The organism is Mesorhizobium sp. CA7 (genome assembly GCF_020165015.1).
Lineage (GTDB): Bacteria > Pseudomonadota > Alphaproteobacteria > Rhizobiales > Rhizobiaceae > Mesorhizobium.
Genome location: NZ_JAIUHH010000028.1, coordinates 1 through 48767, shown reverse-complemented (window position 1 = coordinate 48767; position 48767 = coordinate 1). Strand labels below are relative to the sequence as shown.

Genomic DNA, 48767 nt, shown 5'->3' with positions numbered 1-48767 from the left:
GATGCCGACGGCGACAGCGCCTCGACCGGCGCCATCGACATCGGCGGCGCGGTCACCTTCCTCGATGACGGCCCGACAGCAGTCTCGCCGGACTACGCGGTGCTGTCGAATAGCGCGGGCGCTCCGGTTACGTTTGCTCTGGATGTAGACCACTCGCTGTCCAACAACTACGGAGCGGATGGTGCCGGCACGGCGATTTTCGCGGCGTCTCTCGATGGCGCGGACAGCGGCCTGACTTCGGGCGGCGCCCACATCATCTACGATGTATCTGCGGACGGTCATACCCTGTACGGAAATGCTAACGGCCTGGCGGTGTTCACCGTCACCCTCGACCCCCAGAGTGCCAGCTATTCCGTTGACATGAATGGAACGGTCGACAGCCTGACGCAAGTGACGTTCTCTAACGGGACGTATGATTTCGACGGCGGTAACGGCGCCTGGGCCGGCTTCGTGCCCAATGGTCAGAAGAACTCCGGTGCCCCGGTCGACGATAATTCGCAGGACGTGCTTTTCACGCCTTTCGGCACCGGCACGACCATCAACGGGAACGCGAACTCCTTCGGCGTCGGCGGCGGCGCCGGCGGGCAGAACATCGGTGCGGGCGAAGGCATCCGGGTGGACTTTGTCCAGGATTTGACCGGCAACACGATGGGAGCCGGCGGATATGGCGTCCTCGCCAACCGCGACCACGTGTTCGATAACCACTATACCGCCAACGGCGCCACCTTCACCTTTGGCGACGGAAACACCAACACCGTTCTTCAAATCACGGCGAAGGACGACAACGCCACGACGGGTACCGACAACAACAAGGTCGTTGGGGATGGTGCGCTCGATTCGGTCACGTCGGTCGCGATCGCGTATGACGGGCAGACGCAGATCGTCGATTTCGCGACCATCGGCACCAACGCAACGACATACACGGTTGGCAGTCCGGGTGGGCTGACGGACAGAACCTACACGGTTCACTTCGTCGATGTGGATCCCACCGCCGCAGTTCATTATGCCGCTCAGATAACAGGTATAATGGACGACCATGTTTCCGTCTCAACGTTCACGGCCGACGGCTACAACAGTCTGGAATTGTTGAACACGAGCGGCGACGACTTCGCCATCACCGGGTTCGGCGCAGCCGTTCAGAGCACCAACCCCGTCAACTTCAATCTGCCGATCCAGATCGTGGACGCGGACGGTGACCTGGCGACAAGTCTGATCGGCGTGACGCTGAGCGGGAACCCGATTGCGGATCACTCGGCGGACGCCGCCGGCGCTTCGCATATCTACACGTCGACGGCGGCGGCGCCCGATATCATCGGGTCTGCTTTCGATGACACCATCACCGGCAACGATGTCGGGAACATGCTGTATGGTGGAGCCGGAGTCGACAATTTGAGTGGAGCGGGCGGCAATGACACGCTCGTCGGCGGCGCCGGCAACGATACGCTCAATGGCGGATCCGGCAACGACCTCCTCGTCGGCGGCGCTGGCCAGGACACGCTGACAGGCGGCACCGGCGCCGATACGTTCAGGCTCGACCACCTCGACATCAAGGATCTCATCACCGATTACAGTGGCGCCGAAGGCGACAAGATCGACTTGTCGTCGCTGTTCGAGACAGCACCGGGAGGCAACATCGCCGACTACGTGCATTATGACGCTGGCACAAAGACGCTGAGTGTCGACACCAACGGCACGGCCGGCGGCACCAACTTCGTAGATGTGGCCCAGCTGACGAACGGACCTGCCGCCGGAACGATCAACATCCTTTACGACGACACGAACCACGCACAGCACACGGCCACCATTTAGCACTTATGCGCTACCACGCTTCCATGCTAAACATCAGCAAAGCATGAATTCGCAATTCGGAGAGGGGCTTACATGAAACATTCCGTAAGATTGCTGGCTTCGGCCGCGGCGCTGCTGGTGGCCGGGTCGACGGGGTTCGCCGCCGATATCATCGGCGAGCCGGCGGTGAATTATTGCCGCACCGTCGGCACCTCGGACTTGGTGCTGACCGACAACATGGTCGAGCTCAAGGACCATGTGGTGAAGCTGATGGACGAATCGGTCGCCGTCGCCAACAGCCCGGAATGGATCAACTCGTCGCGTCCCGCCTTCGTCTGGGCCTCGGAAGCCAAGGTCGCCTGCGGCATGGCCTATGGCTATCTCAAGACGAACTACAAGGACGAAGACACGCTCAACAAATGCGAGTGCTTCCACGACCGCATGGTCGAGTACATGCATTGAGCTGACGGGCAAGCGGACGCCGGCTGGCTGCGATGGTGGCCGACGGAGAACCGGCGAAGGCGATCGCGCTGGACCGGTCCGCCGTTTCACCGAAACGGCGAAACGGTCCATCTCTTTGTCTTGACGCAAGTGCGAGCGGAAAACCGCTGCGCAGTGTTCTTGGAGTTGCCCTGGCGGTCGCCTTGCTCGGCCTGGGGCAAACACCTGTCCACGCCAACTGGCTGGAACGACCGCAGACGCAGCGGACGCAGCCCGCGCGCTGCGACGCGGCGCCCGAGCGGACGCGCGCGACGTTCAAGGCATTCGCCACCTGCCAGGCGTCGCTCTACGGCCTCGAGCCGGTGCTGGCGCATTCGGTGATGGAGATCGAAAGCGGCTTCGATCCCGGCGTGCGCGGCGCCGACGGCGAGGTCGGGCTGATGCAGGTCATGCCGGCAACCGCGCGGATGCTCGGTTTTCGCGGCTCGCTCGACGAGCTTGGCGAGCCGGCCACCAACATCGCGCTCGGCGTCAGATATCTGGCGCAGGCAAACAGGCTCGCCGCGGGCGATCTTTGCACCACCGTGATGAAATACCGGGCCGGGCACGGCGAGACCCGCTTCTCGGTCCGCTCGGTCGACTACTGCCGGCGCGCACGCGCGATCCTGGCGCGGGAGGGGCTCGACGCGGCCGGGCCGCTGCCGGTGGCAACGATCGGATTCTCCGACGTCTCGACAATTGGATTCTCCGACGCCGGCCAGGAGAAACGCATCTGCGTGCGACGATCGTTCGTGCCGGGGCCGCACTACATGAAATGCGCCGACTATCGCAGCCCGGCGCAGGCGAGGACGATACAGGCGCTGAGAGCGCGGCTGTTCGAGGGCTGAAGCCATGATGCAAGAATTGCGGGACGGCCGGGCAGGCAAACGTTAAGAGAAGTGAAGGCAGACCGGGGCGAATACTGGCGGCAGATGGGATGGAAGCATCAGATGAAATGTGAGCGGCACGATCCGGACCTGAAGCGCGCCGCGCCGAAACGAATCGTTGCGGCGCGCTTCAGGTCTTTGTCAGATGCATGTCGTCTCCCCAAAACCGGGACCACTTTTGGGCGACATGCATTGGGGGCTCTCGCTCTCGGGCTCGTCGCGACGCTGTGCGCATGCCAGTCCAAGAGCGGCGCGTCGGACGTGCTCGATCCGTCGGCGATCACGGCACCCGCCGGCCAGGCGGGCGCGCCCGCGGTGCCCGCCCAGCAGGCAAGCGGCCAGGCCTTGGGCAGTGCGGCCTTGGCCAGCTCGACCTCGGCCGGTCCGGCCTCGGCCGCCGCCGCCAAGGCCCAGCTGACGCTCGGCACGGGGCCGACCAAGGTCGCCATGCTGCTGCCGCTTTCGGCGCCCGGAAGCACCGGCGAGACCGGCCGGAAAATGTATGACGGCGCGCGCCTCGCAATGGCCGACCTCGGCGACAAGCTTCTGACGCTGACGATCGAGGACACGCGCGGCGACAGCGGCTACGCCAAGGACCTCGCGGTGAAGGCGATCACCTCGGGCACGGCGAAGGCGGTCATCGGGCCGTCCGAGCTTGCGGCCGCTCAGCACCTTGCCAAGCTCTCCGGCTCCAAGCGGCCGCCGGTGCTGGCGCTGGCCGACAATTTCGCCGGCGGCCCCGGCGTCTATTCCGTGCGGCTCGGCGAAGCCGATAGCGCCGCGGCGGGCGCGGCGGCGGTCGCCGCCAAGGGCGCCAGGAAATTCGTGCTGCTGGTGCGTTCGGGCGCGGACTCAAGTCCTATTGAATCCCGGGTGGCCAACGCGCTCAGCATCTACGGCGCCACGCTTGCGGTGACCCTGCCCTATTCGGCGAGCGACGGCGGCGCCAAGGTAGTGTCCGACATGGGCTCGCTGGTCGAGGCGCCCGATGCCGTGGTCGTCGCCTGCGGCGACGGCAGCCCTGTCGCCGTGCTCGCGGCGCTGAAGGCCAAAGGCATTCCAGGCAAGGCGGTGACGCTGATCGGCACCGACCGCTGGCTCGAGCGCCCGATGGATCCGCTCTACGAGGGCGCCTATATCGCAACGCTCGACCAGAGCGAGACCGGCCCGATCGCCGACCGCTTCAAGGCGACCTACAACTACCAGCCGGACGTCAACGTGGCCTATGCCTACGACGTGGTGGCGCTGAGCGCGGGCATCGCCAGCTCCGCCGGCCCCGACGGCTTCAGCAAGCAGGTGCTGGAAAACACCAGCGGCTTCCGCGGCTCGACCGGCCTGTTCCGCTTCCGCGCCGACGGCTCGAGCCAAAGGTCGATGCCGTTCTTCAAGGTGGACAAGGGGCGATTGAAGCTGGTGGAGAAATCGACGTCGGGGTTTTAGGTGGCGTCGTGGGTCAGTTATCTCGAGAAGATACCGCATGGGGAGCAGAAAATAGCCGCGGCAACAGCATTGGCACCCGCCGGGCATAGTCATCATATTCGGGAAAGGTCTGCCGCAGGATCGCTTCTTCGTTTCTAGCGCGGCGGTACTGCAACGAGAACTGCAGTATGCCCAAGGCAACCATTAGCTCCGAAAAATGCGAAACGATCATCCCGATCACGAAAACAGCCTCGCAGATGTAAAGCGGATGGCGGACAACGGAATATGGGCCGGTGGTAACCAGGCGGCGAGCCGTAGCCATGAGAGAAAAGGACCGCCCGAGCCAATTAAGACAGAAAATTGAACTCGACGTGCCAATGAAAATTAAGCAAAGAGCGGTTACTTGCGCAGCTCCACTTTCCACAGGACGTGTCAGAACCATTGCCAGCAGTATCAGGAACGTTCCGGCCACCGAAGTAACCCTCGGTTCGATTCCTCGCGCAGTTGCCTGCGCCGGAAGCCGGCTGATCGTCATGATCAGTTGCAGCAACAGAAACACTGTCGATGCGAGTTGAGTAACCACTGCCAGAGTGATTGCCGAAGTGTCGTGGCGGAAATAAAGGAACAGCGGAATCGCGCTGGACGTCGCCAAGAACGTCATGACGACAATGACGGCGATACGCCCAAAGAAGTCCTCATTTAACATTCCTGTCGCCCCTCCCCAAGAGGCCATTCAAGCAGCACTTCATCGTCGGGACAAGGAAATGGTTTCCAGAGAGTTAATGGCTTTTCCGCATGCACCTCTAATTAACCTTGTCAGCCTATCCTCGAGGAATGCCGAACGGTCTTTCCCTGCTTCGAATCCTGGCTCCGATCTCGGCGACCATTTCGGTACTCACGCTGATCGCGCTTAATCCGCACAGCGCTACGTTTGCAATTTGGGCGATGTTGCCTATGAATGCGGCCGGATGGCCTCCGCTTCATACAGCAAAGTCGCCAAGCGCGATTCAGTTAAGCTGCTCCAATATTCCGGAACTGGTTGCCACCACTAGCGCGTGATACATCTGCAACCCTATCGCGCAGATGGCGGCCCCGGAGATCGGCACACCAAACGGCACGATGCCTTTGCGGCCCATGTGCTGGACATAATGGCGAAACATCCCGGCCGGCAGCAAAAAGGGATTCTTGACCACGGCAGCCGTAGCGACAGCGAAAACCAGCAGCAACACAGAAAAGACAGCGAGATTGCTGCCGCCAATCAGAAACGGCGTGACGCTCATCAGCTTCACGTCGCCGGCGCCGACCTTGTGCAAGAGCCAGAACGGAAAGAGTGCAAGAAACAGCGCGACGCCGCCAAAAGCGCTGATGCCCATTTCCAGCCACGAGTGGGTTTGCAAGGACTGGAACTGCAGCGCCCCGAGCCCGAGACAGAGCAACAGCAGCACGGCGCGGTTAGTAATCTTCTGCGTGGTGAAATCAGTCCAGGCAATTCTTGCCAAAAGCAGGATTGCCAACGCCTTGAACACAAGCGACGCGGCGAGCAAAAGACTCATGACCGCTCAATGTTCCGCACGCTGGATGACAGCAGCTTCAGATTGTTGGCCACTGTCGGATCATTGGGCGCCAGTTCATAGGCTTTGAGAAAGTTGCTGCGCGCGTCCTGCAGCTTGCCGCGCAGCAGATAGGAATAGCCGAGATTGTTGTAATATTCCGGCGTTGCGCCAAGCAGCCGGTAGGCCCGGCCATAGGCCATGTCGGCAAGATCGAAACGGCGGATGCGATCGCAGGACGCGGCGAGACCAAGCCAGGCGACGCCGTCATTCGGCGCGAGCCGGGTTGCCTTATAGAACAAGGCGCCGGCATTGCCGTAATTTTCGGAACGGAACTGGGTCTTGGCCTCGGTGATCGCCTGGTCCGACGCGTAGTAGTCGACGTCGCTGATCGTCTTCAGCCCGTCGAAGGTGTCGCCGAAGGCGGTGTAGTCGCCTTTGGCGGGCTCATTGGTGCGCACGACGCCGCCGGTGGAATCGTGGGTCTGGCAACCGGCCAGGAAGATCAGCAGCAGGCTGGTCGCGACTGCGAGGCGCTTTATCATTGTGTGTTCCCACGAGTCCCCGACTCTATTTTAGAAGAGAAACATATGACCGACTAGAAGAAAATGCCCTTCATGCGGATGATCACCGGCAACATGACGACCATCATCACCACCGGGAAAATGCAGAGGCCAAGCGGTATCATCATCTTAACGGGCAAGGCGTTGGCGCGCTCTTCGGCCTGCAATATGCGCTGACCGCGCATCTCGGCGCTGTAGACGCGCAGGGCGTCAGTGAGACTGGTGCCCAGCTCTTCCGATTGGCGGAACAGCACAGCCAATGCCTTTGCTTCGTCGAGACCGATGCGATCGGAGAGTTCGCGCAAGGTCTCGCGCAGTGGCTTGCCCGCTCGCAACTGCAGATTCATGATCGAGAGCTGGATGCCGAGCCATTTGTGCGTTCCGGCCATTTCCTGGCTGACTCGTTCGACCGCCGCCTCCAGGCTCATGCCAGCATCGGCGCAGGTGATCATCATGTCCATGAAATCGGGAAAGGCGCGACGATAGACCTGCTTCTGGGCGTTTTCGAAACGATCGAGCATGATGGCTGGGATAACGATGCAGCCGAGGCCGATCAGGCTCGCCCCCCCGAAAGCGAAGAAGCCTGGCAATTTCGGCGGCAATACCTTCGACAGGAGGGCGTACATAAGCAGAAAGCCTATGGCGACGGCGCCCAGCCGGCAAAGTGTGTAGATGAGAGGCGCGCTCGCGTGATAAAAGCCGGCACGAAAGAGCTTTGCCTCCAGAGCGTTCGGCTCCTTGCGTTCCTTCTCGATCGACTTGAAATAGGCATCGACCGGCTTTTGGGCGGCGACCTTGGCAAGATGGTCTTGTCCCAGGATCGAGCGCCGATCCACGGGCCCGTCGCCGACGAGACTTCCTGTCACCAGCCTGCGCGTTTGCATCGCGGGCATGAACACCAACGCGGCGAACAGGAATAACGCCACCGCCGCCGCGAAGACGGCGAGGGAGAGCAGAAAGGTCAGGTAGTCGGTGTTCGATAGCAGGCTGATGGCTCGCTCCTAGAAGTCGAAAGTGACCATGCGATACATGATAAAGTCACCTAAAATGGCCCATAGTCCAAAAGTCAGAAAAACCGGAAATACGACTGGATTCCCCCAAATCTGCCCGTAGTATGACGGCGCAATAAGTTGCAGTATCAGGAACATCACGACAGGAAACAGCGAGATAATCCACGCGGATGCGCGGCCTTCGGCCGAAAGCGCCCTGATTTTTAATCTCAACTTCTGCCGTTCGCGCAGTACAGACGAGAGGTTCGCAAGGATCTCTGTGAGGTTGCCGCCCGTCTTGGCCTGGATCGAGAGCGAGACAGACAGCAGATGAAGTCCCTCGAAGCCGACCCGCTCCGACAGTTTCCGCACCGCTTGCTCCATACTCAGCCCGAAGGTGATCTCGTCAGAGACGATGCCGAATTCCGTGCCGAGCGGATCAGGCATTTCGCGGGCGACGAGGCCGATCGCGACGGAGGCCGGGTGGCCGGCGCGAAGCGAACGGACGATCATGTCGAGCGCATCGGGCAATTGCCTGGCGAATTTCAGGATTCGCTTTTTGCAGGCGCGACGCAGGATGAGAAGCGGCAACAAAAAGCCCACTACCAGGAAGACGAGGAGCGCCTCCAGTGCCGAAAGATTGATCAGGAACCAAAGAAGCAACGCCAGTGCCAAACCGGCAAGAAGGAAAGACGCCGCAAAGGTCATCGGGTTTCCGGTGATACCCGACTGAGTGTATAGCCGGTTCAACCAGACAAAACCGGAGATGAAATCTCCTGAATCGGTCAGGCCGCGCTCGCGCAGCAAACGTTGCAGGGTACGTTCCGCCGGCGCGTCATCGGAGAGGCGGCGAAGCCGGTGATTGACCGCGACCCGGCGCGAGCGCCGACCGGCAAGCGAAAGATAGAAGGCTTCGCCGACAAGAATGACGGAGGCCGCCGCGACCGCGTAGATGAAATAGAGCAGTGCCTGTCCGGTCAGCATCACAAGGCAACCTGGGGATTGAACGCATCCTTGGCAAAATGAAGGCCGAGCGTGGCGGCCTCAGGGGCAAAGCGCGGGCGCACGCCGGTGGCGCGGAAATCGCCGATGATCGTCCCATCGGCGACAACATCGCGCCTGACGAAATGATAGATTTCCTGCAGCTGCACGACATTGCCTTCCATGCCGGTGATCTCCGCGATGGAGACGACACGCCGGCCGCCATCGGCAAGGCGCTGGGTCTGGACAATAATGTCGATGGCCGAGGCGATCTGGGCACGGATCGAATCATGCGTCATAGGCAGACCGGCCATGCCGACCATCTGCTCCAGGCGCGAAATGGCGTCGCGCGGCGTGTTGGCGTGGATGGTTGTCATCGAGCCTTCGTGGCCGGTGTTCATGGCCTGCAACATGTCGAAGGCTTCCTCGCCGCGCACTTCGCCGACGATGATGCGGTCGGGGCGCATGCGCAGCGCGTTCTTGACCAGCTCGCGCTGGCGGATCTCACCCTTGCCCTCGACATTGGGAGGACGCGTTTCCAGCCGGCCGACATGCGGCTGCTGCAGTTGTAGCTCAGCCGCGTCCTCGATGGTGACTAGGCGCTCCCTGGCCGGGATGTAGCTCGACAGCGCGTTGAGCAGCGTCGTCTTGCCGCTGCCGGTGCCGCCGGAAACCAGGATCGACTTGCGCGCCTGCACCGCGATCCTGAGCATGTCGATCATCGGCTGGCGGATCGAATTGAACGCCATCAGGCGTTCCAATGAATAAGGGTTCTTCGAGAATTTGCGTATCGAGACCAGCGGGCCGTCGATCGAAACCGGCCGCACGGCGATGTTGACGCGCGAGCCGTCCGCCAGGCGCGCATCCGCCATCGGCGCGGATTCATCCACGCGGCGACCAATGGCCGAGACGATCTTGTTGATGATCCTCAGCAGATGCACCTCGTCGCGGAACCGGATAGCGGTTTCCTCGATCATGCCGCGACGCTCGATGAAGACACGCTCATGGGTGTTGATCATGATGTCGGTAATCGAGTCGTCCTTGAGCAGGGGCTCGATCGGACCGAGCCCCAGCATCTCGTCGGCGGTGTCGCTGGTCAGCTGATCGAGCTCGCGGGCGTTCAACGGTACGTTCCGGCCGCGCACGAACTCGCGCACGATCGGCCGAATCTCATTGAGGATCTCGTCCTTCGACGCGCTTTCCAGCGCCGTCAGGTTAAAGCGGTCGATGAGATGACGATGCAGCTCGACTTTAAGAGTCAGAAAATCATCGCCCTGTGGCTCGGCTTCGACCGCGGGAGCGGTAGCCGCCCCATTCGACGCGATGACGACTGGCGCCAGTGGCATCTTCTGTTCGTTCGGCCCTTTGATGAAGCGACCCAACATGCCGCTTACCCCCTTATCTTTTCCCCAAATGGAAACTAAGCGTTAACCACGAGAGGCACAAGCGGCCTGCAAGCCACAGAGCGTATATTACTTGCGACATAGTTAAGAGATGAGGAATGGGGAAATCGTTTTATTTTCCCCTGCGTTCCGTGCACCGACTAAAGTCCTACGACCTTTGTCAATATCCATGCGACATTGGTCGATAAGCCGCTAGATATACTGAGATATGCATTATTTCTAATGTGGCAACCGAGAGGTATGGCTGCGGCGGAATTGTGAACGAATGGTTAAGATCACTTGAAAAACGAGGCGAATCAAGCTGTTGTGAAAATTCAAAAAGCGTTTGAACGAGTATTGAAAGGTTAAGGGACTGTTAATCCGTTTGACACTGCTTTTTCGCGCGACCTAGGATTGAACGTGACGGGGGATGCTTGGGTATGGGGTTCATCCTTGGCTCTGTCTCGTCGGGTTCAAACCTCCAAAGGGAGAAATTGGCATGAAGAAGCTCATGACGATGGCCCGGCAGTTCCGCGACGAAGAAAACGGCGCTGCTATGGTCGAATATTCGATTCTGATCGGTATCATCACGGCAGCAGCGATCACGTTGATCGTTGGCGTAGGTGCCTATGTGACCGACGCTTGGCAAACCCTCTGCACCGCCTTGGGTAGGACAGGCGCTGGCTGCACGGCGGCGGGTTGAACAAACTGCTGGAGAGCGTTGTGTCCGGGCCTCTCCGGCTTGAAGATTTGTACCAGGCCCAAATTACCTGGGCCTGGTACAAACCGTAGTTGGGCTGGGGCTTGGGTAAATGCGCGCCAATACACTCATTATGATCGTGCTCGCCGGTATATTCGGCGTCCTGGCGGTCGTGCTGATCAACATCTGGCTGGCCGGTCAGCGCAACGCAATGGCGCAGTCGAACGGCGTGCAAGCAAGCACCGTTGTCGTTGCAGCCATGCCGCTGAAATTCGGCGACGCGCTGAGCACCGACAACTTGCGCGAAATTGCATGGCCGGCGGGAGCCGTGCCAGCAGGCGCATTCAAGACAATCAAGGAAGCGATGGCCGGCAACGGATCGCGCCAGGCGCTGCAATCGATCAGCGCCAATGAACCTATTCTCGCCGCCAAGATCACCGGGCCGGGCCAGCGGGCCACGCTGTCGGCAGTGCTCGCCGAGGGCATGAAAGCAGTTTCCATCCGCGTGAACGACGTGCTCGGCGTCGCAGGATTTGTCTTTCCTGGCGACAGGGTCGACGTTTTGTTGACACGGAACGTTCGAGGCGACGACGGCGCCGACAGAAGCTTCGTCGACGTGCTGCTGCAGAGCGTGAAGGTGCTTGCCGTCGATCAGGTCGCCGACGAGAGCAAGGATGCCCCGCAGGTCGTGAAAGCCGTCACGGTCGAAGTCAGCACCAAGGACGCGCAGAAGCTGACACTCGCGGCGGGCGCCGGCCAATTGTCATTGGCTTTGCGCCAGGCTGCAGGCAGCAAGGGTGAGGCGAATGAGAGGGTCACGCTGGCGGATCTAACCGCCGACACGCCTGAGGATGTCGCCAAGCGCCAGGCCGAGCTGGATAGGCAGGCTGCGGAGGAAGCGGCGCGCAAACAGGCCGACCAAAGGATTGACGGCCTCGCCAAGGCGGTGGAACGTGTCGGCAGTCAACTCGATCAGTTGAGCAAGGCAAAGCCCGCTCCGGCAGTCGCCACGGCGCCGCAACCGGTGAAGGAAGTCGTCAAATACGTTCAACCGGAGCCGCCCAAGCTGGCAACGGTCGGAGTGTTCCGGGGCGTCAAGCTGGAATCATACGAAGTGCCGCGACAAGACTGACGAGGGTCGGCGCGGCGGAGGCTGCCCTGGAGCAGCGAGTGGGGAGACGGGGAATGAAGGGGTTTTGGGTAAGGATGGCGGCGGCCGCGCTATCCGTGTTGGGCGTATCGGCGATCTCCGGCCATCCGGCTGCGGCGGCTGACCGCTTCATCGACGTGTCGAGCCCGTCGCTGCATCGCGTGTTCGTCCCCGTTTCCCAATCCGCCACGATCCAGGTGAACGCCACTTTGGGCGACATCGTGGTCGGCGACGAGAAGATCGCCGACGCGCAGCCAATGACCGACAAGACGCTCTACATCATCGGCAAGAGCGTCGGCACCACCACCGTCAATCTGTTTTCCGAGGACAAGCGCTCGCTGGGCGCCATCCAGATCGAGGTCGGCCAGGATGTCAGCGACATGGCGGTAGCCATTCGCCAGGTGGCACCCAAGGCTCGGATCGAGATCGGTTCCATCAACGGCAAGGTCAGACTTTCGGGCCATGTCAAGGATGCCGCAATGTTGGCATCCATTGTAGAAGTCACCCAGCAATACGGGCCAGACTCCATCATCAATGCCGTCACCATTGACGACAGCGAACAGGTCAATCTTTCGGTGCGCATCCTGGAGGCCAAGCGGAATGCAGGCCGCGATCTCGGGGTGTCCATCAGGAGCACGAACAGCCGCGGCACGACGCTAACGGGCACGGGCGTTGCGGCAGTTGATAAGGACAAAGTCGTGCTTGGGTCTGGCGACCTTGTCAGCGGGCTGCTGTCCACAGCGAGCCCATTTGGAGCATTGATTACCCGCGTGATCGACAGCAACGTCAAGGTCGATCTCATCATTGAAGCGTTGGAGTCGAAAGGCGTTGTGCGCCTGCTGGCCGAACCAAACCTCACCACGGTTTCCGGCGAGACAGCTAGCTTCAACGCCGGCGGCGAAGTGCCGATCCGCAGCGTCAACAGCCAGGGCGAAATCGAAATCCAGTTCAAGCAATTCGGTGTCAACCTGAACTTCACGCCGGTCGTTCTCGACGATGGCAAGATCCACATCAAGCTCGCGCCGGAGGTCAGCGACCTCACCGGCTTTACGCCTGCGGGCGACCCTATTTTCACCAACCGGAAGTTGGCAACAGTGGTCGATTTGCGCGACGGCCAGAGCTTCGCGGTCGGGGGCCTGCTTTCCAGCAAGAACACCAGGCTGCAGGACCAGGTGCCGTGGCTCGGCCAGGTGCCGATCATCGGCGCGCTGTTTCACAATTCGAGCACGCAGAAGGAAGAGACCGAGCTGGTCGTCATCGTCACCCCGCATCTCGTGCGGCCGGTGAGGCCTGGCGAGCAACTGGCGACGCCTTTCGACAAGACGAGACCGGCCAACGATCCGGAGCTCATGCTGCTCGGCCAGCTCGAAGTCAACAAGGACATGATCCGCATGTACGAGCATGGCGAAGGCGTCACCGGGCCCTATGGCCACATGCTGGATGTGAAATCGAAGGACAAGCTGGTCTATGTCAAGAAATAAGCTCCTGCTCGTCCTTCTCGCCACCGGCCTGCTTGCGGGCTGCGCGGCCGACTATCTGAACAATTACGACACGATGACGCTGGCTGCCGGCGACTCGCAGAAGGCCAATCAGCTGCTGCAGACGGTCGATCCGTATAACCCGGCTTCCAACAATACCAAGATCGAAGGCGACGGCGCGCGGTCCGTCGCTGTCGTGCAGAAATACAAGCTGCCGCCAAGCACGACCGCGCCGGCGACAAACATGACGGTCAATGTCGGCCCGACTGGCACGACGCAGTGAATTGAGCAGAAGGATGCGGCGCCGGGCGCGCGAGGACGCCTGGCACGAATGGAACAGAGAGTAGATCATGTTGAGGACCATTCGTGAATTCCGGGACGATCAGCGCGGCATAGCGATGATCCTCGTCACTATCATGCTGCCAGTGCTTATCGGCTTTGCGCTCCTGGTCATCGACATGAGTCGGGCCAACAGCTTGCACAACGATCTGCAGAAGGGCGCCGATGCGTTCGCGCTGGCTGGAGCTGCGGAACTCGATGGGCGAGTGGATGCGCTAACTCGCGCTAACCGCGCCATTCTCAATCTCGTTCAGAATACTTATCGCTTCTCCACCCAAAACACTCAGCAGACATTGACTGCTACAAACACTGACACCAGCAGCATTACGTGGCGCTACCTGAGCGGCATACCAGCCAATGACAGCGATCCTATTCTCGATGCGAGCGTAACAACCGATCCGGCTGCAGCGCGCTTTGTCCAGGTCACCGTCAAGCCAGTCGGGTTTGCGACCATTTTTCCAGCATCGTTCCTGACCGGAAGCAATGCCAGCAACGGCATGAGCATCGGATCGACTGCGGTAGCTGGAAACGCCGGCACCACGGTGTGCTCGATGGTGCCGGTGTTCATCTGCAATCCTTTCCCCGGTCAGGATCTAAACCAGATCGCGAACTCGGCAAGCCTTTTGAAGAAGAGCCTCAAGCTTGTTGTGGGCGGCTCCTCATGGGGCCCGGGTAATTTCGGTTTTCTGCGGCCAAGCGACGGCCACGGCTACGGCGAAAGCGACCTGGCAAACGATGTTGCCATCGGTCAAGTGCCTGAATGCGTGAACACTAGGCTCATCTATACGCAGACCGGCAACTTGACGACCAAGGTTACCAATGCGTTCAACACCCGCTTCGACCTGTTTCCGAACGGCGCTAACAGCTTCCCATCGAAAAACGACAGCCGGTGGCCGCCCGCGCCCAATGTGCGAAAAGGCTACAAAACGACGGGCGGCTGCAACAGCACCTTGCAGACCGATACTACAAAGTTCCGCGGACTGACTCCCGACCTGCAGTTCAACGGGCAGATCGGCAACGGGTTGTGGGATTATAACGGCTATGTCAGCGCCAACAATCTGGCTGCCGGCCTTGCTGGCTTCAAGGACGCCAACAACAACGCCTACAGCAACACCAACCCGCCATCACGCTACGATCTCTACAAATACGAAAATGATCCTTCTCATAATCTTGTAGGCACCGCATCAAAAGGCGGAGAGACGGGCACGCCGTCCTGTGCCTCGACAACGGGCAGCGCCAGCCGGCGTCTGTTCCAGGCAGCAATCGTGGATTGCAGCTCGCAAGCCGTTCTCAATCAGCTCAACGGACAAAGCGGCGCCGTGCCGGCGATGGGCTTTGCGAGCCTATTCTTGACCCAGCCGATCGACAGCGGCGCCGTCATGGCGGAGATCGTGGACATCAACGGCACGCTTGGCCGCGGCACCCTGTCTTCGGTGGTGCGGACCGAAGTACAGCTTTATAGGTGATGCGATGCTTGCCGCCTTGGGCCTAGTTCTGCGCAGGTTCGGCCTTGAGGAGAAGGGCACAGCTCTCGTCGAGATGACGCTGATCACGCCGCTCATGATCAGCCTTTCGGCCGGCGTGTTCGAATTTGGCAATCTTCTCCACAAGAAATTGCTGATTGAAGCCGGACTCAACGATGGGGCTCGCTTCGCGGCGCGCTGCAATCAGACGCTCAATCCGTCGGTGAACTGTGCTACATACGCACGCAACATCGCCGCCACGGGAACCTATGATTGCGGCGGCAACTGCAATGTCTCCGGCAGGGTTTCGGGTTGGTTGCCGTCAACGGTTACCGTCAATCTCAACTATCTTGTCATTCCTGTGACAACAGACACCAACGGGTTGCAGAACTACAGCAGTTCGACTTCGAACGTTAGGGTGGTGCAGCTCTCTACTTCTTTCAGCTATACCGGTGTTTCTTTGCTGAACTATCTCGGGTTAGGACCGATCACCCTTTCCGCTGCCCATCAAGAACGTTACATCGGGTCCTGAAAATGCAGAGCCTCGTTACGTTCAGAAAAGACGAAGCCGGCGCGGCAATGGTGGAGTTCACCATCGTCATGACATTGCTGTTCACGCTTACTCTTGGTTTCGTTGACTTCGGCTATGCATTGTACCAATGGAACGCCGCCACAAAGGCCGTTGAAGCAGGCGCTCGCTTGGCTTCTATTTCAGCCCCGGTGGCGCCTGAGATCACCACCGCCGGACTCGCGACCTCACCCGGTGACCCGATCCCTGTTGGTAACTACAACTATACCTGCAATGGCGCGACCAGCACCTGCACATGCACCGGCGCGGGATGTGTGGCGGGCACGTTTACCCTGGCGAACTTCAATCGCATCTTCCGCGGCGATGCCAGCGGCACTGGAACCTGCCCAGCGCTGGCCGCAGGGCAGCGGCCAGGCATGTGTCATTTCTTTCCAAGGCTGCAACCAGCCAACGTCGTCGTCAAATACACGGCGACCGGTCTCGGCTATTACACTCGCGCCGGCGGATCCGTGCCGACCATCAGTGTCAGCCTGCAGAATGTCACCTTTCAATTCTTCTTCCTGGGCGGACTGCTCGGCTTCAACAACATCACCATGCCCTCGATGCTGAGCACGGCTACGGGCGAAGACATGAAGAGCACATGGCCATGAACGCCATCGACACCAGAGTCCTCCCCACAAAACGCAAGCAGGTGGCGCTGTTTTCCGGCGATGCGAATTTCAAGCGCGATGTCACAACGCGGCTCGACGCGCTGGCGATCTATGACGTGAAGGTCTCTGATGCGGCGGAGTTCCTCAAAGGGCCGCCTGTCGACAGCCGGCCCGGCATCATCATCCTCGATCTCGCCAATGGCGAGCTGCTCGGCAATCCGGGGATCGTCGAGGCGCGCGCGGCCTGGGCGTCGGTGCCGCTGATCGCGATCTCGGACGAGCTCACCTCCGAGCAGACGCGCGTTCTGGTGCGAATGAACGCGTCCGACTGGCTGCACAAGCCGCTCGACGCCAAGGAGCTGCTCAACGCCGTCACCTTCCACGACACCGGCAGCCAGGGCACCAAGAGCCGCATCGTCACCTTCATTGCCGCCAGCGGCGGCGCCGGCGCCACCACACTGGCGATCTCGGCGGCCGAGTATCTGGCCTCGAAGTCGGCCGAGCGGGCGGCCTCGACGTGCCTCGTCGATCTCGACTTCCAGAGCGCCAATTGCGGCGCCTATCTCAACCAGTTCAACCAGTTCGATCTCTCCGGCATCATCGGCCAGCCGGACCGGCTCGACGTCGAGCTGATGGACGTCATCAAATTGTCGCGGCCCTCCGGCCTGACGCTCTATTCCTTCGAGCGGCCGCAGCTGCCGTTCGAGCCGCGCGGCTCCGACTTCGTCTTCCGGCTGCTCGATCTCGTCGCCTATCGCTTCGACGACATCGTCATCGACCTGCCCAACATCGAGACGCCGTGGCACGATTCGGTGCTGCGCACGAGCGACGAGATCTTCATCGTCTTCGAGCTCAACGTCGCTTCGCTCAGGCAAGGCAAGCGGCTCTACAAGAAGATCCGCGAATTGCGCGGCAACAAGGTCAGCATCACGCTAGTCGCCAACAAGCATAAACGCAAATGGTTCGGCAACCACTTCTCGCGCAGCGAGCTGGAGAAGATCTTCAAGGCGCCGCACATCAAGTCGCTGGCGCTGGACAACGCGCTCCTGGCCGACGCGCTGAACCGCGCCATCCTGCCTTCCGAGGTGGACGGACGCGCGCGCTTCAACAAGGACTTGAAACGCATGTTCAAGGAGCGGCTGGACAATGCCCAGCGCTAGCCTTCGCATTGCCCTTGCCGCGGCCGGCCTGATCGGCATCGCGCTGGCGTCGGCCTGCGACGTGGCGACGGCCGGCTCAGGACTGCCGCCGCTGCCGGCCATGGGCCCCAGCCTGCGCAAGGCGGTCGCCTTCGAGACCGGCGAGCAGCCCGGCACGATCGTCATCCGCAAAAACGAGAAGGCGCTCTATCTGGTGACCGCAGCGGGGCATGCGCTGCGCTACCAGATCAGCGTCGGCCGCGACGGCTTCGGCTGGACCGGGACGGTCAAAATTGCCTCCAAGACCGAATGGCCGGAATGGCGCCCGCCCAGGGAAATGCGCGCGCGCCGGCCGGAACTGCCGGCGATGGTGCCGGCCGGTCCCTACAATCCGCTCGGCGCCAGGGCGCTTTATCTGTCGCGCGACGGGCGCGACACGCTCTATCGCATCCATGGCACCAACGATCCCAAGGGCGTCGGATTCGACGGCACGTCCGGATGCTTCCGGCTGACGAACACCGATGTGATCGATCTCTTCAAACGCGTCGCGGTGGGCGCAAAGGTGGTGGTTGAATGACGATGATCAGCGAGCCGGACGTTCCGGCAATCGAACTCGGTCACAGGGAAGCCGCTCCGGGAAAGCCCAGCCGGGCCAGGCTGATCGGCGTCGTGGCGGTGGGTGCGTTGCTCGTCACCGTCGTCAACGTGACGGCCGCGGCCTATCTCTATCGCGGCGTCAACGACCTCAAGACGATGGAGGCGCGGCTGGAACGGCTCGGTCAGTTCGAGCAGCGGATCGGCGCACGCATCGACACCGTCAATAACGGTTTCCAGAGCCGGTTCGAGACGCTGGACCATCAGTTGCAGGCGAATTTCGGCCGGATCAACGGCAATATCGCCAAGCTTGAGCAAGGCCAGCCGGTCGCCGCCAGCGAGCCGGCGCCCGGCGCGGCCGAGCCTGCCCTGCTCGACAACACCACGGTGGCGGATGCGTCCGCGGCCGACGGAGACGCTGGCGCCGGAGACGGACAGCCCGCGTTCAAGCGCAAGGTCGCGCCTCCGGGGCCCAACCCGTCCTACCAGCGCATCCAGCAGCCCGACGGCAAGGTCTATTACAAGAAGATCAACTGAGCAGGCGGTCTTCGCCTAGACCGGCAGGTTACAGATCGCGCTGCAGCGCAAGCATGCGGACAGCGCGGGCTTCGGCACGCAGCTTTGCCTCGCGCAAGAAGGCGACATGGCAGTAGGCGCATGCCGCGAGACCGAGGCACAGCACCAGGCAGTTCTGCAAGCTGAAGTCGAGCATAAGCGAAAAGCGCCAGCCGTTCGGTACGGTGAAGGCGGCGATCGTGCTTGCCGTCTCGGCCTGGCTGCTCAGCGCCATCATCTTGCCTGCGAAGATCAGCGCGGCGTGATTGGCGAGGAAGAAGCCGGCGGACCTTTTTGCCTGGCAAATCATCCAGCAGGCGCCTGCCGCCAGGACGATAGTGGCCGCATCGAGCGCCATCGATCCGCCGAGATAGACGTGCACCTGCTGCCAGAACATGGTCGAGAATGGCCGCAGCTCGAGCCAGGCGTGCCACGCAGCGGGGCTCGCCGGATAGAAGCCGAGAAGCAGCGCCGCCGCTCGCTCGGCCGCCAGCAGAATGAGCACCAAGGCCGGAAAGGCAAAAAGCAGTATCGGCTTGCGCATCATGTCATCCCTCGACATCCGATGGCCGATTCTAGGCCGCATTGGTTGCGCGAGACTTAACGCAACGCCTTGCTTTTCAAGGAATGTCGCTCACATCTAATGTATGGTCCGATTCAGCGGTCGGGGGTGGCGCCATGTCGACAGGAGCTAACGGGTCGCGCTCGGGCCGCACCGCTGGCTATCGGCACGATCCCGCGAGGGTCCACGCGTGAACCAGGTGAGCGCGTCCGGCCGCCCGCTGCTGGCGTCAGCGCTCGGCGGTCTCGGCCTGCTCGCAGGCATGGTGCTGATCGTCGAGGGTGGCCGCCTGCTGCCGCCCACTTCGATCGCACCGGCTCAGGACCCCGGCGACCTGAAGCCGGCCTTCCATGGCCCGATCCATGACGCGCGGCCAGGCCGGCCGGCGCGCAAGATCGCCGAGGACCTCATTGCGCCGCCGCCGCTCGACCCATCCGGGATCGAGCGCATCGAACCGCGTCCTCCGCTTGGCGAGCTCGGACTTGCGCCGCGGCCGCAGATGCCGATGCCGCAGGATTGGCGCGAGACGCTGCTTTTCCGTCCCGTCGCGACCTCCTCGGCGGTCGTCGAAGCCATGGGACGCACCGTCGCCATCAGCGGGACGGTCGACATAAGCCCCGACAGGACCTGCATGTTCGACGACACCGCCTGGCCCTGCGGCCAGCGGGCGCGGGCCGCCTTCAACGCCTGGCTGCGCGGGCGGGCGCTGAAATGCTTCCTGCCGCCGGACGTCGACCGTTTTGCCATCGCCGCGCCCTGCGCGCTCGGCACGCAGGATGTCGGCGCCTGGCTGGTTTCGAACGGCTGGGCGATGGCCGCTCCCGCCGGCATTTACGGCAAGGCGGAGGTGGTGGCGAGGACCGCCCGGATGGGCATTTTCGGCCCACCGCAATAGTGCTACCGCGGGAAAGCCGGTGGCCGCTCCCCTCGCGCACTTGCGTGAAAGCAGAATGGTCAGGGCGGTTCAGCACTTCTAAAACCTGGACTGGGCCGACGACCTGGCAGGTCGTCAGCCACCGACCGCGGCCGCCGGTGTGCCGGATCCGGCGCTTGCCATGGAGAACATGCCGACTTGCATCAAATTGTACGTTTCCCTGACACCGAAATCGTAACGGACCTCCTGTATGCCATGCGTCGAACAGGAGATTGGCCCTTGACTGCGAAAACACCGACCGCGCCGGTTCAAACGTGGAAGCACCTCATCTTGCTGGCCGCGCTTGGCACCGCCGCCTGCGTCGCGCTTTCGCTCGGGTTGAACTACCTGCTGCTTTTCAGCGACAGCCTGACGCCATTCGGCCGCGGGGCAATTACGGCAATCATCGTGCCGATCGTCATCGGTCTGCCGTTGTTTGCCCTGCTCGGCTGGCAACAGGTGGAGATCCGCCGCTACCGGCAGGAACTCACCAGATCCGGCACCTACGACCAACTGACCGGCTGCCTGAACGGCAAGGTGTTCACCTCGATGGTCGACAGGAGGGCGGCGAAACCAGCCGGACCGCGCTCCGGCGCCTTTCTGGTCATCCATCCGGAACATCTGGCATCGATCAACCTGCGCTTCGGTCTCGAATGGGGCGACGAGGCCTTGCGGCTGATCGCATCGGCCATCCGATCCGCGGTGCGCAAGGACGATCTGATCGGCCGGATCGGAACCTCGATGTTCGGCGTCTTCCTGCCGGGCGCGAGCGAAGAGGACGCCAAGGACATCGGCGAGCGCATTCGCGGCACGGTCGGCGAGATCTACTTCGCGCCCAAAGGCGACAAGGACGTGCTTGCGATCAAAGTCGGCGGCGTCATTTTCGAGCGGGAGCTGGATTTCGAGGACATGTTCCGCTTCGCGGAGGAAGGCATGGCCGAGATCCCGGACGAAGCCGGCCTGCGGCTGTCGCATGTCACCAACTGAGCCGGCGTGATCGCCCGACACGCCCACCAAGATGTTTCGAAAGCTGGTGCTGCGAGAGGATTGAACTTCCGCTAATTCAATAAAAACAATACCTTACACTATGTTTTCTAGCATTTTGACGACCGACAAGGTGACCCTGCTGGACAGTTGTCTTGCAGGCAAACCCCAGCAAATCACCCCTCGACCTTGCTTGGATTTCCGCTAGCATGGCCGCGAATTAGCTGTTCCTGAAGAAATCGAATTTCGCTGAAGGGGGCGAAAATTCATGGAGATGCAGCAGGTCCGCTATTTCTTGGCCCTGTCCAACACGTTGAACTTCACCAGAGCGGCCGAGGAATGCAACGTCACTCAGCCGGCGCTTACGCGCGCGATCAAGACGCTTGAAGAAGAACTCGGTGGCGAGCTGCTCCGGCGAGAGCGTCAGCACTCGCACCTGACGGAACTTGGACGGCGGATGTTGCCCTTGCTGCAACAATGCTATGACGCGGCCACTTCCGCCAAGTCATTGGCCAAGGCTGTGCAAAGCAGCGATGTTGCGCCGCTCAATGTGACCATTTCGAACAGCATCAACATTGCGCTGCTGGTTTCGCCGTTCACCGAGCTCTTTCGGGCCTATCCCGGTGTGCATCTCAAAATCCACCGTGGCTCGCCGGCGGCCGTGATCGAGGCGCTAAAGGGCGGTGAAGTAGAGTTGGCGATTGCCGGCCCCCTTGGACAGGCTTGGGACCGCCTGGACGTGTGGCCTCTGTTCCAGGAAGGGATCGAACTCGCGGTAAATTCAGATCACCCGCTCGCCCGGCGAAATGAGGCTGATGTCGCCCTGGCTCAGCTCGCCGCCGAACCTGTGCTCAGCCGGATCGATTGGGAGACGAGCGAGGAACTAGCGCGTTGTCTTTCCGCTAAAGGGTATACTCCCCGGACCGCGCATGAAGTCGAGACCGACCAGGATCTCCTTGCGCTGCTTGAGGCCAATGCCGGAGTTGGCTTTGTCTCGCTTACCGCACCGCGATCCTCGAACATCCGCCGGCTCAAGCTTCGCGATCTGGACGTCTCGCGGATCGTTTCGGTTTATGCGGTCGCCGGCAGGCAGCGCGCACCTGTCGCGACGACGCTGCTCAATCTCTTGAGAGCGGCCGACTGGTCATCCTTTGGCGTCAGCGAGCCCGCCTGAGCGCCGCGATCAGGTCGTCGATGTCCATGCGACGGCGGTAGTCCGGATCGACGAAGCGGTCGGTGATGATCCCGTCGGTTCCGACGACGAATGTGGCCGGGATCGGCAGGAACCAGCTGTAGTTGCGCTGATAGCTTGGGAGGTCATAGGCAACGCCCATCAACCGCTCCATTTCGGTTCCGATCCATATTGCCAGGTTAAGAGACAGGGCGTAGCCATTGTCCATATCGGTCAGGAAGGGGAAGCTTGCGCCAACCGCGGCCTTCATCGCCCTGGCGAATTTGCCTCGCTCGGGCATGATCGCCACGATTTGCCCGGCCAATGCCGCGATCTCCTGCTGCGCTTCGACGATGCCGATCGCGTTCAAACGGCAGTAAGGGCACCAATGCCCGCGCTGGAAGGTGATCACAGCGGGCCCTTGGAGCAGGATGTCGGCCAAGCCAACCAGCCTGCCTTCGTCGTCAGGCAGCAGGAATGGCGGCATGACATCGCCGGGCTTTGGCGCCGCCGCTCCGGCACCCTGTTTCTCCAGGCGTTCCACCAGCCGATCTACAGCGTCCGCGAACTCCGAGTTTAGGCGGCGGACCGCCGCGGCAACCACCGCCAGCCGTTCATTGAGAGGCGCATCAAGCTCGATGGCTGCCTGGAGGGACTGCTCGAATGTCATTGCCTGGTCGTCGGCGGCCATGTCTGCACTTTCATACATCGCACACAGCCTATCACCGTAACCCCTCGGCAGTTGCCATGTTTTTCCTGCATGGATTTGATGCCCCACCGGCATCGACACGTGCCAAATCTGTGTCCTTCTTCGCTGACCCGAGGCGACGCGTTACATCATGTTCCTGATATCCGCTGTGAAGGTCGGGAAAGCGCAGACCATCTCAGACAGCTCTCGTGCCGTGATGCCGTGCTTCATCGCGAGCGCAAATATGTGGATCAGCTCTTCGCCGGCATGGCCGACCAGGTGAGCCCCAAGGATCCTGTCTGTCGTTTCCTCGACGATGATCTTCGACCACGCTACCGGCTCGGCGTAAATCCTGGCCGAAAGCCAGCCTTGCATGTCGTTCGAGTGGACGTTGATGATGAAGCCGCGTTCCCTCGCCTTGGCCTCGGTCAAACCGACGGTTGCCACGGCCGGAATGCTGTAGAGCGAGGCAGGTATTTGACTGTAGTCGGGCCGATGTTTCGGGCCGTCGACGATATTGCGGCCGACGATGCCGCCCTCGTAGGTCGCTATCGGCGAAAGCTGCGGAGAATTCCAGACCGCGTCGCCGCAGACATAGACGTTCGGATTGGAACGGGACCTCAGATGATCGTCGATCTCGATGCGGCCTTCGCGATGCACGATGACGCCGGCGCCGAGATCGAGGCCCTCGACATTGGCAACGCGCCCGGCGCAATTGACGGCCCGATCTGCGTCCACCCGGTATTCGGCACCATCCTTCGCGAAGCTCACCCGCAGTCGCCCGTCGACCTCCTCGATCTTCTTGACCCAGGCCTTGGTATGGATGCTGATACCCAGGCGCTCGCTCTCACCAAGGAGCTGAGCAACGGCATCCACGTCGAAGCTTCCCAGAAGCTGCGGCAGCGCCTCGAGGATCGTGACTTCGACGCCGGCGCGCGCATAGACGTGACCCAGCTCGAAAGCGATAACGCCACCGCCAATGAACACCACGGCGCGAGGCAGCGTCGGATCGCTCAGCACATCGTCCGATGTCGTCAGGAATTCCGAGCCGGGAATCGGCATTGGGCGCGGCTTCGAGCCGGTGGCGATGACGATGTTCCTGGCCTCGAATTCTCGACTGCCGACGCGGATGGCGTTGCTGGCGACAAATGCGGCCTCGCCGTAGATGACGTCGACGCCTCGCTTGGCCATCAAACCGGACAATCGGGACGGGATATCCCTGATGATGTCCCTTTCCCGCTCGATCAAGCCTCGCCAATCTAGCCGCGGCGGTTCGATCCTTATTGCATGATCGCCGGCCCTCGCGATCTCGTCGAGCGCGTGGGCTGCCGCGACCAGCACCTTCTTCGGAGTGCAGCCGCGATTGGGACAGGTGCCGCCAAGATCGCGAGCCTCTATCATGGCGACGGAAAGTCCGGCGGCGCGCGTCGCAACCGTCACACCCATTCCGGCATTGCCGCCGCCCAGGATCACGACGTCATACTTTTCCATCGCCATCGCCTCCGCCGCTCTAATGAAGCTTGATGCGCGGTCTGGCGCGCTTGACGATCATCTCGCCGATCGAAGCCAGCGTGGTCTGCGCCAGGCCGTGCACCGCCTTGAGATGCATCTTGTGCAGCGAGCGATAGACGAGCCTTGCAACGAGACCTTCGATCTTCAGTCCCCCGATCAGGCTGCCGAACGCACCGTAGTCGGCGAGTGAGACGAGGGAACCATAGTCGCGGTAGCGATACGCCGGTGGGGCCCGCTCCGCGAGACGCGCCGCAATCACCTTGGCCATGTGGTGAGCCTGCTGATGCGCTGTCTGGGCGCGCGGCGGCAAGGCGTTTTCTTCGCCCGGGAGAACGCAGTTCGCGCAGTCGCCAATCGCGAACACATTCTCGTCTGCGACCGTGCGCAAGGTTTCATCGACGATCAGGCGGTTGATGCGATCGGTTTCGAGACCTTCGAGACCCTTCAGGAAATCCGGCGCCTTGATACCGGCGGCCCAGACGACCAGTTCGGCAGGCACAAAGAGCTTGTCGCCGAGCCGTATACCGTCTTCGGTCACTTCAGTGACCTTGATCCCGCAGCGTATCTGCACGCCCAACTTGATCAGCAAGCGTGCCGTGGCGCGCGCCATCTGCTCAGGCAGCGCAGGCAGGATTCTCGGTCCGGCTTCGACGATGGTGATGCGGATCAGCCTTTCGAAATCGATGTTGTCGAGATTATGCGACGCTATCTCGCGCATCGACTTGTGAAGTTCCGCTGCCAGCTCGACGCCGGTGGCGCCGGCGCCGACGATGACGCAATGGAGCTGACCGGGTGAAAGCTGCTCATACTGCGCATTGGCGCGCAGGCAGGCATCGATCATGCGCTTGTTGAAGCGGGCCGCCTGTTCCGCGGTATCGAGCGAAAGGGCATGGCGCGCGGCGCCCGGCGTGCCGAAGTCATTGGTCACGCTGCCGACGGCCATGACCAGCGTGTCGTAGCCCAGAACGCGCGGCGGGATGACCTGGCGACCGTCATCGTCGAAGCTGGGCGCAACGAAAACCTGGCGTTTGGCACGATCGATGCCGACGACCTCGCCAATGCGGTATCGGTAGCCGTGGCGGCTGGCATGGGCGATGTATTCGACCGCATCGTGTGATGCGCTCAAGGCGCCGGATGCCACCTCATGCAACAGCGGCTTCCAGATATGGGTGCGGTTTCGGTCGACAAGCGTGACGGAAAGCCGCCGGTTGCCGAACTTGCGGCCGAGGCGCGTCGCCAGTTCCAGGCCGCCCGCGCCACCGCCTACAATGATCACGCGGTGCAATGACTTGTCCGCGTGCGAGGGAGTCTCCGGGATCGTGCGGAACAGCGCAGCATTGTTGGCGAGCACGGCTTCCGGGATCAACCGCATGCCGGGGGTGACAATCTGCATCGGTGGTCTCCGTATCTTGCTCGGCGCGGCACGTCACTCTTGGGATTCGTGGATCACAATGCCTTGCAGCATGTCGACCTCGCATTCCCAGGGCTTGTCAGCGAGGACGCGCTGCCCATGCTCGTATCCTGCCTGCCAGCGCGTGCGTATGCCCGAGCGGGTGAAGTCGATGTCCTTGGTGTGGTCCTCGCCGTCCAGTCGCGGCGAAAGCAGGCGAACGAGATGCATGACCGACGGGCAGCCATAGGAGGCGAGCTCCTTGAACATCGGATCCTCGCGACGCTCCTCCGGCACGAGCCTTCCCAGTTCGCGCACGACATGCCGCAACCGATGCAGTTGCTCCTGCCGTGCAACGTGGCTCCGGCCGCGGCTGGCATATTGAAGGTCCTTCTGTCGCCCCATGACCTGCCAGATCGATTTCGGCTCGTTGGCGCGGGGCTGCCACATGTTGACGGCAAAGATCAGCGCGTCGCGCCGAGGGCGCTCGTCCAGCACGACCTCGATGGGCGTGTTCGAATAGATGCCGCCGTCCCAATAGGGCTCGCCGTCGATGCAGACTGCTGGAAACGCCGGCGGCAAGGCGCCCGACGCCATGACATGCGCCGCCGACAGGATCATCTCGCGCGTGTCGAAATATTTGAGCTCGCTGGTGTTGACGTTGACCGCGCCGACCGTCAGCCGCGTGTGGCGCCCGTTGAGATAGTCGAAGTCGATCAGATTGCTGAGCGTCCTCTTGAGCGGATCCGTGGTGTAATAGGATGCGTTCTCGACACCAACCTCGCGGTTGACTCCGAACATGGCGCTTGGGTTCGGCTCGAAGAACCCCGGGATGCCGCGCATCACCGTGCCCATATTGGCAAAGATGTTGCTTGGAACCATCATCCGGAAAAACTCGTCGAACGGACTGCTGCGGCTGACGCCGTCCCAGAATTCCTGGAGCCTGGCCAGACGCACGCCGGGCTCGTTTCCAGCAATCAGCGCGGCGTTGATGGCGCCGATGGACGTGCCGATGACCCAGTCCGGTTCGATGCCGCCCTCGACCAGCGCCTGGTAGACGCCGGCCTGGTAGGCGCCGAGCGCGCCGCCGCCTTGAAGGACAAGAACGGTCTGACGCTTGACTTCGCCCTGATGGCCAAGCGCCGGTCCTGCTTCCGGAGCGGACAGGTTTTGCGTGATCTTGTTCATCGCCTTCGCTCCTCGTGCGGGTCTAGTGAGCAGTCCAACCGCCTTCGATCGGCATGACGGCACCGGTGATCGAGGCCGCGTCGTCCGACGCCAGGAACAGGCAGAGCGCGGCAACCTGCTCGACCGTGACGAATTGCTTGGTCGGCTGCGCTGCCAGCAGAACATCCTTGATCACCTGCTGCTCGGTGATGCCGCGCGCCTTGGCGGTATCCGGTATCTGCTTTTCGACCAGCGGCGTGAGCACGTAGCCGGGGCAAACGGCGTTGACCGTGATGCCCTGTTCGGCAACCTCCAACGCGACGGCCTTGGTCAGGCCGGCGACACCGTGCTTGGCAGCGACATAGGCGGATTTATAGGGCGATGCGACGAGCGCGTGCGCCGAGGCCACGTTGATGATGCGGCCCCATTTGCGCGCCTTCATCGCCTGCAAGGCGCGCCGGATCGTATAGAACGAAGACATGAGATCGATCGCCACCACCGCTTCCCATTTCTCGATCGGGAAGTCGTCGATCGGCGCGACATGCTGAATGCCGGCGTTGTTGACCAGTATGTCGACGGCGCCGAACTCGGCGATGGCCTTGTCCATCATCGCCGTGATGGCGTCGCCCTTGCTCATGTCGGCATTGTCGTATCGAATGACGGCCTGATGATCGGCCGCAAGCTTGGCCCGCAGGCGTTCGATCTCGGCGGCGTCGCCAAAGCCGTTCAGAACGATGTTGCAGCCCTCGGCCGCGAAGGCTTCGGCAATGCCTTGCCCGATGCCGCTGGTCGAACCGGTGATGAGCGCTGTCTTGCCTTTGAGCATCGTCTTGTCCTTCCGATTGCGCTACGAGCGACGGGGTGCGGGCCGGCTCTGGATCTGACGATGAGTATGGTGAACCGCCGCAAGCTGCGGAAATGCCGTTGAGACATGGATTCGATAGCTGACGGTCAGATCGTCGGCTGTGGAGGTCGATCGACCGTTCGGGTTGTTTGACGTCAGGGCAGCTAGTAAGATTGCATGGCACCCGGGCCGTGCCGTATGCACGTCCAGTGAGGGAGCGTGCAGTGGAGATCAGCCAGGTCAAATACTTCTTGGCCGTCGCCAAGGAACTGAATTTCACGCGGGCGGCCGAGCAGTGCAATGTCACGCAGCCGGCGCTGTCGCGCGCCATCAAACTCCTGGAAGATGAATTCGGCGGGCCGCTTTTCCACCGCGAGCGCCGTTTCACTCACCCAGCCCGGTATACTGGAGCGATCGTGACGACTGGACATTGGCGATGATCGCCGCCGGGCCGGCTTCGGCTTCATGCCCGAGCATACCGCCAAGCATCCTGGCGTGGTGCCTCTGCCGATCACGGAGCCGGAATTCTGGCGGGAGGTCAATCTCGTCACGGTGCGCGGCCGCAGGCATTCGCCCGCGGTGGGCGCATTGGTGCGAGAGGCCACGCAGAAGAAATGGTTTGGCGAGCGGGCTAAAGCGTTGTCCGCCGCCGAATAGGGTCGCCGGGCAAGGCAGCGTGCCTTGCGTGTCCGGGCAATGCTTTTCCGCATTCAGTTCTTCTTGACGGTTGAGGTCACCGACTGGATGACTTCCGTTGCCATCTTGAACTGCGCGGTGCGGTCGGTGATGCCGTGCCGCCTGGCGATCCAGTCGAAATCGCTGTAGGCGGCGTAAACCGAGCCGTCGGCGCTCTGGTAGACCAGCACTCTCACAGGCCAGTCGAGCCCGGCTTCGGGATTGGAGGTGATGAAGGTGGTGCCGAGCGCCGGATTGCCGAACATGACCAGCCGCGACGGCCTGACATCGTTGCCCGCATTCTTGCCAAGCTGTGCCTGGTCGATGACGCCGAAGAACTTGATGCCTTTCTTGAGCACGTCCTTCTTGATGCGGGCGACGGTTTCAGCGACGGAATAGTCGCTCTTGACGGTGACGACGCCGTCCGAAGCCGCAGCCGGGAGGGCAGCAGACATCAGCATGGCTGCGCCTGCAAACAGAGCTTTGAGATGGTTGATCATGTCGGTCTCCTTGGTTGGACAACTAAGTTTCGATTTCAGGTCTCAGGCCTTCGGCGTTTGCAGCACGCGCGCGATCGCGATCGCACTGGCGAGAACCGCGACCAGCACGATCACGCATGCGGTCCAGTCGACGCGGTCGTAGATCTGTCCGATGAGGAAGCTGCCGGCGAGCCCGCCCGCGTAGTAGGACGCGAGATAGATGCCGCTCGCGGCGGCGCGATCGCGCGACGCGGTCCGGCTGACATGTCCCGTGGCTATCGCTTGAGCCAGGAAGGTGCCGACGGCGACCAGCGCCATCCCGGCGAGGACGACCGGAAGGCTGGGTGCGAGCAGCAGAAGCAAACCGATGATCGCCAGCCCAAGCGTCGCGCCCACCCCCATTCTCGGGCCAAGGCCTGAGGCCACGCGCCCGGCGAGCGGAGTGGTCAGCATCGATGGCAAGAAGACGAAATAGACTGCGCCAAGCGCCATGGGGGTCAGCGAAAGCGGCACCGCGACAAGCTGAAAATTCACATAGGTGAACGTGCCGATAAAGACGAACAGGATCAAAAAGCCGATCGCAAAGCAGGCACGCAGCTCGGCGTTCCGCAACGGGGCTTTCCAGGCGGCGCGGGCGGGCTGACCCTCGGCGTCGGCGGGCATCATTGCCGAGGTCTTTTGCCACGTGAACCAGACAAGGGCGGCGCCGAGCAGATTAAGCGCGGCGAAGGTCAGAAAGTTGGTGGAGATGCCGAACGTGTCGGCGACGGCCGCCGACATCAACCGGCCGAAAAAGTTGCTGGCAACATTCCCCGTCACATAGGCCGCAAGCGCGCTCGTCGTCTGCCGCGCCGAAAAATGCTCTGCCAGGTAGGCCATGGTGAGCGTGAACGCAGTCGACATGCAAAGGCCTTGCACCACTCGCAGCAGTGCGAAGACCACAATATTGTCCGTCTGCGACAGCAGCGTCGTCGGGATCGCCAGGATGGCCAGGCTGATCCAGATGCCGTTGCGGCGGTCGATGCCTCGCCCAAAGAGAGCGACGGCAATCCCGGCCACTGCCATGCCGAAGGTGCTGGCGTTGACGGCAAAGCCCATGGTGGCGCGACTGACGCCGAATTTCACCACCAGCGAAGGCAGGATGGCTTGGGTGGCGAACAGATCGACGAGCGTCAGGAACGCAATCAGCGCGATCAGGCCGAAGCGCCAGCTATCCGCGGCCGCCATGCGAAGCCGCGTCGGTTCGGAATGCTCACTGGTCGTCATGACAGGCTCCGTTGCCACGTCCTCAGGCAATCACCCGAGGACGGGTTTTTGGTTTCTGATGCCGGGATATCTTCACCGCGGCGAGCGGCTTACATCATGTGGTCTTCATGCATCGCCGACGGCAGGACGTCGGCGGAATAGAGGACGGCCGGAACCTTGCCGTTGTTCTTCCACCAGTGGGCGAGCTGGCCGAACTCGGCGGTCGCGTCGCCGGCCGGATGCTCGATGCCGACCTTGCAGGTGCTGGCGTATTCAGTGATCGAGCCTTCGAGGACGATAATGTTGGCAGGGCGGACATTGTGCTCATGCCACGGCACGACGCCGCCGGGCTGAACGACGAGCTTGCGAAGGCGCAGCATGTTGCCTTTCCAGGCCTCGCCCTTGCTGCTCAGATCGATTGCGGAAAGCACCGTGTCGGTCACGCCGACCGGTTTGCTTGGATGTTCCTGGATATCGGTGGTGGCGGCCTGGCCGGCAGGGCAGTCGCCGGCGAAAGCCGGGGCCGCGGAAAGTGCAGCGGTCGCGGACAGCATGCCCAGCGCGAACGCAAGGTTGAGTTTCTTGGTAGCCATCTCGTATTTCTCCTTTGTCGGTGCCCAATCGCGGGAGGCGGGGCATGACGAGGAGAGTGACCGGAGCCTTCCCGAAAGAGAAATGCTGACTGGCTCTTAAATCGATACCTGAAAACTATCGTCGATCATCATACGGGCGCAGCAATCCGCGCCACGACAGACCATGGCGTCGGTTCTTTTCTTCGACTTGCTATGCAGCCGTTTTCCTAACCAGATCGATGCCGCTTTCCGGCCAGCTATGCGCCTTGACGCTGTTGACGAAGGTTGATGTGGCCGGCGAGAACCGGCGCCCGGCCACGACGACAAGCGATACCTCTCGCCAAACCTCCGGATCTATGACGGGCCTGACCTGCAATCCCGGGATGACGGCGCTGAACTCCGGGATGAAGCAGATGCCCAGCCCGCCGGAGACCATGTTTTGAATCCAGTCTTCGCGCTCGCTGGCGTAGGAGATCCTGAGCTTGACGCCACGTTCATTGCAAAGGCCCGCAAGATAGTCGCGATACTCGCAGTTCAGGCGTCTGAGATAGTTCTCGCCGTCGAGCTCCGAGATGGCGACATTGTCGTTTCGGGCCAGCCGGTGCCCATTGGGAAACGCGAGCACGAACCGCTCGCGATAGAGGGGCGTAACATCGAACCTTTCCGGAAAACTGTTGCTCGACGCCATGATGGCGACATCGATCTCACCCGCTTCCAGCAGCTGCGACAGGGACGCCGGCACCCCCTCGACAAGCTGCAGCTGGATGCCCTGCTGGCGCCGGTTGAAGTCCGTCAGCAGCCCGGTAAACCGCCGCGGACCGATCGTGCACATCACGCCAACCTTGAGATTTGCATTCTCCAGGCAAAGGAATCTCGACGCCTCCTGGCGAACGCCGGTCACCTCATCGAGGATCTGCTGAAATCTGGGGCGGAGCAAAGCGCCCAAATCGGTGAGGTGCGTCAGATTCCGCTCGCGGCGAAACAACAGTCCGCCGACCTCATCCTCGAGCTGCTGGATGGCGCGCGAGAGCGCCGGCTGGGTAACGTTGCACTTCTCGCCTGCGCGCGTGAAATTCCGGGTTTCGCAGACGGCCAGGAAATAGCGGATGTGATGTATGTCCATGCGGGTCGTCCCTCAACTGCATCTGCAGGCTCGAACCCTGCCGCAATGCATTCCATCACGCCAATGCACGGGGGGTATAAAGTCGATAGCAATCGGTCATGATGAGCTTCCGGCGAATGCTCTCGCTTCTCAAAAGCATGATGGCGAGCAAGCTGCTCGCCATCATGCCGCCGTCCGATGTTGCCCGAAACGGTTGTCGAGCGCTCAGTTGGCGCCGCCGAGCGCCTGGAGGTTGGCGCAGAATTCGGCGTGCGGCTTGCTCATCGCCGCATCCTGGCACTCCTTCATCATCGCGCCCTGCTTGTCCTTCGACATCGCGTCCCAGGCGGCCTTGAATTCAGCCTTGGGCTTCATCGTCTTCATGCTGGCGTCGGTGAAGAAGGGCTGCATGTTGGACGGCTCGTCGAGCGCGCCGGCGAACGCAGCGCTGCCGAGCATGGAAAGTGCAAATGCGCCGATGCAGATGGCTTTGATATTCATGGTGGGATCCTTCTCCGGAGTTGTGCAATCGCCCCTTTGACGACTGCGTTGATGACCGGCAGCATTTTGGAACTCTATTGTTCCCGCTTGCCGAGGTGGACCTTGCTTCATCCGGCGCTCAATTCGCCAATGCCATCTGCGAATGGCGTTTATGCCGGTTCTGCATTCCGGGCGTGCGCCGCTAATTGGCTCCGCCCAAAACAAGCACGTTGGCGCAGTATTGTGCGTGGGGTTTGCGCATCGCCGGGTCGTTGCACGCCTTCGTCATCTTGACCCGGTCATGCTTTGACAGAGCAAACCAGGCCTTCCTGAACCCGGCCATCGGTTTCATCGTCTTCATCGTGGCGTCTGCGTAGAAGGTCGGGAATGCAGCGAGGTCGCTGAACGGGTCGGCGGACGCCGGGCTCACGCCAAGACAAACGGCAAGCACAGCCACACAGGCAAGTTGTCTTCTCATCATTCATCTCCCTTCCAGGCGCGGCTCCGGCAACGGCGCCAGCCTGATCGGGATGAAGATTGTCGCGCGCGGGGCCAGCAGCCAATGCAATCTGCCTATGGACTTCATGCCACCTTGGCATTTCGGCTGAACAAGAAGATGCGGCAGTCTCTCTCCAATCGCCCTTGCTGGCGACCTTGGGATGGAGACCAGGCCATGCTTGCCCAGTCCGCAGTGAGCACAGTCCAATCGATCACGTCAGCGACGGATCTTGTCACGTCAGTGACGGATCCTAATGTCGAGGGCCGGACGATCGACATCGTGCTGGCAAATGACGCGCATGCCGCTTTCGTCTGGGGTGTGCTCGATCGGCTGCTGGACGAGCCGAACTGCAGCGTGAGCGGCGTTACCGCGTCGGGCTTTGCAGCGATGCAGGCGGCGGTCTTTGCTTATGGGCTGAGCGTCGGCGGAAGGCGCGGCGCGCGGACGGCGCTCGCCAATTTCTGGCGGCGCGTCAGCCATGCCTCGATGTTCGCCATCGACAGAACGAGCCTGCTTAGATCGATGCTGGAACAGTCGATCGACCTTCAGCCTATCCGCGACGAAGACTGCCCGGTGAAGCTGCGCGTCGTGGCCGTCAACGCCCGCACAGATGCGGTGAAGATATTCTCGGACGAACAATTGTCGATAAACGCGATCGTGGCGGCTGCGGCTGTTCCGTTCCTTTCGCCGGCCATTGAGATCGATGGCGATGTCTATTGGGGCGACGGCGACATCTCGCAACTGCCGCCTGCGGCGTCAATCGGAGCCTGCCATCGTGTGGTGGTCAGCGGCAAGCCGTCGATATTCATGGCGCGCTGTCCGGATCGCAGCCCCGGCGCCGCCCAATGCGTGACCGGATGCGCCCCGGTTCACAGCATCTTCGACAGCCACTATCGAGCTGGAGCTCCGCTGCTTGTGAGGCCCTGGATCGATTGGGGCGAGCTGACTGACATTCGCGACAGGGGACGGCAATGTGCCGAAGACTGGCTTGCCGCTGATCTTTCCAGCACCAACGAGCGCCCGGCCAACGACTGCAGAACCCAATACATCTAGGCGCTTTCCTCCCGCCTAGCCGCGCCTGCTCGCATACTCCCGAATGCAGGCGCCAGGCCCTCCGGTTCCCGGCCGGAGGGCCTTTTCGCGCCGCCCTCGGCACATCGTGGCCCGCTTATCAATTCCATGCCGAGACAGCATTTCAGCTCGGCATGACGATCGTGGAAACTGATCTGCAGACGGGCCTCGGGGCCGGTCTTTCCGTCGAAACGCCAACCAGGAGACAAGCCTGTGATCAACACCAAGACCCTTATCGGCTCGGCCCTCGCGGCCGCCACCTCACTCGCCGCCACGGCGGCATATAGCGGTCCCGCCGCCAAGCCCGGCTTCGCCTTCGAGAAGTGCTATGGCGTCGTCAAGGCAGGCCAGAACGACTGCCAGACTGCGACGCATTCATGCGCTGGCACTTCCACCGCCGACAACCAGCCTGACTCCTGGCTCTACGTGCCGGCCGGCAGTTGCGCGAAGATTTCCGGGGGCAGCGACAAGCCCAAGGCCTAGCCGACTTTCCACCTCGAGCAATCAGACCAGAAGGAGGAGACCGATGTCCAATATGTTTTCGCCACTCGCAATCCCCGCATCGGCGGGCATCGGTCTTCGCTCGCCCCACATCGCAGAGATGCTGACGCGGCGCCCGTCCGCAGGCTGGCTCGAGGTCCACGCCGAGAACTACATGGGCGACGGCGCGGGCGTCCAGGCGCTGGAAAGACTGCGCCAGACCTATCCGCTGTCCGTGCATGGCGTCGGTCTGTCGCTGGGCAGCGCGCAAGGCCTGGATCGCGACCATCTCGAAAGGCTGCGCAAGGTCTGCGAGCGCTTTGAGCCCGATCTGGTTTCCGAGCACCTCGCCTGGAGCGTCGCCGACGGGGCCTATCTCAACGATCTCTTGCCGTTGCGCTATGACGAAGAGGCGCTGGCGATCGTTGCCCGCAACGTCGAGACGGTTCAGGACACGCTGAAGCGACGCGTGCTGATCGAGAACCTGTCGGCCTACCTGGCATTCGCGGACTCCTCGATGAACGAGGCCGAATTCCTCGCGGCGCTCGTGGCGCGGACCGGCTGCGGTCTGCTGCTCGACGTCAACAATGTCCAGGTCTCCGCGCACAACCTGCAATATGACGCCAAGGCATTCATCGACGCGCTGCCTGAAGAGGCTATCGGCGAGATCCATCTCGCCGGCCATGCGACCAACAAGGTCGGAACCGACACCGTGCTGATCGACGATCATGGCTCGCGCGTGCCGCCGGTCGTCTGGGCGCTCTACCAGCATGCCGTGGATCGGCTTGGGCCGCGCCCGACATTGATCGAGTGGGACACCGACGTTCCCGTTCTCGACGTGCTGCTGGGCGAAGCCATGTGGGCCGACATGCTGACCGCATCGCTCATGTTCAGTCGCAAGCAGGCGGCGCGGCGCGAGCAAATGACAGAAGCCCGAGCGACGCCGATCCGCCTGCCGACCGAAGCCGAAACGACGACCAGCATGCCCGTCCTTGCGGCGTTCGCGGCTGCCAAGACCGCGAGACCATCCGTCTCCCTGGCGCTGCCTCCGCTCGAGGAGGAATACCATGCTGCCGCTTGAGCACCTGCAGACCACGATGGCGCGCTCGGTGCTGGCCAAGGATCCAACGATCGCGGCGAGATTGCTGACCGCGGGAAAGGCCGATCCGCTAGCCCGCCTGCGCATCTACCAGAACAACACCCGCAGCTCGCTGACAGCGGTGCTGATGGCGGTTTTTCCAGTCACGGTTCGCCTGGTCGACGAACGTTTCTTCCGCTACGCAGCAAGCGAGTTCATTCGACGCCATCCGCCAACGGAATCGCGGCTGGCGCGCTATGGCGCCGGCTTCCCGCGCTTCCTCAAATCAACCGACACGCTGTCCGACATGCCGATCGTTGCCGAAACGGCACGGCTCGAATGGGCCATAGCCGAGGCGCTCGATGCACCTTCGTCGCAGCCCCGCAGCCTCGCCGAATACGACAACACCGAGCTCGGTCCGTCGCCAGATATCGTGTTGCAGCCTTCGCTGCGGCTAATCATTTCGCACTGGTCGATCCTTTCGGTATGGACTGCGCATCAGCAGGAAGGGCCCGTCGACCAGAACAGCGCCTGGACAAGGCGCCCCGAACGCGTGGCGTTGTGGCGGTCGGGGGATAACGTGCGTCTTGCTCTGCTCGACCGTGCGAGCCTCGCCTTCTGGCGTTCGCTGAAGCACGGTCTCGGCCTTGAGCATGCCACCGGCCGTGCGTTGGCCCTCGACCCTGCCTTCGACCTGGTTTCGGCCCTTATGCGTCTGTTCGGCGACGGTCTCGTCGCCAATGTGCGCGTCGCCGCGAATTTCCTCTCAAACACATGGAGACAGTCATGAGCGCAGCATCAGAACATTCCTCGTCCATGCCGGCCGGCCTTGTCGGCCTCTACAGGCGCGCCATCAAGCTGCCCGAACACATTCCATTTTCGCTGGTCCAACTCGCCGCGCGCGTGGCGGTGGCGCATGTCTTCTGGCAATCGGCCCAGAGCAAGCTCGCCTCGTGGCCAGTGACGCTGCAGTTGTTCGCAAACGAATACAACCTGCCGTTCATCGATCCCTCGATAGCGGCGCCATTGGCGACAACGGCCGAAATCACAGGCTCGGTGTTGATCTTTTTTGGACTGTTCTCGCGCCTGGCGGCCCTGATGCTGCTCGGCGTCGTCTCCGTCATCCAGCTCTTCGTCTATCCGGAGAACTGGGCCGAGCACCTGTTGTGGGCCTCGTTGCTGCTCCTGGTTCTGACACGCGGCGCCGGCATTTTCTCGCTCGACCATGTCGCGGAGCGAAACCTTTCGGCGTCCGGCGGATGAACATCGCGACGGGTGAGGCTATCGCTTACCCCGTGCTCGCGGACTTTGACGATAGCCATGTCTTGAAATCGGCGCGAAAGACGGACGCAGACTTTTGGCTCTCAAGAGCTTCAGCAAATTCAACGGGATAGGCTGGTGCTGCGAGAGAGGATTGAACTCTCGACCTCTCCCTTACCAAGGGAGTGCTCTACCACTGAGCTACCGCAGCCTGCGATGGCGGCGCTTCTGCCATATCGAACCGGTAAGCGCAAGGCCAAGAAAAACCCAAAGCGTCGCATGTGATTCCCGCCGGCAATTATACGGTTTGGGGCGGCATGGGCGGCTGATCCACAGGATGAACCCGACTTTCGGCCCGCTTTCATGACATGGCCGCGCGAAAATGCTAGCCATGCGGAATCGCGGCCGGCTGACCGCCGGTCAGGAATGGACGATGGACGACAAGGCAAATCCACCGAAAAAAGGCGGCGGCGAGCGCAAGGACCGGCTGGCCGAGGCGCTGCGCGCCAATTTGCAGAAGCGCAAGATGCAGGCACGTTCGCGACGGGTTGGCGACGCTGACAAGCAGCGCGCCCGCGACCGTGACAAGCAGCGCACTGGCGACGTTCACAAGCAACGCGCCGGCGACGCTGACGAACAGCGCGCTGGCGATCCCGACGATCGGCCGGAAGAGTTGCCGGCTGCAGGAAAAATGCACAAGGACTGACCAAATCAGCCATACTGGCCGGCCACAGTCGGTCCGGTTTTAGGAAAATCCTATTTCTTGAACCAAGCCGGCCAATAGTCTAAGCCGGGCACACTCAAACCGATTGAAGCGGCCTGTTCGGGCCGAGGGGACGTTTTCTCATGGATCGCATCAGAATTGTCGGCGGCAACGAGCTTGCCGGCACCATTCCGATCTCGGGCGCCAAGAACGCGGCATTGCCGCTGATGATCGCCTCACTGCTCACCGACGACACGCTGACGCTGGAAAACGTGCCGCATCTGGCCGATGTCGAACAACTGATCCGCATCCTCGGCAATCACGGCGTCGATTATTCCGTCAACGGCCGGCGCGAAAAGCAGCAGGAAGGCTATTCGCGCACCATCAATTTTTCCGCCCGCAACATCGTCGACACCACCGCTCCCTACGAGCTGGTTTCGAAGATGCGCGCTTCCTTCTGGGTAATCGGGCCGTTGCTTGCCCGCATGGGCGAGGCCAAGGTGTCGCTGCCCGGCGGCTGCGCCATCGGCACGCGCCCGGTCGACCTGTTCCTCGAGGGCCTGCAGGTTCTCGGCGCCGAGCTCGACGTCGACAATGGCTATGTCATCGCCAAGACCCGGAATGGCCGCCTCATCGGCAATCGCTACGTGTTCCCGAAGGTCTCGGTCGGCGCCACCCATGTGCTGATGATGGCGGCCTCGCTCGCCAAGGGCGAGACGGTGCTGGAGAACGCCGCCTGCGAGCCGGAAATCGTCAATCTCGCAGAATGCCTGATCGCCATGGGCGCCAAGATCCATGGCGCCGGCACCTCCACCATCATCATCCACGGCGTCGAGGCGCTGTCGGGAGCGCGCGTGCGCGTCATCCCCGACCGCATCGAGACCGGCACCTATGCCATGGCCGTCGCCATGACCGGCGGCGACGTGATGCTCGCCGGCGCCCGTCCAGACCTGTTGCAGACCGCGCTTGACGTGCTTGTCGAGACCGGGGCCGAGATCACGCCGACCAATGAGGGCATCCGCGTCAAGCGCAATGGCGCCGGCATTGCGCCGGTCGACGTGACCACCGCCCCCTTCCCCGCCTTCCCGACCGACCTGCAGGCGCAGTTCATGGGCCTAATGACCATGGCCAAGGGCAAATCGCGCATCACCGAGACGATCTTCGAAAACCGCTTCATGCATGTGCAGGAGCTCGCGCGCCTCGGCGCCCACATCACCCTTTCCGGCCAGACGGCGATCGTCGACGGCGTCGCAAGGCTGAAGGGCGCGCCCGTCATGGCGACCGACCTGCGCGCCTCGGTGTCGCTGGTGATCGCCGGCCTGGCCGCCGAAGGCGAAACCACGGTCAACCGCGTCTATCACCTCGACCGCGGCTTCGAGCGGCTGGAAGAGAAGCTCTCCGGTTGCGGCGCGGTGATCGAGCGCATTTCGGGCTGACGCTTCGCAGCATTCTTTCCCAGCGGTTGCGCCGAGCGGAAAGACCGCATAACAGAACGTTGAATTGTCAACGTTCAGGGTGCGCATTCCGCATGGCAGCTCTCAAGCTCATCGCGCTCGACGACCAGGATCTGAGCATCGTCTCGGCGCATGTCCAGGACGCCGTGATGAAGGTCTCCGACCTCGAATATCTGCCGGCGGCCAAGCGCTTCGTGCTGACCATGAACCGCTTCGTCTGGGAAGCGAAATCCGGCTTGTTCCGCCAGCACAATGAACGGCGCCAGAGCGTCTTGCATTTCGATCGCGTGCTCGGCGCCAAGACCAACGGCATTGCGCGCGATAAGCCGGCCGAGGTGCTGTCGCTGCTGGCGGTCAGCTTCATCGCCATCAGCAAGCCGGCCGGCATCGTCGAGCTGATCTTTTCGGGCGGCGGCACCATTATGCTCGACGTCGAATGTATCGAGGCCAGGCTTGCCGACATCGGCGGCTCCTGGGAAGCCACCTCGCGCCCCCTGCACAGAGGCTGAAGCGCGATGGCGATAACGCTCCGACAGCAGGACGCCGATTTCGAACAGCGTTTTTCGGCCTTCCTCACCACCAAGCGCGAGGTGTCGGCCGATGTCGAGGCCGTGGTGCGCGACATCATCGCCCGCGTGCGCGCCGAAGGCGACAAGGCGCTCGTCGATTACACGCTGAAGTTCGACAAAGCCGATCTCAACACGCTCGGCATCGCGGTATCGAAGGACGACATCGCCAAGGCCTATGAAGCGGCCGATCCGGCGACCGTCGAGGCGCTCAAATTCGCGCGCGACCGCATCCGCTCGCATCACGAGCGACAGAAGCCGAGGGACGATCGCTATACGGATGCCGCGGGCGTCGAGCTCGGCTCGCGCTGGACGGCGATCGAAGCCGTCGGCCTTTACGTGCCGGGCGGCACGGCGAGCTATCCAAGCTCGGTGCTGATGAACGCGGTGCCGGCCAGGGTCGCCGGCGTCGAGCGCATCGTCATCGTCGTGCCGGCCTCGGGCGGCGTCATCAATCCGCTGGTGCTGGTGGCAGCCGACCTTGCCGGCGTTTCGGAGATCTACCGCGTCGGCGGCGCGCAGGCCGTTGCAGCGCTTGCCTATGGGACCGAGACGATCAGGCCGGTCGCCAAGATCGTCGGTCCGGGCAACGCCTATGTCGCGGCGGCCAAGCGGCAGGTGTTCGGCACGGTCGGCATCGACATGATCGCCGGGCCGTCGGAAGTGCTGGTGGTGGCCGATGCCGACAACGATCCGGACTGGATCGCGGCCGACCTTTTGGCGCAAGCCGAGCATGATGTTTCGGCCCAGTCGATCCTGATCACCGACGAACCGGAATTCGGCAAGGCGGTCGTGCAGGCGGTCGAGCGCCAGCTCAAGGTGCTGCCGCGCGGCGAGACGGCCGGGGCCAGCTGGCGCGATTTCGGCGCGGTGATCCTGGTGCCGACGCTCGACGCCTCGCTGCCGCTGGTCGACAGGATCGCGGCCGAGCATGTCGAGCTCGCCTTCGACGACGCCGAGGCATTCCTTTCCAGGATGCGCAACGCGGGCGCCGTGTTTATCGGCCGCCATACGCCGGAAGTCATCGGCGATTATGTCGGCGGCTCCAACCACGTCTTGCCGACGGCGCGGTCGGCGCGTTTCTCGTCGGGTCTGTCCGTGCTCGATTTCGTCAAGCGCAGCTCGATCCTGAAGCTCGGCCCGGAGCAGCTCAAGGCGCTGGCGCCCGCCGCGATCGCGCTCGCCAAGGCCGAAGGGCTCGATGCCCATGCCCGCTCCGTCGCGATCAGGTTGAACATGTAACGATGTCCGGCCGCGACCAGACCCGCGACAGGCTGATCGACGTCGAGCTCGACGAATCGATCGGACGTTCGACGCCCGACGTCGAGCACGAGCGGGCCGTGGCGATCTTCGACCTCATCGAGGAGAACCGTTTTCGGCCGGTCAATGATGACGGCGCGGGTCCTTACAAGCTTAAGCTTTCACTGGCCGAGTCCCGCCTGGTTTTCGGCGTCAGCCGCGAGAACGGCGCCGAGGTGGTCACCCACATCCTGTCGCTGACGCCGCTGAGGCGCATCGTCAAGGACTACTACCTGATCTGCGAAAGCTACTACGAAGCCATCCGGTCCTCGACGCCGAGCCATATCGAGGCGATCGACATGGGCCGGCGCGGCCTGCACAATGAAGGCTCGCAGACGCTGATGGACCGGCTTGCCGGCAAGATCGAGATCGACTTCGACACGGCGCGCCGGCTGTTCACGCTGGTCTGCGTGCTGCACTGGCGAGGCTAGATCCTGGTCGCCCTGCCCCATTCGATCCTGTTCCTATGCGGCATGAACGCCGTGCGCTCGCCGATCGCGGAACAAATGGCGCGCCGCATGCTTCCCGCCACCACCTTCGTCGCTTCGGCCGGTGTGCGCCCCGGCGAGCGCGACCCATTCGTCGATGCGGTGCTCGCTGAAGAAGGCCTGTCGCTTGGCGAGCGCCAACCCAGGACGCTGGCGGATATGGAGGACGATTATTTCGACCTGATCGTCACGCTGGCGCCGGAGGCGCATCATGCGGCGCTCGAGCTGACGCGCTCGCTGGCCGTCGAGGTCGAATACTGGCCGATGCCCGACCCCACCGACACAGGCGGCACGCGAGAGCACATCATGGCCGCCTATCGCGATGTGCGCGAGCGGCTGAAAGCGCGCATAAGCCGACGTTTTCTGCTTCCCGAGGCAAAAAACGCGGCCGATTAAGCATGTTCACAAGCGGGCGATTATCATATAGGTTCCGCCGCAAATTCCGGCCGGAGTCGGATGATTTCCGGTCGGTTCGGCCGGATATCATCCGACTCCGGATCAAAGAACTAGAGCACGATGTCGCCCGAAAACCGCTTGACACTTTTCGGCATCATGCTCTAGGCGCCGGAACCGCCATCCAAGCAAAGGTATCGAATGCCGAAGGAAGAAGTCCTCGAGTTTCCAGGTGTGGTCACCGAACTGCTGCCCAATGCGATGTTCCGGGTGAAGCTCGAAAACGAACACGAAATCATCGCCCACACGGCCGGCCGCATGCGCAAGAACCGCATTCGCGTGCTGACCGGCGACAAGGTCCTGGTCGAGATGACGCCCTACGACCTGACCAAGGGCCGCATCACCTATCGCTTCAAGTAACCATCTAGCGCGGACCCAGAGCCGGATGATTTCAGGTCTGTTCGACCCGAAATCATCCGGCTCCAAATCAGGGAGTGGAGCATGATGTCGTCCGAAAACCGCTTCACACTTTTCGGCATCATGCCCCCATGAGCATTCTGCAGAAGCTGGTGCTTGCCTCTGGTTCGCCGCGCCGCATCGAACTCTTGCAGCAGGCCGGCATCGAGCCCGACCGGGTGCTGCCCGCCGATGTTGACGAGACGCCGCTGCGCGCCGAGCATCCGCGCTCGCTGGCCAAGCGCCTTTGCAAAGACAAGGCCGAGAAGGCGCTGGCCTCGCTGAAGAGCGAGGAGGACTATGCGCCAGCCTTCATCCTCGCCGCCGATACGGTGGTGGCGGTCGGACGGCGCATCCTGCCCAAGGCCGAGACGATCGACGACGCCGTCAATTGCCTGGGCCTGCTTTCCGGCCGCTCGCACCGGGTCTATTCCGGCATCTGCCTGATCACGCCCGGCGGCAAGCTGCGCCAGCGGCTGGTTGAGACAAGGGTGCGCTTCAAGCGGCTGCCGCGCGAGGAGATCGACGCCTATGTCGCGTCGGGCGAGTGGCGGGGCAAGGCCGGCGGCTACGCCGTGCAGGGCCTGGCCGGCTCCTTCGTCGTCAAGCTGGTCGGCTCCTACACCAACGTGGTCGGCCTGCCGCTCTACGAGAGCGTGGCGCTGCTTTCCGGCGAAGGCTTCAAGGCGCACCAGCACTGGCACGCCGCGCGCTCATGAGCATAGTCCACACATGAGCTCGGGCGACAAGGTAACGCCGCTGAGGCCGAAACGGCCCTGCCCCGAATGCGGCAAACCGTCGGTGCGCGAGCATTATCCGTTCTGCTCGGCGCGCTGCAAGGACATCGACCTCAACCGCTGGCTGAAGGGCGCCTATGTCATTCCCGGCCGCGACGGCGAAGAGGAAGAAGACGACAGCCCGACGCCCAAGGACGAGCCGTAAGCGCAGCCGGCGACCGGTTGTTTTCCAGCGATTTTTCTTTCCTGACGAAATCAACACCTAGGCGCTGGACAGGCAAGATTCCCGTGCTATAACCCACGCGCTTTCAAGGGGCGCCGCCTGGCGCCTTCGTGAAACCCGGCGGGCGCATCCCGTTAGCCGGCACAGGCCCAGATAGCTCAGTTGGTAGAGCAGCGGACTGAAAATCCGCGTGTCGGTGGTTCGAATCCGCCTCTGGGCACCATCCCCTCTTCTCCCGACATTCCGTCTCGCCGAAACTTTAACGCTCAAGTCTCCGCAAGCCACTGAATTTGCCCCTCTTTTCGGCACGAACAGTGTGCTTGAGCGAATTTCATCGCAGTTCGGCAGATTTCGTCCAACGGGGCGAGGTGTTGGTATTTTTGTTGGTATCTGAGACCCTGTTGGTATCGAAGCGCCAAACAGGAGGTCCCACAATGGCTCTCTCCGACGTGAAATGCCGCAACGCCCGGCCCGCGTCCAAGCTCCAGAAACTGTCCGATGGCGGCGGGCTGCAGCTATGGATTCAGCCGTCGGGAACCAGGCTATGGCGCCTAGCCTATCGATTTGACGGAAAGCAGAAGCTGCTGTCTCTCGGCACCTACCCGGTCATCTCTCTCGCCGATGCCCGCGAAGCACGCGATGAAGCCAAACGTCTCCTTAAGGCTGGTGCCGACCCAGCTCAGGAGCGAAGATTCCATAAGGCCACTTCGCAAAAAGACACCTTCCGTTCAATCGCGGACGAATATGTTGACAAGCTGAAAAAGGAGGGACGTGCCGACCGGACGATTAGCAAGGTCAAATGGCTGCTCGACTTTGCCTATCCGACAATTGGTGACAAGTGCATTCGGGAGATCGATCCGGCCACCGTCCTTACTGCCCTTCGCCGCGTGGAAGTTCGTGGTCGATATGAGTCGGCGAGGCGACTGCGCTCCACCATCGGCACCGTGTTTCGATATGCAATTGCGACCGCACGCGCCGAGGCTGATCCGACGATCGCGTTAAGGGGCGCACTCATCACTCCAACGGTCACGCCGCGTGCCGCGATCATCGATCCTAAGGCCTTCGGCGGCTTGGTGAGGGCGGTCGATGCGTTTGACGGACAGCCTACAACCCGAGCTGCCCTGAAGCTCATGGCATTGATGTTTCCCCGCCCCGGCGAACTTCGCGCGGCAGAATGGGAAGAGTTCGATTTCGAAAGCTCGATGTGGATCATTCCTGAAGCACGCATGAAAATGCGCCGGCCGCACCGCGTACCCCTTTCAAGGCAGGCCATAAGCGTCTTGACTTCGCTTAAAGAAATCTCTGGTGGCGGATCGCTGCTCTTTCCTGGCGTTCGATCGGTTTCGCGTCCGATTTCCGACAACACGCTTAACGCCGCCCTTCGCCGCATGGGCTACGGCAAGGAGGAAGCTACCGCGCATGGTTTTCGAGCAACAGCATCAACTCTGCTAACGAATGCGGAAAATGGCATCCGGATGCCATAGAGCGCCAACTGGCCCACATTGAGAACAACGACGTTCGTCGAGCCTACGCCCCCGGAGGACGTATCCAGAATATTGATTCAATTGGATTTTTCGTGGGCCAAAATCAGAAATCTTCCCGTATGGTCCCGCACGATCTCGCAGCTGATTTAAAGATCGTTGGCTACCATCGTTGGCGCGACTAATGACGGTTTAGGCCAACAAGCAGTCTAACCGCTTCCGGAGCGACCGGCCAAAGCCAAGCTTTGCATTGCGTCTCAGAACGGACATTCTGCCCAGTTGCAAGGAACGTCGGTCGCGCAACCGGGTCACTTCAACAGCGCCATGGTCCTGTCCACTGCGCTGGGAAAGCCGTTCAGCGAGAGCGCCAGGTTGGTCTCCTTGCCGCCGTCGGCGACCACCTTGATCTTGAGGCTTTTGCCGTCGCGCAGGGAAGCTAAGGTCTCGGAGTCGAGGCTGATGTCCACGAGACAGCCACCGGGAAGGCAGGTTCGGAAGCGCAGTGGCGGCAGGGCCGGGCCGTCATCGACCTGAAGGGTTACCCCTTGGTCCAGCGACAGTCCGAACGGCAGCACGAGCGTGCCCTGGACGGCCTCGCCGGCCGGGCGCAGTTCCATCGCCAGCACGCGCTGGCGCGACTGGCTGTCGGTCTGCTCCTGCGATAGCGCGCAGACCTTAACGGCGGCGCCGTTCTGGCTGGCGAGATTGCAGGAGACGGTCCAGTCGCCATGCCCTTCCCTGAGCGAAGTCGCACCGCCAGGGAGAGCTGCGGTGTCTTGCGCGAATGCGGCCGCAAGGGAGAGCAGGCTTGCGGCGATCAGCGTGGCATATCCAATTCGTTTCATCTCGTTTCCATCTTCAAGAAATTCATCACGCCCAAGAGGCGAACGGAGAGAGTGCGCACATCTGCCCGCATTCCGATTGTCCAGCCTCGTTGACGCCGCTACCAGTGCACGCTGAAGCCGAGCTTGCCGCTGACGACATTGCTGCCGCCGAAGCTCGCCAGGCTGGTCTTGGCCAGCGCCTCGCCATAGACCGAGTATTTGCCGTCGCCGAAGTCGAGCGAGCCGCCGAGGCCGACGCCGCCCCAGACCTTCTGGTTCTGGCTGGAAAGCTTCACGCCCGAGACATCGACATCGGTTCCGTCAAGGAAGTCGTAGTAGAGGTTGGCGATGCCGTAGACATGCGCCCGGCTCACCTGCCCGGCGCTGTCGGCCCACTGGTCCTCGTAGTCGGCCGAGATGCCGAGGCGGCCGATCAGGCTGTCGCCGCTGCCGGGCGACACGATCGTGCCGAACGGATCGGTGAACTTGTCGAAGTCGACGGCCGAGTAGGAAAGCTGCGCCTGCGGGGTCAGCGACCAGTTGGAGCGCAGCGCGATCTTCTGGCCGCTCTCGATGCTAAGCGCATAGCCGAACCCCTTGTTGCCGTCGGCAAGCTTGCCCAGCACGGCCGAGTTGATGTCGCTGTCATACCAGGTCGCCTGGGCCTGGCTATCGACATAGAAGCCGCTGTTGCCGAGCCAGGTCAGCGTGCCGCCGACGCCGTAGCCGGTGGCCGAGATCGAGCCGGTGCCGAAGCTCGATGACACGTCCGACGAGACGGTGCCGTAGTGAACGGTGATGCCGCCCAGCAGGATGCCGGCCTCGCTCTCATGCAGCAGGCCGTCGACGCCGGCATTGAGCTTCCAGGTCGTCACGTCGTAGTCGGTGCCGGTGGTCGAGGTCTTGGGCTCGAACTTGCCATGGGCGGCATCGATACGCGCCCAGATGGCCTTGCCGTCGACAGGTCCCTGGCCGGGCACGTCCGCGCCCTGCGGCGTCGCGCCCTCGCCCCAGGCCCGATTGCCGATGCGCTGCTGCAGCGTGCCCAGTTCGTTGAAGCTCTGCAGCACGCCTGCATAGGCCTCGTAGAGCGGCGTGCTGGGCGCATAGAGCGGACCGGTCTGGTTGATCAGGGTGGAGCGCAGATACCAGTCGCCATCGGCCGGCGTGCTGACGCCGTTCTTGTAGAGCCGGTAGGCGTAGGCGCCGCCGACCACCGCCTGGTCACCCTCAAAGACATAGTCGCCGGCAAGCGTGAAGGTGCCGGCCGAGCTGCCGTCGATGTCGACGATCTTGATGCCTTCGCTGGTCTGCGCGCCCGCGCCGCCGACATTGCTGACCGCCAAGATGCCGGTGCCGGAGGTGTTGCCATGCACGACCAGCCTGTCGGTCGCAGAAGCATCGCCGTCGAGCGCGGCGTTGATGAGGATCTTGCCGCCATTGCCGACATAGTCGCCGCTCACGGTGAGCACTGTTCCCGGCGCCGCAGCGCCAAGCCGCACCGCCCCGCTGCTGTTGAGCGAGGCCACCGTCTGGTCGAAGCCGGCAAGGTCAAGCGTGCCACTGGAGGCGACGGTGAAGGCGGACAAGGGGCTCAGCACGTCCGCAGCGCCCGCCGCGAGCGTGCCCTGCTGGACGGAGGTGGATCCCGAGAAGGTCGAGCCAGCGGACGTCAGGACAAGCGTTCCATCTCCCGCTTTGTTGAATGCGCCCGATCCGGTCAATGCTCCGTTCAGGGTCAAGGTGGTACCGGCGTCGGTCGAGATAGTGCCTTGGCCGAGAACGTCGATGGCGCGATCGCTGGCGAAGCTGGCGGTGGAGTTGAGCGTGCCGCCGTTGAAGGAGAGCCCGCGCGCCGCATCGCCGAGGTTGGCATCGGCCGAGATCCGCAGCGTGCCGCCATTGATCGCGGTGCCGCCGGTGTAGCTATTGGTGCCGGTCAGCACCAGCGTTCCGGCATCCGTCTTCACCAGCTGGGCACTGCCGGTGAACGCCGAGGCGATCGTTGCCGTATAGCCCGCACCCGCGTTGGTGCCGTCGCCGACCCGGATCGTCGACTGCGGCCCGAGAAGGCCGATATCGCCGCCCTGGATGACATAACCGTCGGTCGAGAACTGCATGCCGGCGGCCGTTACCTGGCCGAGCCCGTTGTCCACCGTCACCGTGCCGGCCTGGCCGGCGAAGATGGCGAAGGCGCTGTCCGAATAGGCTGCGTTGATCGACCCGGTGTCTTCGGTCCAGTTGTCGTTGCCCGAAGAGCTCTGCCAGGTGCCGTTGCCGCCATTGATCGTGCCGTCGAACTTCGGACCGGCATCGCCGTCCCAATAGTTCAGGTTCAGTCCGTTTGCGTTGACCAGGTTCACCTGATGATCGACGGACGTCTGCACGAAGTAGTTCGAGGACGGGATGGAGCCGACGGACAGCCCGTTATTGGTCAAGGTCCCGCTGTAATCGAACACGCGGTAGATACCGGGGCCGAAGGTTCCACCCGGCGAGACAGTGACATTGAGCGTGCCGTCGAGCACGAGATCGCCGCCGACGGTGGTCAGATCGTTGAGAGCCCCGCCGGCGATATTCGCCTGGCCGAAGCTGTAGTTGAGGATCGAGCCGCCGGAGAGCGTCAGATCGCCGGCGATCGCCAGCGTTCCCGGCGTGCCATCGGCCGATCCCGGCGAGAGTGTCGCGCCGTCGGCGACCACCACGTTGCCGCCGATAATGCCCTTGCCGCCAAGCGTGGCGCCGATACCGACCGAAGTAATCCCTGTGGCCAGGCTGTTGTCGCCGTCGATATAGAGCCCGCCTGCCGTCACCGTGGTCGGCCCGGCATAGGCGCTGGCGCCGGTCAGCGTCAGCGCCGCCCCGCCCCGCTTGGTGAAGCCGCCCGTGCCGCCGACCACGCCGGAAAGCGTGAGATCGGCATCGGTCTGGAACGTGCCGCCGCCGGCATTGAGCGTGACGTTACGCGCCGAGCCGAACGCGGCGGTGTTTCGCAGGGTCGCGCCATTGTCGAATGACAATACGCCCGCCGCATCGCCGAGATTGGCGTCAGCCGAAACCTGCAACGTGCCGCTATGGATGGCGGTGCCGCCGCTGTAGCTGTTGGCGCCGCCGAGCACCAGCGTGCCGAGATCAGTTTTCACCAGTTGGCTCACACCGGTGAGATTCGAATTGATAGTTGCCGTGTAGTCTGCACCCGGCAGGGTGCCGTCGCCGACGCGGATCGTGGCCTGTGACCCGACCAGCTCGATGTCTTGTCCCTGGACCAAGTAGCCGTCGGTAGCGAACTGCATGCCCGCGGCCTGCACCTGGCCATTGGTGTTGTCGACCGTCACCGT

52 protein-coding genes, 2 tRNA genes and 2 pseudogenes are annotated in these 48767 nt (G+C 62.3%); 35 read left to right on the top strand and 21 right to left on the bottom strand.

Going from position 1 to position 48767, the window contains the following annotated elements:
• The 4 genes from LB552_RS28825 to LB552_RS28810 form a co-directional block, all read left to right on the top strand.
• Positions 1-1809 (top strand): type I secretion C-terminal target domain-containing protein (locus LB552_RS28825; RefSeq protein WP_224611520.1); only part of this gene is annotated, 1809 nt, incomplete at its 5' end.
• Positions 1810-1881: 72 nt separating this feature from the next.
• Positions 1882-2250, top strand: coding sequence for a hypothetical protein (locus tag LB552_RS28820; RefSeq protein WP_224523887.1), 369 nt, complete (start codon positions 1882-1884; stop codon positions 2248-2250).
• Between the two features lie 182 nt (positions 2251-2432).
• Complete coding sequence (locus LB552_RS28815) at positions 2433-3116, top strand: lytic transglycosylase domain-containing protein (protein ID WP_224611519.1); 684 nt, start codon at positions 2433-2435, stop codon at positions 3114-3116.
• Positions 3117-3347: 231 nt separating this feature from the next.
• Positions 3348-4595 carry an ABC transporter substrate-binding protein gene (locus LB552_RS28810; RefSeq protein WP_224611518.1) on the top strand — a complete coding sequence of 416 codons (1248 nt, stop codon included), beginning with the start codon at positions 3348-3350 and terminating at the stop codon, positions 4593-4595.
• A 13-nt stretch (positions 4596-4608) separates the two neighbouring features.
• Here LB552_RS28810 and LB552_RS28805 read toward each other — a convergent pair whose 3' ends face one another.
• The 6 genes from LB552_RS28805 to LB552_RS28780 all read right to left on the bottom strand — a co-directional run bounded on the left by LB552_RS28805 (position 4609) and on the right by LB552_RS28780 (position 10003).
• Positions 4609-5280 (bottom strand): methyltransferase family protein, encoded by a 672-nt coding sequence (locus tag LB552_RS28805; protein ID WP_224611517.1) that lies wholly within the window; start codon positions 5278-5280, stop codon positions 4609-4611.
• Between the two features lie 301 nt (positions 5281-5581).
• Positions 5582-6127: a prepilin peptidase gene (locus LB552_RS28800; RefSeq protein ID WP_224611515.1), complete on the bottom strand. Its 546-nt coding sequence runs from the start codon at positions 6125-6127 to the stop codon at positions 5582-5584.
• Complete coding sequence (locus tag LB552_RS28795; protein ID WP_224611509.1) at positions 6124-6669, bottom strand: tetratricopeptide repeat protein; 546 nt, start codon at positions 6667-6669, stop codon at positions 6124-6126. The genes LB552_RS28800 and LB552_RS28795 overlap by 4 nt, the downstream gene beginning before the upstream one ends.
• A gap of 53 nt (positions 6670-6722) precedes the next feature.
• Entirely contained in the window at positions 6723-7553 is an 831-nt protein-coding gene (locus LB552_RS28790; RefSeq protein ID WP_224611508.1) for a type II secretion system F family protein, read from the bottom strand.
• A gap of 135 nt (positions 7554-7688) precedes the next feature.
• Positions 7689-8660 (bottom strand): type II secretion system F family protein, encoded by a 972-nt coding sequence (locus LB552_RS28785; protein WP_224611507.1) that lies wholly within the window; start codon positions 8658-8660, stop codon positions 7689-7691.
• On the bottom strand, positions 8660-10003 hold the full coding sequence (locus LB552_RS28780; RefSeq protein ID WP_411966415.1) for a CpaF family protein: 1344 nt from the start codon (positions 10001-10003) through the stop codon (positions 8660-8662). Before LB552_RS28780 ends, LB552_RS28785 begins: the two co-directional genes overlap by 1 nt.
• A 535-nt stretch (positions 10004-10538) precedes the next feature.
• Here LB552_RS28780 and LB552_RS28775 point away from each other — a divergent pair.
• The 10 genes from LB552_RS28775 to LB552_RS28730 all read left to right on the top strand — a co-directional run bounded on the left by LB552_RS28775 (position 10539) and on the right by LB552_RS28730 (position 18618).
• A complete protein-coding gene (locus LB552_RS28775) occupies positions 10539-10742 on the top strand; it encodes a Flp family type IVb pilin (protein WP_224611504.1) in 204 nt (67 codons plus the stop codon).
• A 109-nt stretch (positions 10743-10851) separates the two neighbouring features.
• Positions 10852-11871 carry a Flp pilus assembly protein CpaB gene (cpaB, locus tag LB552_RS28770; RefSeq protein WP_224611502.1) on the top strand — a complete coding sequence of 340 codons (1020 nt, stop codon included), beginning with the start codon at positions 10852-10854 and terminating at the stop codon, positions 11869-11871.
• 53 nt (positions 11872-11924) lie between these two features.
• Positions 11925-13370: a type II and III secretion system protein family protein gene (locus LB552_RS28765; protein ID WP_224611501.1), complete on the top strand. Its 1446-nt coding sequence runs from the start codon at positions 11925-11927 to the stop codon at positions 13368-13370.
• Positions 13357-13650, top strand: coding sequence for a hypothetical protein (locus LB552_RS28760; protein ID WP_224611499.1), 294 nt, complete (start codon positions 13357-13359; stop codon positions 13648-13650). Before LB552_RS28765 ends, LB552_RS28760 begins: the two co-directional genes overlap by 14 nt.
• 67 nt (positions 13651-13717) lie before the next feature.
• Positions 13718-15172, top strand: a complete 1455-nt coding sequence (locus tag LB552_RS28755; protein WP_224611497.1) for a TadE/TadG family type IV pilus assembly protein — start codon at positions 13718-13720, stop codon at positions 15170-15172.
• Positions 15173-15176: 4 nt separating this feature from the next.
• Positions 15177-15701 carry a TadE/TadG family type IV pilus assembly protein gene (locus LB552_RS28750; protein ID WP_224611495.1) on the top strand — a complete coding sequence of 175 codons (525 nt, stop codon included), beginning with the start codon at positions 15177-15179 and terminating at the stop codon, positions 15699-15701.
• Between the two features lie 2 nt (positions 15702-15703).
• Positions 15704-16348, top strand: coding sequence for a TadE/TadG family type IV pilus assembly protein (locus LB552_RS28745; RefSeq protein ID WP_224611493.1), 645 nt, complete (start codon positions 15704-15706; stop codon positions 16346-16348).
• Positions 16345-17508, top strand: coding sequence for a CpaE family protein (locus LB552_RS28740; RefSeq protein WP_224611491.1), 1164 nt, complete (start codon positions 16345-16347; stop codon positions 17506-17508). The genes LB552_RS28745 and LB552_RS28740 overlap by 4 nt, the downstream gene beginning before the upstream one ends.
• Positions 17495-18064, top strand: coding sequence for a L,D-transpeptidase (locus tag LB552_RS28735; protein ID WP_224611489.1), 570 nt, complete (start codon positions 17495-17497; stop codon positions 18062-18064). Before LB552_RS28740 ends, LB552_RS28735 begins: the two co-directional genes overlap by 14 nt.
• On the top strand, positions 18061-18618 hold the full coding sequence (locus LB552_RS28730) for a hypothetical protein (protein WP_224611486.1): 558 nt from the start codon (positions 18061-18063) through the stop codon (positions 18616-18618). Before LB552_RS28735 ends, LB552_RS28730 begins: the two co-directional genes overlap by 4 nt.
• A gap of 28 nt (positions 18619-18646) precedes the next feature.
• Here the strand turns inward: LB552_RS28730 and LB552_RS28725 are convergent, their stop codons facing one another.
• Positions 18647-19180 carry a hypothetical protein gene (locus LB552_RS28725; protein WP_224611480.1) on the bottom strand — a complete coding sequence of 178 codons (534 nt, stop codon included), beginning with the start codon at positions 19178-19180 and terminating at the stop codon, positions 18647-18649.
• 208 nt (positions 19181-19388) lie between these two features.
• On the opposite strand from LB552_RS28725, the gene LB552_RS28720 reads away from it, so the two are divergent.
• From LB552_RS28720 to LB552_RS28710, 3 genes are all read left to right on the top strand, one after another.
• Positions 19389-20093 (top strand): thermonuclease family protein, encoded by a 705-nt coding sequence (locus LB552_RS28720; protein ID WP_224611478.1) that lies wholly within the window; start codon positions 19389-19391, stop codon positions 20091-20093.
• Between the two features lie 258 nt (positions 20094-20351).
• On the top strand, positions 20352-21098 hold the full coding sequence (locus tag LB552_RS28715) for a GGDEF domain-containing protein (protein WP_224611477.1): 747 nt from the start codon (positions 20352-20354) through the stop codon (positions 21096-21098).
• A gap of 265 nt (positions 21099-21363) precedes the next feature.
• On the top strand, positions 21364-22269 hold the full coding sequence (locus LB552_RS28710; RefSeq protein ID WP_140847209.1) for a LysR family transcriptional regulator: 906 nt from the start codon (positions 21364-21366) through the stop codon (positions 22267-22269).
• Here the strand turns inward: LB552_RS28710 and LB552_RS28705 are convergent.
• Genes LB552_RS28705 through LB552_RS28685 form a run of 5 tightly spaced genes read right to left on the bottom strand, consistent with a single transcriptional unit; the run spans position 22253 to position 27849 of the window.
• On the bottom strand, positions 22253-23050 hold the full coding sequence (locus LB552_RS28705; protein WP_318012072.1) for a peroxiredoxin-like family protein: 798 nt from the start codon (positions 23048-23050) through the stop codon (positions 22253-22255). The two genes, LB552_RS28710 and LB552_RS28705, sit on opposite strands and share 17 nt — an antisense overlap.
• 48 nt (positions 23051-23098) lie before the next feature.
• Positions 23099-24445 (bottom strand): dihydrolipoyl dehydrogenase family protein, encoded by a 1347-nt coding sequence (locus LB552_RS28700; protein WP_224611476.1) that lies wholly within the window; start codon positions 24443-24445, stop codon positions 23099-23101.
• Between the two features lie 19 nt (positions 24446-24464).
• Positions 24465-25859 carry an NAD(P)/FAD-dependent oxidoreductase gene (locus tag LB552_RS28695; protein WP_224611475.1) on the bottom strand — a complete coding sequence of 465 codons (1395 nt, stop codon included), beginning with the start codon at positions 25857-25859 and terminating at the stop codon, positions 24465-24467.
• Between the two features lie 33 nt (positions 25860-25892).
• Positions 25893-27044 carry a patatin-like phospholipase family protein gene (locus LB552_RS28690; protein ID WP_140847203.1) on the bottom strand — a complete coding sequence of 384 codons (1152 nt, stop codon included), beginning with the start codon at positions 27042-27044 and terminating at the stop codon, positions 25893-25895.
• A 22-nt stretch (positions 27045-27066) separates the two neighbouring features.
• Positions 27067-27849 (bottom strand): 3-hydroxybutyrate dehydrogenase, encoded by a 783-nt coding sequence (locus LB552_RS28685; RefSeq protein WP_140847200.1) that lies wholly within the window; start codon positions 27847-27849, stop codon positions 27067-27069.
• A 242-nt stretch (positions 27850-28091) separates the two neighbouring features.
• Here LB552_RS28685 and LB552_RS28680 point away from each other — a divergent pair.
• A pseudogene (locus LB552_RS28680) lies at positions 28092-28259 on the top strand (LysR family transcriptional regulator); the annotation flags it as partial.
• Positions 28260-28332: 73 nt separating this feature from the next.
• A complete protein-coding gene (locus LB552_RS28675) occupies positions 28333-28524 on the top strand; it encodes a hypothetical protein (protein WP_246680361.1) in 192 nt (63 codons plus the stop codon).
• A 53-nt stretch (positions 28525-28577) separates the two neighbouring features.
• Here the strand turns inward: LB552_RS28675 and LB552_RS28670 are convergent, their stop codons facing one another.
• From LB552_RS28670 to LB552_RS28645, 6 genes are all read right to left on the bottom strand, one after another.
• Positions 28578-29042: a DUF302 domain-containing protein gene (locus LB552_RS28670; RefSeq protein WP_140847197.1), complete on the bottom strand. Its 465-nt coding sequence runs from the start codon at positions 29040-29042 to the stop codon at positions 28578-28580.
• Positions 29043-29084: 42 nt separating this feature from the next.
• A complete protein-coding gene (locus LB552_RS28665; protein WP_224611473.1) occupies positions 29085-30287 on the bottom strand; it encodes an MFS transporter in 1203 nt (400 codons plus the stop codon).
• An 89-nt stretch (positions 30288-30376) separates the two neighbouring features.
• The gene (locus tag LB552_RS28660) at positions 30377-30859 is read right to left on the bottom strand and encodes a cupin (protein WP_140847192.1); all 483 of its coding nucleotides are present in this window, start codon (positions 30857-30859) and stop codon (positions 30377-30379) included.
• A 190-nt stretch (positions 30860-31049) separates the two neighbouring features.
• Positions 31050-31961 (bottom strand): LysR family transcriptional regulator, encoded by a 912-nt coding sequence (locus LB552_RS28655; protein WP_140847189.1) that lies wholly within the window; start codon positions 31959-31961, stop codon positions 31050-31052.
• Positions 31962-32165: 204 nt separating this feature from the next.
• Positions 32166-32441, bottom strand: coding sequence for a hypothetical protein (locus tag LB552_RS28650; protein WP_140847187.1), 276 nt, complete (start codon positions 32439-32441; stop codon positions 32166-32168).
• Between the two features lie 181 nt (positions 32442-32622).
• Complete coding sequence (locus tag LB552_RS28645; protein WP_140847185.1) at positions 32623-32898, bottom strand: hypothetical protein; 276 nt, start codon at positions 32896-32898, stop codon at positions 32623-32625.
• A gap of 261 nt (positions 32899-33159) precedes the next feature.
• Here LB552_RS28645 and LB552_RS28640 point away from each other — a divergent pair, with 261 nt between their 5' ends.
• The 5 genes from LB552_RS28640 to LB552_RS28620 all read left to right on the top strand — a co-directional run bounded on the left by LB552_RS28640 (position 33160) and on the right by LB552_RS28620 (position 36811).
• Positions 33160-33972 (top strand): patatin-like phospholipase family protein, encoded by an 813-nt coding sequence (locus LB552_RS28640; protein ID WP_224611472.1) that lies wholly within the window; start codon positions 33160-33162, stop codon positions 33970-33972.
• A 231-nt stretch (positions 33973-34203) separates the two neighbouring features.
• Positions 34204-34473: a DUF2282 domain-containing protein gene (locus tag LB552_RS28635; RefSeq protein WP_140700495.1), complete on the top strand. Its 270-nt coding sequence runs from the start codon at positions 34204-34206 to the stop codon at positions 34471-34473.
• Positions 34474-34516: 43 nt separating this feature from the next.
• Positions 34517-35551, top strand: a complete 1035-nt coding sequence (locus LB552_RS28630; protein WP_224611471.1) for a DUF692 domain-containing protein — start codon at positions 34517-34519, stop codon at positions 35549-35551.
• Entirely contained in the window at positions 35538-36338 is an 801-nt protein-coding gene (locus tag LB552_RS28625) for a DNA-binding domain-containing protein (RefSeq protein ID WP_224611470.1), read from the top strand. Before LB552_RS28630 ends, LB552_RS28625 begins: the two co-directional genes overlap by 14 nt.
• On the top strand, positions 36335-36811 hold the full coding sequence (locus LB552_RS28620; RefSeq protein ID WP_411966414.1) for a DoxX family protein: 477 nt from the start codon (positions 36335-36337) through the stop codon (positions 36809-36811). The genes LB552_RS28625 and LB552_RS28620 overlap by 4 nt, the downstream gene beginning before the upstream one ends.
• A 133-nt stretch (positions 36812-36944) precedes the next feature.
• Here the strand turns inward: LB552_RS28620 and LB552_RS28615 are convergent.
• Positions 36945-37019 (bottom strand) — tRNA-Thr (locus LB552_RS28615).
• 222 nt (positions 37020-37241) lie between these two features.
• On the opposite strand from LB552_RS28615, the gene LB552_RS28610 reads away from it, so the two are divergent.
• From LB552_RS28610 to LB552_RS28560, 11 genes and pseudogenes are all read left to right on the top strand, one after another.
• Positions 37242-37514, top strand: coding sequence for a hypothetical protein (locus LB552_RS28610; RefSeq protein WP_224523940.1), 273 nt, complete (start codon positions 37242-37244; stop codon positions 37512-37514).
• A 140-nt stretch (positions 37515-37654) separates the two neighbouring features.
• Positions 37655-38947, top strand: a complete 1293-nt coding sequence (gene murA / locus LB552_RS28605; protein WP_224611468.1) for a UDP-N-acetylglucosamine 1-carboxyvinyltransferase — start codon at positions 37655-37657, stop codon at positions 38945-38947.
• 92 nt (positions 38948-39039) lie between these two features.
• Positions 39040-39474 carry a DUF2948 family protein gene (locus tag LB552_RS28600; RefSeq protein ID WP_095765704.1) on the top strand — a complete coding sequence of 145 codons (435 nt, stop codon included), beginning with the start codon at positions 39040-39042 and terminating at the stop codon, positions 39472-39474.
• A 6-nt stretch (positions 39475-39480) separates the two neighbouring features.
• On the top strand, positions 39481-40773 hold the full coding sequence (gene hisD / locus LB552_RS28595) for a histidinol dehydrogenase (RefSeq protein ID WP_224611466.1): 1293 nt from the start codon (positions 39481-39483) through the stop codon (positions 40771-40773).
• Between the two features lie 2 nt (positions 40774-40775).
• Complete coding sequence (locus tag LB552_RS28590; protein ID WP_095765706.1) at positions 40776-41261, top strand: UPF0262 family protein; 486 nt, start codon at positions 40776-40778, stop codon at positions 41259-41261.
• A 42-nt stretch (positions 41262-41303) separates the two neighbouring features.
• Positions 41304-41714, top strand: coding sequence for a low molecular weight phosphatase family protein (locus tag LB552_RS28585; protein WP_263481829.1), 411 nt, complete (start codon positions 41304-41306; stop codon positions 41712-41714).
• Positions 41715-41912: 198 nt separating this feature from the next.
• Complete coding sequence (gene infA, locus LB552_RS28580; RefSeq protein ID WP_006200926.1) at positions 41913-42131, top strand: translation initiation factor IF-1; 219 nt, start codon at positions 41913-41915, stop codon at positions 42129-42131.
• Between the two features lie 128 nt (positions 42132-42259).
• Entirely contained in the window at positions 42260-42886 is a 627-nt protein-coding gene (locus tag LB552_RS28575) for a Maf-like protein (protein ID WP_095765708.1), read from the top strand.
• Positions 42887-42899: 13 nt separating this feature from the next.
• Positions 42900-43109, top strand: a complete 210-nt coding sequence (gene yacG, locus LB552_RS28570; RefSeq protein ID WP_140847161.1) for a DNA gyrase inhibitor YacG — start codon at positions 42900-42902, stop codon at positions 43107-43109.
• A 165-nt stretch (positions 43110-43274) separates the two neighbouring features.
• Positions 43275-43350, top strand: a tRNA-Phe gene (locus LB552_RS28565).
• A 211-nt stretch (positions 43351-43561) separates the two neighbouring features.
• A pseudogene (locus LB552_RS28560) lies at positions 43562-44661 on the top strand (tyrosine-type recombinase/integrase); the annotation flags it as partial.
• Positions 44662-44916: 255 nt separating this feature from the next.
• On the opposite strand, the gene LB552_RS28555 reads toward LB552_RS28560, so the two are convergent.
• A complete protein-coding gene (locus LB552_RS28555; RefSeq protein ID WP_224611464.1) occupies positions 44917-45453 on the bottom strand; it encodes an invasion associated locus B family protein in 537 nt (178 codons plus the stop codon).
• 98 nt (positions 45454-45551) lie between these two features.
• On the bottom strand, positions 45552-48767 hold a 3216-nt coding region (locus LB552_RS28550; protein WP_224611462.1), incomplete at its 5' end, for an autotransporter outer membrane beta-barrel domain-containing protein.

Excerpts from the sequence above, each read along its gene's own strand:
- LB552_RS28820 (WP_224523887.1), top strand. The coding sequence starts at position 1,882 with ATGAAACATTCCGTAAGATTGCTGGCTTCGGCCGCGGCGCTGCTGGTG.
- LB552_RS28805 (WP_224611517.1), bottom strand. The coding sequence starts at position 5,280 with ATGTTAAATGAGGACTTCTTTGGGCGTATCGCCGTCATTGTCGTCATG.
- LB552_RS28800 (WP_224611515.1), bottom strand. The coding sequence starts at position 6,127 with ATGAGTCTTTTGCTCGCCGCGTCGCTTGTGTTCAAGGCGTTGGCAATC.
- LB552_RS28795 (WP_224611509.1), bottom strand. The coding sequence starts at position 6,669 with ATGATAAAGCGCCTCGCAGTCGCGACCAGCCTGCTGCTGATCTTCCTG.
- LB552_RS28785 (WP_224611507.1), bottom strand. The coding sequence starts at position 8,660 with ATGCTGACCGGACAGGCACTGCTCTATTTCATCTACGCGGTCGCGGCG.
- LB552_RS28780 (WP_411966415.1), bottom strand. The coding sequence starts at position 10,003 with ATGCCACTGGCGCCAGTCGTCATCGCGTCGAATGGGGCGGCTACCGCT.
- LB552_RS28775 (WP_224611504.1), top strand. The coding sequence starts at position 10,539 with ATGAAGAAGCTCATGACGATGGCCCGGCAGTTCCGCGACGAAGAAAAC.
- cpaB (WP_224611502.1), top strand. The coding sequence starts at position 10,852 with ATGCGCGCCAATACACTCATTATGATCGTGCTCGCCGGTATATTCGGC.
- LB552_RS28765 (WP_224611501.1), top strand. The coding sequence starts at position 11,925 with ATGAAGGGGTTTTGGGTAAGGATGGCGGCGGCCGCGCTATCCGTGTTG.
- LB552_RS28760 (WP_224611499.1), top strand. The coding sequence starts at position 13,357 with ATGTCAAGAAATAAGCTCCTGCTCGTCCTTCTCGCCACCGGCCTGCTT.
- LB552_RS28755 (WP_224611497.1), top strand. The coding sequence starts at position 13,718 with ATGTTGAGGACCATTCGTGAATTCCGGGACGATCAGCGCGGCATAGCG.
- LB552_RS28750 (WP_224611495.1), top strand. The coding sequence starts at position 15,177 with ATGCTTGCCGCCTTGGGCCTAGTTCTGCGCAGGTTCGGCCTTGAGGAG.
- LB552_RS28745 (WP_224611493.1), top strand. The coding sequence starts at position 15,704 with ATGCAGAGCCTCGTTACGTTCAGAAAAGACGAAGCCGGCGCGGCAATG.
- LB552_RS28740 (WP_224611491.1), top strand. The coding sequence starts at position 16,345 with ATGAACGCCATCGACACCAGAGTCCTCCCCACAAAACGCAAGCAGGTG.
- LB552_RS28735 (WP_224611489.1), top strand. The coding sequence starts at position 17,495 with ATGCCCAGCGCTAGCCTTCGCATTGCCCTTGCCGCGGCCGGCCTGATC.
- LB552_RS28730 (WP_224611486.1), top strand. The coding sequence starts at position 18,061 with ATGACGATGATCAGCGAGCCGGACGTTCCGGCAATCGAACTCGGTCAC.
- LB552_RS28725 (WP_224611480.1), bottom strand. The coding sequence starts at position 19,180 with ATGCGCAAGCCGATACTGCTTTTTGCCTTTCCGGCCTTGGTGCTCATT.
- LB552_RS28710 (WP_140847209.1), top strand. The coding sequence starts at position 21,364 with ATGGAGATGCAGCAGGTCCGCTATTTCTTGGCCCTGTCCAACACGTTG.
- LB552_RS28705 (WP_318012072.1), bottom strand. The coding sequence starts at position 23,050 with ATGCCGGTGGGGCATCAAATCCATGCAGGAAAAACATGGCAACTGCCG.
- LB552_RS28700 (WP_224611476.1), bottom strand. The coding sequence starts at position 24,445 with ATGGAAAAGTATGACGTCGTGATCCTGGGCGGCGGCAATGCCGGAATG.
- LB552_RS28695 (WP_224611475.1), bottom strand. The coding sequence starts at position 25,859 with ATGCAGATTGTCACCCCCGGCATGCGGTTGATCCCGGAAGCCGTGCTC.
- LB552_RS28690 (WP_140847203.1), bottom strand. The coding sequence starts at position 27,044 with ATGAACAAGATCACGCAAAACCTGTCCGCTCCGGAAGCAGGACCGGCG.
- LB552_RS28685 (WP_140847200.1), bottom strand. The coding sequence starts at position 27,849 with ATGCTCAAAGGCAAGACAGCGCTCATCACCGGTTCGACCAGCGGCATC.
- LB552_RS28675 (WP_246680361.1), top strand. The coding sequence starts at position 28,333 with ATGCCCGAGCATACCGCCAAGCATCCTGGCGTGGTGCCTCTGCCGATC.
- LB552_RS28670 (WP_140847197.1), bottom strand. The coding sequence starts at position 29,042 with ATGATCAACCATCTCAAAGCTCTGTTTGCAGGCGCAGCCATGCTGATG.
- LB552_RS28665 (WP_224611473.1), bottom strand. The coding sequence starts at position 30,287 with ATGACGACCAGTGAGCATTCCGAACCGACGCGGCTTCGCATGGCGGCC.
- LB552_RS28660 (WP_140847192.1), bottom strand. The coding sequence starts at position 30,859 with ATGGCTACCAAGAAACTCAACCTTGCGTTCGCGCTGGGCATGCTGTCC.
- LB552_RS28655 (WP_140847189.1), bottom strand. The coding sequence starts at position 31,961 with ATGGACATACATCACATCCGCTATTTCCTGGCCGTCTGCGAAACCCGG.
- LB552_RS28650 (WP_140847187.1), bottom strand. The coding sequence starts at position 32,441 with ATGAATATCAAAGCCATCTGCATCGGCGCATTTGCACTTTCCATGCTC.
- LB552_RS28645 (WP_140847185.1), bottom strand. The coding sequence starts at position 32,898 with ATGAGAAGACAACTTGCCTGTGTGGCTGTGCTTGCCGTTTGTCTTGGC.
- LB552_RS28630 (WP_224611471.1), top strand. The coding sequence starts at position 34,517 with ATGTCCAATATGTTTTCGCCACTCGCAATCCCCGCATCGGCGGGCATC.
- LB552_RS28625 (WP_224611470.1), top strand. The coding sequence starts at position 35,538 with ATGCTGCCGCTTGAGCACCTGCAGACCACGATGGCGCGCTCGGTGCTG.
- LB552_RS28620 (WP_411966414.1), top strand. The coding sequence starts at position 36,335 with ATGAGCGCAGCATCAGAACATTCCTCGTCCATGCCGGCCGGCCTTGTC.
- LB552_RS28610 (WP_224523940.1), top strand. The coding sequence starts at position 37,242 with ATGGACGACAAGGCAAATCCACCGAAAAAAGGCGGCGGCGAGCGCAAG.
- murA (WP_224611468.1), top strand. The coding sequence starts at position 37,655 with ATGGATCGCATCAGAATTGTCGGCGGCAACGAGCTTGCCGGCACCATT.
- LB552_RS28600 (WP_095765704.1), top strand. The coding sequence starts at position 39,040 with ATGGCAGCTCTCAAGCTCATCGCGCTCGACGACCAGGATCTGAGCATC.
- hisD (WP_224611466.1), top strand. The coding sequence starts at position 39,481 with ATGGCGATAACGCTCCGACAGCAGGACGCCGATTTCGAACAGCGTTTT.
- LB552_RS28590 (WP_095765706.1), top strand. The coding sequence starts at position 40,776 with ATGTCCGGCCGCGACCAGACCCGCGACAGGCTGATCGACGTCGAGCTC.
- LB552_RS28585 (WP_263481829.1), top strand. The coding sequence starts at position 41,304 with ATGAACGCCGTGCGCTCGCCGATCGCGGAACAAATGGCGCGCCGCATG.
- infA (WP_006200926.1), top strand. The coding sequence starts at position 41,913 with ATGCCGAAGGAAGAAGTCCTCGAGTTTCCAGGTGTGGTCACCGAACTG.
- LB552_RS28575 (WP_095765708.1), top strand. The coding sequence starts at position 42,260 with ATGAGCATTCTGCAGAAGCTGGTGCTTGCCTCTGGTTCGCCGCGCCGC.
- yacG (WP_140847161.1), top strand. The coding sequence starts at position 42,900 with ATGAGCTCGGGCGACAAGGTAACGCCGCTGAGGCCGAAACGGCCCTGC.
- LB552_RS28555 (WP_224611464.1), bottom strand. The coding sequence starts at position 45,453 with ATGAAACGAATTGGATATGCCACGCTGATCGCCGCAAGCCTGCTCTCC.